This window comes from Rhizobium indicum, assembly GCF_005862305.2.
GTDB lineage: Bacteria > Pseudomonadota > Alphaproteobacteria > Rhizobiales > Rhizobiaceae > Rhizobium > Rhizobium indicum.
Window position 1 is genome coordinate 57,672 of sequence record NZ_CP054022.1, and the last position, 56,834, is coordinate 114,505.

At 60.3% G+C, this 56,834-nt stretch carries 53 protein-coding genes and 1 pseudogene (2 of these 54 cut by a window edge); 15 read left to right on the forward strand and 39 right to left on the reverse strand.

What is annotated here, in order from left to right; genetic code table 11:
- Positions 1-16 carry the end of a cystathionine gamma-synthase family protein gene (locus FFM53_RS24715; protein WP_138330792.1) on the forward strand. It extends 1,268 nt beyond the left edge of the window, so 16 of the gene's 1,284 nt are visible here — the last part of the coding sequence; its start codon lies beyond the left edge, outside the window; it ends in the stop codon at positions 14-16.
- Between the two features lie 44 nt (positions 17-60).
- Here the strand turns inward: FFM53_RS24715 and FFM53_RS24720 are convergent, their stop codons facing one another.
- Together FFM53_RS24720 and FFM53_RS24725 are read right to left on the reverse strand one after the other, a co-directional pair.
- Entirely contained in the window at positions 61-474 is a 414-nt protein-coding gene (locus FFM53_RS24720) for a cupin domain-containing protein (protein ID WP_138330791.1), read from the reverse strand.
- Between the two features lie 49 nt (positions 475-523).
- Positions 524-1,288, reverse strand: a complete 765-nt coding sequence (locus FFM53_RS24725) for an SDR family oxidoreductase (RefSeq protein ID WP_138330790.1) — start codon at positions 1,286-1,288, stop codon at positions 524-526.
- 384 nt (positions 1,289-1,672) lie between these two features.
- Between FFM53_RS24725 and FFM53_RS24730 the strand changes: the two genes are divergently transcribed.
- Positions 1,673-2,131, forward strand: coding sequence for a carboxymuconolactone decarboxylase family protein (locus tag FFM53_RS24730; protein ID WP_138330789.1), 459 nt, complete (start codon positions 1,673-1,675; stop codon positions 2,129-2,131).
- Between the two features lie 15 nt (positions 2,132-2,146).
- Here FFM53_RS24730 and FFM53_RS24735 read toward each other — a convergent pair whose 3' ends face one another.
- The 3 genes from FFM53_RS24735 to FFM53_RS24745 are packed head-to-tail and all read right to left on the reverse strand — an operon-like array spanning position 2,147 to position 5,305.
- Positions 2,147-3,352 (reverse strand): thiolase family protein, encoded by a 1,206-nt coding sequence (locus FFM53_RS24735; RefSeq protein WP_138390424.1) that lies wholly within the window; start codon positions 3,350-3,352, stop codon positions 2,147-2,149.
- On the reverse strand, positions 3,330-4,859 hold the full coding sequence (locus tag FFM53_RS24740) for a class I adenylate-forming enzyme family protein (RefSeq protein ID WP_138330787.1): 1,530 nt from the start codon (positions 4,857-4,859) through the stop codon (positions 3,330-3,332). The genes FFM53_RS24735 and FFM53_RS24740 overlap by 23 nt, the downstream gene beginning before the upstream one ends.
- Positions 4,860-4,888: 29 nt before the next feature.
- On the reverse strand, positions 4,889-5,305 hold the full coding sequence (locus FFM53_RS24745; protein ID WP_138330786.1) for an acyl-CoA thioesterase: 417 nt from the start codon (positions 5,303-5,305) through the stop codon (positions 4,889-4,891).
- 50 nt (positions 5,306-5,355) lie between these two features.
- Between FFM53_RS24745 and FFM53_RS24750 the strand changes: the two genes are divergently transcribed.
- Entirely contained in the window at positions 5,356-6,330 is a 975-nt protein-coding gene (locus FFM53_RS24750; protein ID WP_138330785.1) for a zinc-dependent alcohol dehydrogenase family protein, read from the forward strand.
- Between the two features lie 12 nt (positions 6,331-6,342).
- Here the strand turns inward: FFM53_RS24750 and FFM53_RS24755 are convergent, their stop codons facing one another.
- A complete protein-coding gene (locus tag FFM53_RS24755) occupies positions 6,343-6,714 on the reverse strand; it encodes a winged helix-turn-helix transcriptional regulator (protein WP_138390423.1) in 372 nt (123 codons plus the stop codon).
- Positions 6,715-6,851: 137 nt separating this feature from the next.
- Here FFM53_RS24755 and FFM53_RS24760 point away from each other — a divergent pair, with 137 nt between their 5' ends.
- Positions 6,852-7,319 (forward strand): nuclear transport factor 2 family protein, encoded by a 468-nt coding sequence (locus tag FFM53_RS24760; protein ID WP_138390422.1) that lies wholly within the window; start codon positions 6,852-6,854, stop codon positions 7,317-7,319.
- Between the two features lie 162 nt (positions 7,320-7,481).
- On the opposite strand, the gene FFM53_RS24765 is transcribed toward FFM53_RS24760, so the two are convergent.
- The 4 genes from FFM53_RS24765 to FFM53_RS24780 all read right to left on the reverse strand — a co-directional run bounded on the left by FFM53_RS24765 (position 7,482) and on the right by FFM53_RS24780 (position 11,724).
- A complete protein-coding gene (locus FFM53_RS24765) occupies positions 7,482-7,949 on the reverse strand; it encodes a response regulator (protein ID WP_138330783.1) in 468 nt (155 codons plus the stop codon).
- A 69-nt stretch (positions 7,950-8,018) separates the two neighbouring features.
- Positions 8,019-9,941, reverse strand: a complete 1,923-nt coding sequence (locus FFM53_RS24770; RefSeq protein WP_138330782.1) for a sensor histidine kinase — start codon at positions 9,939-9,941, stop codon at positions 8,019-8,021.
- Positions 9,938-10,600: a response regulator gene (locus FFM53_RS24775; RefSeq protein ID WP_138390421.1), complete on the reverse strand. Its 663-nt coding sequence runs from the start codon at positions 10,598-10,600 to the stop codon at positions 9,938-9,940. The genes FFM53_RS24770 and FFM53_RS24775 overlap by 4 nt, the downstream gene beginning before the upstream one ends.
- On the reverse strand, positions 10,597-11,724 hold the full coding sequence (locus tag FFM53_RS24780; protein ID WP_138390420.1) for a sensor histidine kinase: 1,128 nt from the start codon (positions 11,722-11,724) through the stop codon (positions 10,597-10,599). The genes FFM53_RS24775 and FFM53_RS24780 overlap by 4 nt, the downstream gene beginning before the upstream one ends.
- 191 nt (positions 11,725-11,915) lie before the next feature.
- Here FFM53_RS24780 and FFM53_RS24785 point away from each other — a divergent pair, with 191 nt between their 5' ends.
- Positions 11,916-12,374, forward strand: coding sequence for an SgcJ/EcaC family oxidoreductase (locus tag FFM53_RS24785; protein ID WP_138390419.1), 459 nt, complete (start codon positions 11,916-11,918; stop codon positions 12,372-12,374).
- Positions 12,375-12,663: 289 nt separating this feature from the next.
- Positions 12,664-13,224: a DUF3299 domain-containing protein gene (locus FFM53_RS24790; RefSeq protein WP_138390418.1), complete on the forward strand. Its 561-nt coding sequence runs from the start codon at positions 12,664-12,666 to the stop codon at positions 13,222-13,224.
- A gap of 155 nt (positions 13,225-13,379) precedes the next feature.
- Here FFM53_RS24790 and katG read toward each other — a convergent pair whose 3' ends face one another.
- Positions 13,380-15,569, reverse strand: a complete 2,190-nt coding sequence (katG, locus tag FFM53_RS24795) for a catalase/peroxidase HPI (RefSeq protein WP_138390417.1) — start codon at positions 15,567-15,569, stop codon at positions 13,380-13,382.
- 143 nt (positions 15,570-15,712) lie between these two features.
- On the opposite strand from katG, the gene FFM53_RS24800 reads away from it, so the two are divergent.
- Positions 15,713-16,627, forward strand: a complete 915-nt coding sequence (locus FFM53_RS24800; RefSeq protein ID WP_062940996.1) for a hydrogen peroxide-inducible genes activator — start codon at positions 15,713-15,715, stop codon at positions 16,625-16,627.
- Between the two features lie 21 nt (positions 16,628-16,648).
- Here the strand turns inward: FFM53_RS24800 and panB are convergent, their stop codons facing one another.
- A complete protein-coding gene (gene panB, locus FFM53_RS24805) occupies positions 16,649-17,470 on the reverse strand; it encodes a 3-methyl-2-oxobutanoate hydroxymethyltransferase (protein ID WP_138390416.1) in 822 nt (273 codons plus the stop codon).
- The gene (gene panC, locus FFM53_RS24810) at positions 17,467-18,378 is read right to left on the reverse strand and encodes a pantoate--beta-alanine ligase (protein WP_138330776.1); all 912 of its coding nucleotides are present in this window, start codon (positions 18,376-18,378) and stop codon (positions 17,467-17,469) included. The genes panB and panC overlap by 4 nt, the downstream gene beginning before the upstream one ends.
- A 277-nt stretch (positions 18,379-18,655) precedes the next feature.
- Between panC and FFM53_RS24815 the strand changes: the two genes are divergently transcribed.
- Positions 18,656-19,141, forward strand: a complete 486-nt coding sequence (locus FFM53_RS24815) for a ProQ/FINO family protein (protein WP_138390415.1) — start codon at positions 18,656-18,658, stop codon at positions 19,139-19,141.
- A 154-nt stretch (positions 19,142-19,295) separates the two neighbouring features.
- Here the strand turns inward: FFM53_RS24815 and FFM53_RS24820 are convergent, their stop codons facing one another.
- The 6 genes from FFM53_RS24820 to FFM53_RS24845 all read right to left on the reverse strand — a co-directional run bounded on the left by FFM53_RS24820 (position 19,296) and on the right by FFM53_RS24845 (position 25,695).
- Entirely contained in the window at positions 19,296-20,357 is a 1,062-nt protein-coding gene (locus FFM53_RS24820) for an ABC transporter ATP-binding protein (RefSeq protein WP_138390414.1), read from the reverse strand.
- A gap of 22 nt (positions 20,358-20,379) precedes the next feature.
- Positions 20,380-21,234, reverse strand: coding sequence for a sugar phosphate isomerase/epimerase family protein (locus FFM53_RS24825; RefSeq protein WP_138390413.1), 855 nt, complete (start codon positions 21,232-21,234; stop codon positions 20,380-20,382).
- A gap of 46 nt (positions 21,235-21,280) precedes the next feature.
- Entirely contained in the window at positions 21,281-22,519 is a 1,239-nt protein-coding gene (locus FFM53_RS24830; protein WP_138390412.1) for an ROK family transcriptional regulator, read from the reverse strand.
- Between the two features lie 38 nt (positions 22,520-22,557).
- Positions 22,558-23,400, reverse strand: a complete 843-nt coding sequence (locus FFM53_RS24835; protein WP_011649125.1) for a carbohydrate ABC transporter permease — start codon at positions 23,398-23,400, stop codon at positions 22,558-22,560.
- On the reverse strand, positions 23,397-24,326 hold the full coding sequence (locus tag FFM53_RS24840) for a carbohydrate ABC transporter permease (RefSeq protein WP_003550501.1): 930 nt from the start codon (positions 24,324-24,326) through the stop codon (positions 23,397-23,399). The genes FFM53_RS24835 and FFM53_RS24840 overlap by 4 nt, the downstream gene beginning before the upstream one ends.
- A 70-nt stretch (positions 24,327-24,396) precedes the next feature.
- A complete protein-coding gene (locus FFM53_RS24845; protein ID WP_003550504.1) occupies positions 24,397-25,695 on the reverse strand; it encodes a type 2 periplasmic-binding domain-containing protein in 1,299 nt (432 codons plus the stop codon).
- 370 nt (positions 25,696-26,065) lie between these two features.
- On the opposite strand from FFM53_RS24845, the gene FFM53_RS24850 reads away from it, so the two are divergent.
- Positions 26,066-27,112, forward strand: coding sequence for a Gfo/Idh/MocA family protein (locus tag FFM53_RS24850; protein ID WP_138390411.1), 1,047 nt, complete (start codon positions 26,066-26,068; stop codon positions 27,110-27,112).
- Positions 27,113-27,139: 27 nt separating this feature from the next.
- Here FFM53_RS24850 and FFM53_RS24855 read toward each other — a convergent pair whose 3' ends face one another.
- The 8 genes from FFM53_RS24855 to FFM53_RS24885 all read right to left on the reverse strand — a co-directional run bounded on the left by FFM53_RS24855 (position 27,140) and on the right by FFM53_RS24885 (position 36,298).
- On the reverse strand, positions 27,140-28,279 hold the full coding sequence (locus tag FFM53_RS24855) for an ROK family transcriptional regulator (RefSeq protein WP_138390410.1): 1,140 nt from the start codon (positions 28,277-28,279) through the stop codon (positions 27,140-27,142).
- 211 nt (positions 28,280-28,490) lie between these two features.
- The gene (locus tag FFM53_RS36495; RefSeq protein WP_246413298.1) at positions 28,491-28,706 is read right to left on the reverse strand and encodes a hypothetical protein; all 216 of its coding nucleotides are present in this window, start codon (positions 28,704-28,706) and stop codon (positions 28,491-28,493) included.
- A gap of 106 nt (positions 28,707-28,812) precedes the next feature.
- Entirely contained in the window at positions 28,813-30,501 is a 1,689-nt protein-coding gene (locus FFM53_RS24860; protein ID WP_138390517.1) for a glycoside hydrolase family protein, read from the reverse strand.
- A gap of 92 nt (positions 30,502-30,593) precedes the next feature.
- Positions 30,594-31,967, reverse strand: coding sequence for a NosD domain-containing protein (locus FFM53_RS24865; protein WP_138390516.1), 1,374 nt, complete (start codon positions 31,965-31,967; stop codon positions 30,594-30,596).
- Positions 31,968-32,108: 141 nt separating this feature from the next.
- Positions 32,109-33,251 carry an ABC transporter ATP-binding protein gene (locus tag FFM53_RS24870; RefSeq protein ID WP_138390408.1) on the reverse strand — a complete coding sequence of 381 codons (1,143 nt, stop codon included), beginning with the start codon at positions 33,249-33,251 and terminating at the stop codon, positions 32,109-32,111.
- A 13-nt stretch (positions 33,252-33,264) separates the two neighbouring features.
- The gene (locus tag FFM53_RS24875; RefSeq protein ID WP_062941009.1) at positions 33,265-34,101 is read right to left on the reverse strand and encodes a carbohydrate ABC transporter permease; all 837 of its coding nucleotides are present in this window, start codon (positions 34,099-34,101) and stop codon (positions 33,265-33,267) included.
- Positions 34,094-34,975, reverse strand: coding sequence for a carbohydrate ABC transporter permease (locus FFM53_RS24880; protein WP_020047465.1), 882 nt, complete (start codon positions 34,973-34,975; stop codon positions 34,094-34,096). Before FFM53_RS24880 ends, FFM53_RS24875 begins: the two co-directional genes overlap by 8 nt.
- A 63-nt stretch (positions 34,976-35,038) precedes the next feature.
- A complete protein-coding gene (locus FFM53_RS24885) occupies positions 35,039-36,298 on the reverse strand; it encodes an ABC transporter substrate-binding protein (protein ID WP_138390407.1) in 1,260 nt (419 codons plus the stop codon).
- A gap of 170 nt (positions 36,299-36,468) precedes the next feature.
- Between FFM53_RS24885 and FFM53_RS24890 the strand changes: the two genes are divergently transcribed.
- On the forward strand, positions 36,469-37,488 hold the full coding sequence (locus FFM53_RS24890) for a LacI family DNA-binding transcriptional regulator (protein ID WP_138390406.1): 1,020 nt from the start codon (positions 36,469-36,471) through the stop codon (positions 37,486-37,488).
- Between the two features lie 280 nt (positions 37,489-37,768).
- A complete protein-coding gene (locus FFM53_RS24895; protein ID WP_138390405.1) occupies positions 37,769-40,795 on the forward strand; it encodes an alpha-mannosidase in 3,027 nt (1,008 codons plus the stop codon).
- 69 nt (positions 40,796-40,864) lie between these two features.
- Here the strand turns inward: FFM53_RS24895 and FFM53_RS24900 are convergent, their stop codons facing one another.
- Positions 40,865-41,503, reverse strand: coding sequence for a TetR/AcrR family transcriptional regulator (locus FFM53_RS24900; protein WP_138390404.1), 639 nt, complete (start codon positions 41,501-41,503; stop codon positions 40,865-40,867).
- Positions 41,504-41,704: 201 nt separating this feature from the next.
- Between FFM53_RS24900 and FFM53_RS24905 the strand changes: the two genes are divergently transcribed.
- Positions 41,705-44,167 (forward strand): glycoside hydrolase family 3 C-terminal domain-containing protein, encoded by a 2,463-nt coding sequence (locus FFM53_RS24905; RefSeq protein WP_138390403.1) that lies wholly within the window; start codon positions 41,705-41,707, stop codon positions 44,165-44,167.
- A gap of 92 nt (positions 44,168-44,259) precedes the next feature.
- Here FFM53_RS24905 and FFM53_RS24910 read toward each other — a convergent pair whose 3' ends face one another.
- From FFM53_RS24910 to FFM53_RS24920, 3 genes are all read right to left on the reverse strand, one after another.
- A complete protein-coding gene (locus FFM53_RS24910) occupies positions 44,260-44,796 on the reverse strand; it encodes an OmpA family protein (RefSeq protein WP_138390402.1) in 537 nt (178 codons plus the stop codon).
- A 14-nt stretch (positions 44,797-44,810) separates the two neighbouring features.
- Positions 44,811-45,485 carry a L,D-transpeptidase gene (locus FFM53_RS24915; protein ID WP_138390401.1) on the reverse strand — a complete coding sequence of 225 codons (675 nt, stop codon included), beginning with the start codon at positions 45,483-45,485 and terminating at the stop codon, positions 44,811-44,813.
- A gap of 164 nt (positions 45,486-45,649) precedes the next feature.
- The gene (locus FFM53_RS24920; protein WP_138390400.1) at positions 45,650-46,585 is read right to left on the reverse strand and encodes an alpha/beta fold hydrolase; all 936 of its coding nucleotides are present in this window, start codon (positions 46,583-46,585) and stop codon (positions 45,650-45,652) included.
- On the opposite strand from FFM53_RS24920, the pseudogene FFM53_RS24925 reads away from it, so the two are divergent.
- Together FFM53_RS24925 and FFM53_RS24930 are read left to right on the forward strand one after the other, a co-directional pair.
- Positions 46,565-46,720, forward strand: a pseudogene (locus tag FFM53_RS24925) (AI-2E family transporter); the annotation flags it as partial. The gene FFM53_RS24920 and the pseudogene FFM53_RS24925 sit on opposite strands and share 21 nt — an antisense overlap.
- Before the next feature lie 335 nt (positions 46,721-47,055).
- Entirely contained in the window at positions 47,056-47,481 is a 426-nt protein-coding gene (locus FFM53_RS24930) for a CBS domain-containing protein (RefSeq protein ID WP_017957358.1), read from the forward strand.
- Positions 47,482-47,531: 50 nt separating this feature from the next.
- On the opposite strand, the gene FFM53_RS24935 is transcribed toward FFM53_RS24930, so the two are convergent.
- The 7 genes from FFM53_RS24935 to FFM53_RS24965 form a co-directional block, all read right to left on the reverse strand.
- Complete coding sequence (locus tag FFM53_RS24935; protein ID WP_138390515.1) at positions 47,532-48,536, reverse strand: ABC transporter ATP-binding protein; 1,005 nt, start codon at positions 48,534-48,536, stop codon at positions 47,532-47,534.
- Positions 48,536-49,513: an ABC transporter ATP-binding protein gene (locus FFM53_RS24940; RefSeq protein ID WP_138390399.1), complete on the reverse strand. Its 978-nt coding sequence runs from the start codon at positions 49,511-49,513 to the stop codon at positions 48,536-48,538. Before FFM53_RS24940 ends, FFM53_RS24935 begins: the two co-directional genes overlap by 1 nt.
- Positions 49,510-50,424, reverse strand: coding sequence for an ABC transporter permease (locus FFM53_RS24945; protein WP_138390398.1), 915 nt, complete (start codon positions 50,422-50,424; stop codon positions 49,510-49,512). The genes FFM53_RS24940 and FFM53_RS24945 overlap by 4 nt, the downstream gene beginning before the upstream one ends.
- Before the next feature lie 5 nt (positions 50,425-50,429).
- The gene (locus tag FFM53_RS24950; protein WP_072641174.1) at positions 50,430-51,404 is read right to left on the reverse strand and encodes an ABC transporter permease; all 975 of its coding nucleotides are present in this window, start codon (positions 51,402-51,404) and stop codon (positions 50,430-50,432) included.
- A 129-nt stretch (positions 51,405-51,533) separates the two neighbouring features.
- Positions 51,534-53,144: a gamma-glutamyltransferase gene (gene ggt / locus FFM53_RS24955; protein ID WP_138390396.1), complete on the reverse strand. Its 1,611-nt coding sequence runs from the start codon at positions 53,142-53,144 to the stop codon at positions 51,534-51,536.
- Positions 53,141-53,995: an alpha/beta hydrolase gene (locus FFM53_RS24960; protein WP_138390394.1), complete on the reverse strand. Its 855-nt coding sequence runs from the start codon at positions 53,993-53,995 to the stop codon at positions 53,141-53,143. The genes ggt and FFM53_RS24960 overlap by 4 nt, the downstream gene beginning before the upstream one ends.
- 147 nt (positions 53,996-54,142) lie before the next feature.
- Entirely contained in the window at positions 54,143-55,717 is a 1,575-nt protein-coding gene (locus tag FFM53_RS24965; protein WP_138390392.1) for an ABC transporter substrate-binding protein, read from the reverse strand.
- A gap of 193 nt (positions 55,718-55,910) precedes the next feature.
- Between FFM53_RS24965 and FFM53_RS24970 the strand changes: the two genes are divergently transcribed.
- Positions 55,911-56,675: an IclR family transcriptional regulator gene (locus FFM53_RS24970; protein WP_138390390.1), complete on the forward strand. Its 765-nt coding sequence runs from the start codon at positions 55,911-55,913 to the stop codon at positions 56,673-56,675.
- A gap of 102 nt (positions 56,676-56,777) precedes the next feature.
- Here FFM53_RS24970 and FFM53_RS24975 read toward each other — a convergent pair whose 3' ends face one another.
- Positions 56,778-56,834: the end of a dihydrodipicolinate synthase family protein gene (locus tag FFM53_RS24975; RefSeq protein WP_138390388.1), read on the reverse strand. 879 nt of this gene lie beyond the right edge of the window; 57 of the gene's 936 nt are visible here — the last part of the coding sequence; its start codon lies beyond the right edge, outside the window — the gene reads right to left on this strand; the stop codon is at positions 56,778-56,780.

Genomic DNA, 56,834 nt, shown 5'->3' on the forward strand with positions numbered 1-56,834 from the left:
GCTGCAGGCTGCGTGATTGGGGGAACCGATGCCCGGCGGCGCCGGGCATCGTTTACCATTTTATTTGTCGTCGATCGTCAGTTCCGTCTCGTCGGTGTCCAGCACGAAGACCGCAAGCAGGCGCGCCGGCTTGGTATCACTGGCGTTTGCGCTGACGCTGTGGTGATCGCCTGGAAATTCGGCGAAGCTTTCTCCAGCCTTATACGTTTTCACCGGGCCGTCGTTCACCGCGCTGCGGATCGCCCCTTCGAGAACGGTGGCGTAGATGAAGGCCGAATCCGGATGGGTATGGCCGGGCGACAGGCCGCCGGGCTCATATTCCACCATCACAGCCTTCATGCTCTTGCCGGGAACATTGGGAAGCTTCTGGTCGAAAACGACGCTCACCTTCGCTTTCCCACCTCCGGCGTGAGCCTGAGTACCGGCGGCAAGTACAAGGGCGAACGCCGCTGCCGAGATCATTTTCCTGAGCATGTCTGGTCTCCTCAATTGATAGAATGGGTCGACAGGCGCAGCCTCGCTGTCAGGCGCTCTTTTTCTGCGGTGGCTGACGGCTGAGCCAATCGTCGAAACGGATCCGGCCGAGCCGAGCCTTGGGGCCGGTCACGAGCGAATTGTCCTCGAGTTCGACCCCGAAATAGCGGGCATGCGGATCGGTGACCACCTGGCGCGGATCGCTCGTGGCCTTGAAGAGACGCGTCACGATCTCGGTGAGGCGGACTTTCTCCGGCCCGCCGATCTCGATCGTGCCATTCACAGGCGTGCCGAGCGCCACCTCGGCCATGACGTCGGCAACGTCGTCCGAGGCGATCGGCTGCACGTAGGCGGGCGACAGATGCACCGTCTGGCCGACGGTACCCGACTGGGCGATGCCAGCCATGAATTCGTGGAACTGCGTCGAGTGCACGATGGTGTAGGGTATGCCGGACGTCTTGATCAGCTCTTCCTGGGCCATCTTGGCGCGCATGTAGCCGCTGCCCTGCAGCCGCTCCATGCCGACGATCGACAGCGCGATATGATGCTTGACGCCGGCGGCAGCCCCTGCCTTGAGCAGATTGCGGCCCGACGTCTGGAAGAATTCCAGGACGGCCTTGTCCTCGAATGAGGGCGAGTTTGCGAGATCGAGCACGACCTGCGCGCCAGCGAGCGCTTCGGCCACGCCCTTGCCGGTGATCGTGTCGACGCCCGAATTCGGCGAAGCCGCCAACACCTCATGCCCCTTGCTGCGCAATCTTTCCACGGTCTTCGAGCCGATGAGGCCGGTACCGCCGATAACGACGATTTTCATGGGTAGTCTCCTTGTCCTTTACGAGGAGTTTCCTCTGTTGACCTGAAAGCGAGCAGGCAACTGCTCGGCATGCCCCCGCGCCCTCGATGAGCGAAGCGACTTCATCGGGACCGTCGCCGGTGCGGCCGGTTGAAACCGATGAGCAGGAGAATGCGCCGGATCGCGGTGCCAAACTATTCTCCCTCGGTCGCTGTCACCCTATGCGAACGCAGTAGGAAAGCTGGCTCTGCGGTCGAGGAATCCGGCCAAAATGGAGGAACATGACGTCGACAGGCATCGGCCTGATCTACCGTTGGGGCAGATAGTCGACCTGGAAGGCAAGGCGTATTAACTGGCCTGCAAGCCGAGGCTTGCGTCATCAATCCTCTCACGGTGGAGATAAGAATGATCAAGCGTCTGAACTTCATGGCCCATAAGAACAGCGGCATCGACGGCCTCTTTTCCGTTGAAGGCTGGATTGCCAAAAGCTTCGATCCGAAGTTGCTCGAACTTGTCAAAGTGCGCGTTTCCCAGATGAACGGATGCGCTCACTGCCTGCACATGCACCGCCAGGACGCGCTGAAGCTCGGCGAAACGGATGACCGGCTGCTGCTTCTGAACGCGTGGCGGGAGTCACAGCTCTTCACCACTCGGGAGCGGGCCGCACTCGCCTGGGCCGAGGCTCTCACTCAGATCGCGAAAAGCCATGCGCCGGATGATGTTTATGAAGAGGCGCACGCCAACTTCTCGGATGACGAGCTCGTGGCCCTTTCAATCGGTGTTGCGATGATCAACGCCTGGAACAGGCTGGCGATCGGCTTCCGGCTTCAGCATCCGGCCGATCACAAACGCGCCGCCGCCTGACGGGCTGCACCTTGGTCAGGAAAGCTTGGCAGCCTCGAACATGGCGCTCAGCCCGATGCCTCCGCCGATGCCGATCATCGCCAAGGCAGTCGCACCCGGCGCCCAGCCTTCCCCGGTGTCGCGGATCAGTTGGCTGTACAGCCGGGTCACGAGGATTGCGCCGGAGGCTCCGAATGGATGGCCGAGCGCAATGGCTCCGCCGTCCTTGTTGATCGCGTCGGCAGGGATAGCGAGCTGGTCCAGCGATGCCAGAACCTGGGCCGCGAAAGCCTCGTTGAATTCGATGGCATCGATGCCCAAGAGCGAAAGCCCGGGCTGACGCTGCAGCAGCTTTCTGGTCGAGGCGACCGGGCCGATGCCGAGCAGGTTGGGATCCACACCGGCAGCGGCGCTGTCGATGAAGGCTAGTCCCTTTTCGATGCCCATGCTTCTCGACATTGCGCGACTCATGACCAGCACCAGGCAGGCGCCGTCGTTCAGCGGGCAGGCATTGCCGGCTGTCACCGAACCATCGGCCAGGAAGACCGGCCGGAGGTTTGCGAGCGCCTCAAGAGATGTGGACGCGCGTGGACATTCGTCCCGTTCGATCTGACCGTAGCTGGTGGGAATTTCAACGATCTCAGGCCGAAAGATGCCTGCCTCGGCCGCTTGCACGGCGAGCCTATGGCTGCGCAGGGCGAATTCATCCTGTCTCTGGCGCGATATGCCGAACTGCCGCGCGACGTTTTCGGCGGCAATTCCCATTTCCGGATCGCCGATCGTTTCAGGCGAAAACCGGGCGCGCCCGTAAAATCGCGGCGGCATCCCATTCGTCTTTGGTCTTTCGACGCGCCATGGCGCGGTGCTGACACTCTCCACGCCGCCGGCCAGAAAGCACGAACCGGCTTTCGCTTGGATCAGCCGGGCTGCCATGATGATCGCTTCCAGGCCCGAGCCGCATTGCCGATCGATCGCAACACCCGGAACTGACATGGGCAGACCTGCTGTGAGCGCTGCCAGCCGCGCGATGTTTCCACCGCCACCGGCGGCATTACCCACCAGCACATCATCGATGTTTTCCGGCGCAATTCCCGCTTCGGAAACAATGCGACGGATGATCGGCGCAAGCAGATCTTCCGCCGCGACAGTAGCAAGCGATCCGAACGCCCGGCCGATCGGCGACCGGTAGGCGGCAACCACGACCGGCTGCCAATCCTCCTCAGGCTGATAGGCGTAGGACAAGATCGTCTCCTGAGATCACCGATGTCTCCACTTGCCCCCTCGAGATCTTGCCGCTGCTCGTCATCGGCCAGAACTCGATATGGTAGAATTGCTTAGGGATCTTGTACCTAGAGAGCATCCGCGCGCAATGATCGGCCAGGATTTTCGGGTCTCTCGTCTCTCCCGAGACGACGGCAACGATCCGTTGGCCCAAATAGGCGTCCGGCAGCCCGAAGACAACGGCATCTTCTACCCCGGGGCAGACTTTGAGCGCGCTCTCGACTTCTGCGGGATAAACGTTGTTGCCGCCTGATATCATCATGCCGCCGGCCCTGCCGATCACCCGCAGCATGCCATCGGCATCGAGTTCACCGAGATCTCCGACCGTCGCCCCGGCTTTTGTGACCCGGAAGGCCTGACCATCGTCGCCCCAAAGATATCCATCAGCGATCAGGTCGCTGTCGACGAATATAGTTCCCGCCACATCGGTCCCGACGTCGTTTTCATCGGGATCGCGAATGGAAATTCCCACGCCGGGATAGGCTTGTCCTACCCGGTCGATCGGAAAATCGATCTCGCTCCCGACAAGGGTCGAGACGGTCATGAATCCAATCTCGGATGCGCCGTAATATTCCCGGATGCGCGCCTTCGGAAAAAGGCGACGCATGGACTCGACCCCGTTCCTGTCAAGCTTTGCGCCGGCGCTGAGGACGTCGCGCAGGGAGGTCAGAGCGGGTTCACCCGCCCACGCTCTTGCAATGCCGGCTATATGCGTGGGTACGGCAACCAGCCGTTCGACTTGCCGGGAGGAGAGCGTGCGTGCCACCACGCCAGGATCCCATTTCCTGATCGAATGAAAGGTTGCCCCGGCATCGAAAGCTTCGACCAATGCATAAAGCGCCAGGCCATGCGCGAGCGCTCCCGGGCACATTGTCGACGGCGCGTCTTCGAGTTCGAAAACAACGCGTCCGCGATCGAGGCTCCGGCGCCATTGTTCGCGCGAGCGATAATAGGCTTTCGGTTCGGCGGTGGTCCCCGAGGTGAAACCGATCAGAAAGATCTTGTCGGTATCGGCCGGCAGCTCGGCTTCACCTTCCGCCGCGGCAAGGTCGAAAGCCTCGGCTCCGGCAGCGACAACGGGAATGCCGAGTCTTCGGGCAATTTCAGCACTCGGCCCGGCATCGTCGTCGACAATCAGAACGTCAGGCGCCAGGCGCTCGATTATGCGTTCGATCCTTTCCGCCGGCATCATCGGGTCGATGACCGCGCAGGCATTCGGGAAAGCGGTGGCCGCCGCAAAATACTCGGCAAAGCCGATATGGTTGCCAAGGCTGAGAGCGGCAAGCTTCTCCACACCGGGCAGATCGAGCGAGCGGCGATTCGAGCGAGGGAGATCTTGGAGAAACCGATAAATTGCCTTGGCGCGCACATAGAGCTCGCCATAGCTGAGCGAGTGCCCGTCGATCACCAGCGCCGGCTTGTCCGGTGTTTCCGTTGCATGTCGAAGAAGCTGCGCATGGATCGGCATGGACACCCGCTGGTTTGAACGATCGGCAATCAGCCTGGAGACAGAGCGGCTCTGGTCGCTTCGGGAATCGGCGTCGGGCGGCTGTCGGAGAGGCCGACGCAGACCCAGACGAAATGCGCCGATGCGCAATGGGCGCCATCGCGCTGGCGAAAGAGTTCTATGGCAAAGGACAGACTCGTGCGCCCGATTTTCTCTATGTTCACCTTCACTTCCACGACATCGTCAAGGTCGATTGGGCTGTGAAAGGTGATCTCCGCCTTCTTCACGTGATAGGCAACGCCGGAGGAAGTGTGACGGAAATGGCTGAGAATTTGCCGTTGCCGCAGGAACTCGATGACCGCATCCTCGCAATAATCGAGATAACGGGAATTGTGGACATGACCATAGATGTCGATGTCTCGCATCGAGACCCGGAACGATGCTAAAGGCCTGTCGTCAACGCTCATTCGATCACCAATTCGACGGGGTGATCTAACCGCAGTGTGTGGGGGATGCAATGCAATATCAGGCGGTCGTGCGAAAATTCGGCCCGGCTCAGGATGTCGTTGAGCTCGAGCAGGCTGCGCTGCCGCCGCTGGCGCGCGACGAGGTGAGGGTACGTCTGCTGGCGCGGGCGATCAATCCGTCCGATATCATCACCATATCAGGAGCCTATAGCGGACGCACGACATTACCTTTCATTCCCGGCTTCGAAGCATTCGGCGTGGTCGAACAGTGCGGTGAGGAGGTTCATGGGCTTTCCCCCGGGACACGCGTGCTGCCGGTGCGCAGCGCCGGCGGGTGGCAGGAATTCAAGGATACCGATCCCGGCTGGTGCCTTCGTGTTCCAGACGAGCTTACCGACTTCGAAGCTGCAACGAGCTACGTCAATCCGATGACGGCCTGGTTGATGCTGCGTGCCAAGATCGGGCTGAGGCCAGGCATGCGCATCGCCATCAATGCCGCCGCCTCTTCGATCGGAGCGATATTGATCGGTCTCGCCAATGCCGCCGGCGTGGAGCCGGTCGCCATCGTCCGCAGCGAAGGATCACTTGAGCGCCTGCGCGGCCGGGTCGAGGCTATCATCATCGATAGAGAGGAAAGCGAAAGCGATCTGGTCGCCGGGCTCACCGGCCGGCATGGGCTCGACGCTGTGCTTGACTGCGTCGGAGGAGCGCGCGCATCCGTCCTCGCCGATGCGCTCAAGCCCGGCGGGCATTTCGTGCATTACGGCCTGCTTTCGGGCCAAAGCATTCCGGCTTCCTTCTGGGCCTCCCATCCCGATATCGCCTTTTCCTATTGTCACCTCCGTGAATGGGTTCATTCGCAAGCGATGGGCGACGTCCAGCGGGCCTATTCCGAGATCGCGGCGCATATCGTTTCGAAGGTCATAGCGACCGAGGTGCGGGAGGTATTCCCCTTGGAAAATGTCCGGCAAGCCCTGCACTCCGCTCTTCCCTTTCGAACGGGCGGCAAGGTGCTCTTGGCCTGACGGACGCTGTCCCTAGGAGTCTTCGTGCCGTTGCCGCGCGATGGTGATTGCCGCATGGTTCTGCTCGGCCCACCCGATCAGGGTTTTCATGGGGATGAGGAAGGATCGCCCCTGCTCCGTCAGTTCGTATTCCACGCGAGGCGGGACCTCCGGATAGACGGTGCGCCGCACGAAGCCGTCCTGCTCCAGATGCTTCAATGTCTTGGACAGCATCTGCTTCGAGATGTCACCGATCTCGCGCATCAGCTCGTTGAAGCGCTTCTTTCCGTCTTCCAGTGCCTCGAGGGTGAGCAGGCTCCATTGATCGCCGATACGATCGAGCACGCCTCTGATCGAGCATCCCGCCCCAGGCTGTTGTTTCGGATCGTCCGTTTCCTTGGGCATGCTCCGTCCTCGGTCATCGTCGGCTGACCTTGCCACTAAAACCTGCCTTCTTGCTCGGCATGCCGCGGTTTCATAGACCAGCTCTCATAGTCTGTTTTCTAGACTAGATCGCGAATCCGTACCAAGGAGCTTGATGCATGACATTCGGGAAATCGCTTTTCGCACTCGTCATTTTGGCAGGTGTCGCCGCGCCGGCCGGCGCTTTTGCTGAATCGGCCTCGCGGGATTTGAAGATCGAGGAAGCCAACCGGAAGCTGGTGGTGGAATTCTACGACGGGTTCTTCAACAAGCACGATATCGAGGCCGCCTCGGTCGTCGCTGACGATTACCGGCAGCACAATCCCCAAGTTCCCGACGGGAAGAAGCCTTTGATTTCCTTCTTCATCGGCTTCTTCAAGGACAATGCCCAATCGAAGGCCGAGATCGTCGGCAGCGCCGCCGATGGCGATCTCGTCTGGCTGCACGTGCACGCGACGAACGGCGCCGATGACCGCGGCCAGGCGATCGTCGATATTTTCCGCGTCAAGGACGGCAAGATCGTCGAGCACTGGGACGTGATCCAGGCCGTTCCGAAAGAGGCGGTAAACAAGAACACCATGTTCTGAGTTGAGTGGGGCCGGCTTCCCAGCTGGCCCCACTATCGGCACTACGCGCTTGGTTCAGCCGTCTCTCTCGTTGCTGCCGATTTCCGCCGCACTGCTCGGTCGACATTTGCCGGTGGCCTAATGCCCATACGCCAAAATGGCTGGTGCCCTAGTCGATCCGCATCAATCGATCCGGGGACGCTTCGATTTCGGCGTTGCCAGCCCGTGTTTGGCAAGCTCCAGGGTCAGGATGCGGGTTTCGAGAAGATTGAAGATGCGCAGGATGGCCTCGATCGCATCGAATGGCTTCGTCAGAAAATCCTTCGCGCCGAGCGAAAGTGCGCGCCTGCGCGTCGGCAAGGTCGCATCGGCAGTGAGCACCAGGATCGGCAGATAGCTGTTTTCGGGAATGAGCCTCGCAAAGGTCTCGAGCAGGGCGAAACCGTCCAGATCGGGCATCATCAGATCGAGAAGAACGAGATCGACAGGATGTTCGCGGAAGAGCCGCAAGGCCTCGCGCGGTTCGGTGGTGCTGATCAGCGCCGTAAAGCCTTCGCGCTTGAGGATACGCTCCAGCAGTGAGACATTGGCGGGCTCGTCGTCGACGATCAGGATCGTCGATCGGCGCACGATATCTGTGGAATCTGTCATGGACCCAATATTTGGTTGAAGCGATGCCGAACTGATATCAAGCGGCGCGGCCAAATCAAAGGCGATGTCTTATGGCGGGCTTCCCATCGCAACCGGTCTTGCCTCTACCACTGCAGGCGCGCGCGGCAGATCGACGTGGAAAGTGGCGCCGCCTTCCTGGTTGCTGAAGCCGAGCGTTCCGCCCATGGCGTCTGTCAGATGTTTCGACAGCGCGAGCCCGAGACCGGTTCCATCCTGGCTGATCCGTTCCGCTCCCAGCCGATCGAACGGGGTGAAAAGCCGGGCGACGCGTTCGGCCGGAATGCCGGGACCGGTATCGCTGACCTCGATGCGGATACGGCCGCCATCCATCGCGCGGTGGCTGACGGTTACGCTTCCCTGGGGGCGATTGTATTTCACCGCATTGGAGAGGAGGTTGAGGAACACCTGCAGCAGACGCCGTCGGTCGGCGAGCACCGAAAGATCCGGCTCGGCCGGCTCGACGACCTCGATCCTGATCTGCTGCTGGCCGCAGAGCGGTCTTGCAAGCGACACGGCTTCATCGATCACCTCGGCGACGGGCTGTGCTTCGACAGCGAGATCCATGCGCCCGGCCTCGATCCTCGCCATGTCGAGAACCTCGTCGATGAGGCTGAGCAAATGCCGGCCGGCCCTCAAGATCTGCGCGACGCTCTCTCTGGACTCAGTATCGGTGACGTCCATTTCCAGAAGCTGCGCGAAACCGAGCACGGAATTCAGCGGCGTGCGCAGCTCGTGGCTCATGCGCGACAGAAATTCGCTCTTGGCGTTGCTCGCGCGGATCGCATCCTCACGGGCGCCAAGCAGGGCCTCTTCGATTTGCTTGCGCTCGGTAATATCTCGCGTGATCTTGGAAAAGCCGCGCAACCGGCCCGTCTCGTCATGGAGTGCGGTCACGACGACGTGCGACCAGAATTGCGACCCGTCCTTGCGAAGGCGCCAGCCTTCCGCTTCGGTGCGTCCGTGAAGGGCGGCTTTGGCAAGCTCTTCTGCCGGAAATGTGTCCCTGGTTTCCGTGGGATAGAAGCGGGAAAAATGCTGCCCGACGATCTCCTCGGCGCCATAACCGGTGATCCGCTCGGCGCCTGCATTCCAGCTTATCACCCGTCCTGAAGTATCGAGCCCGAAGATGCCGTAGTCGCTGACGCCTTCGACCAATTGCCGAAAGCGCTCCTCGCTCTCGGTCAGATCAGCCTCGCGCTTTTTCAGAAGCACGCTCGCATCCTCGAGCGCCTGTCCGAGGCTCCCGAGTTCATCGCGGAAGGGATCCGCCACCGTCACGACCTCGCCTTGCGCCAGCCGATGCGCCTCGGCTTTCAGCGCATGCACGCGACGCACGATGCTCGCCGAAAACAGGAAGACGGCGACGAGCGCGCCGGCAAACCCAAGGAAGCCGGCGGCGATCATCAGGCTTCGCGACAGCGTGCGAACCCGGTCGGCAGCCTCCGTCCTCGCGTGAAGCAGATCGGCCTCCCGCCGGCTCATCGCGTCGATTTCCTGTCTCAGCACATCGAGGACCTGCTTGCCCTCGATGAGCTTGGCCGCAAGATCCTCGCGTCCGCCGGCGCGCAGGATGTCGGCCTGTTTCAGGAGCTGGAGACGGTCGACTTTCGCGACGACGAGGGTGCGGATGCGTTCGAGGCGGCTCTTTTGCTCGTCATCCCGCAATCGGCGACCGACCTCGTCGAGCACGACGGGCAGCCTGTTTTCGGCCCGGTTGAAGGGATCGAGAAAATCGGTTCTGCCGGTCAGCAGATAACCGCGCATCGCGGTGGCTGCTTCGGCGATCGAGGCATGGATCTCCTGAATGCCCGACTGGATCTCGAGCGTGACCCGCACCTGATCCTCGGCAATCCGGCTTTGCCGGTCGGCCACGAAGACGGAGGCGAGAGCCGCAAGCAGCAGCGCCAGCGGTACGGTGATGATGACAATGCCCTTCGCCCTCAGCGGCAGATCGGCGAAACGCAGGGTCATTGCTGTTCTTCGCTGGATGTTGCGACCAGCCCGCCGCGCACGGCCATGACCGCGGCCTGCGTCCGGTCGCCGGCGCTGAGCTTGCCGATGATGCGCTCGACATGGATCTTCACGGTACCGGGCGAGATCTTCAAGGCTCGGCCAATCTCCTTGTTCGTCAGGCCCTCGGCCACTTTCGACAAGACTTCGCGCTCCCGGATCGTCAGCGTCTCCAGGGCGCTGCTGTTGGTCTGCGGCTTGGTGGCGGCGCGGCGCAACAGCTTGGCGACGAGTGGACCGTCGAAGAAGGCGTCGCCCTGAAGGACGCGCCGGATCGTGCGGAGAATGTCTTCCCGGCTGGCGTCCTTCAGCAGATAGCCCGTGGCGCCAGCTTCGATCGCCGCTTCCAGATAATCGAGGCTGTCATGCATCGTGATGATCATGACGCGTGTGCCGGGCGACACGCGCCGGATCTCCCTCGTCGCGGCGAGGCCGTCCATGCGCGGCATGCGGATATCGAGCAGTGCCAGATCCGGCTTGTGGTGAGCTGAGGCATCCACCGCTTCGACGCCGTCGCGCACGTCCCAGCCGACATGGAAATCTTCCTGACCGCCGATCATGGCGATAAGACCGGCACGGGCGATGTCGTGATCGTCGGCGACAAGGATCGATGCCGTCATTCTGATGTCGTCTCCTGCGCAAGAGGGGCGGCGGCGCGGACATGCGTGCCGCCCGAAGACCCGGCCTCGATCTCGATCCGGCCGCCGAGCAGCGCCAGCCGTTCCCGCATGCCGACGATGCCGAGTTGCCCGCCCCGCATCTGAGGATGGCGCAACTCGCCGATGCCTTTGCCATCATCGATCACTTCGAGATGCGCTTCGCCCGCGTCATCCTCGAAGAGCCGCACGACCAGCCGGCTCGCCTCGGCGTGCTTGATCACATTGGTGATCGCTTCCTGCGCGACTCGATAGAAGATGATCCCGGTCGATGTCGGCCAGCGGTCGGAGGCGGCATCGAGGTCGGCGATCACTTCGAGACCGTCGATCGCATCGAGACGCGTGCGCAGGGCCGCGGCGACACCGAGATCATCGAGTTCGGGCGGGCGAAGATCGGCGATGGCCGCCCTGAGATCCGCAACGGAATGGCGCGCCAGTGCAGCGAGTTGGTCGATCTCGGGCTTCAGGACATGCGCCTCGCCGATACGGGCCGCGAGGTCCTGCAGGCGATAGCTAAGGCCTGCAGCCAGCTGCGCCGAGCCGTCGTGAAGATCAAGCGCCACCCGCTGCCGCTCCTGTTCCTGCGCCTGGATCAATTGCGCGACAAGGGCCGCGAGTTCACTTCGCTGCCGCTGGAGATCGCCGAGAAGCGCCTGGTTTTCCGCTGCCTGCCGATTGAGATTGTAGGCGTCGGCGAGCTGTCCCGCCACCACCTCCAATGTCTGCCGGTCGTCGGCATCGACGCCGCGCCCCCTCAGCGGACCGATCAGCGTCAGGCAGAGACCGGAGCCGTCTTGCGAGGTAAACAAGATGCTGTCGCTTCCGGGGCTCGTCGACTTGCCGACCGTCATCTGCACAGGCAGCTCTTCTTGCGAGGACGGGAAAACGAGCTCGGCAAAGGATGCTCCCGAGAAGTCGGCGAGACGGGACAGAACCTCCTGAGCAGCCGCTTCGAAAGTTTGTGCGTCAAGCAGGTTTCGCGCCTCGATGATGAAGCGCAGACGAGCCGCGCGCGCTTCCGCTGCCCGGTAAAGGGCCTTCAATTCCGTTACGTTAGGCGAATGCGTCGCGCCTGTATCGTGGTTCATGCCTGACGGGACTGCTCCGATATGAATGACGCCGGCACGATAGTCATTCCGGCGGGAATGTCATCTATGCCGTTCGGCAGACCCGATCGGAGCCACACGGCAGATGGGGCGGCGGCACTAGGCACCTTAGATGTCGATCATGCGGTCGACCGATGCGATGTCCGCCGGAACCGCCACATAGGAAGTCAAACATGCATACCATCATTGCCGCCGCCCTCGTTCTCGGTTTCGTTCAGGTCCAGTCGGCCGCGGCGGCTACCGAAACCGCAACCTGTGCGCCGACAAGCGAGGCGGAAATCGCCAAGCTCTTCGACCGCTGGAATACCTCACTCGCGACCCTGAGCCCCCAGGAAGTCGCCAAGAATTACAGTGAAGACTCCGTGCTGCTCGCGACCTTGTCGGACAAGCCTCGTCTGACCCAGGCGGAACGGATCGATTATTTCAAGCACTTCCTGGTGAATGAGCCCAAGGGCCATATCGATAGCCGCGACGTCAAGATCGGCTGCAACTGGGCCGTCGACACCGGCACCTACACCTTCACCTTGAAGGACGGTTCGAAAGTGCCGGCCCGTTATACCTACACCTACGAGTTCAAGGATAGCGCCTGGCTTATCACCTCGCACCACTCTTCGATGATGCCGGAGAAGTAAGGCTTCACCAGCCCGCCGGTCCGGCAAGGAGATCCCGTGCTTACCCCACACGGGGTCTCCTGATTTGCCGATAGCGGCAGGACGGACTCGAATATGAGAGGGCATACCGTGTGAGCCTCCTCTGGCCTGCCAGGCCCAGGAGGGGGGTGGCCAATGGCATACGATCTCCCTGTTCCCTACAAAGCCCTGAGTAGTCCGTGCGCGAAGTTTTGACGGCCAAGCGGGATCGGGAGTAGCATCCATGCGGCAGCGGCAAGGTGGTCAAAGCGGCCGGCCCGATGGAGATGCAATGATGAAACACAAACCTTTCCTCCTGACGTTTGCGGCACTGGCATTTGGTTCCGCATGGCCAATTTCTGACAGCTTCGCTGCAGCTCAGCCTATCTTCTGGAGCGCTTTACGGCCGGCGGATCAGGCCAAAGCGACAGTGCCGCTGTCGGGCAAGACGGTCAGCGGCCCACAGGGCGAAACACTCGCCTGGCATGGCGAGGAACATCCGATCGAAATGACGGGCTTCGTTCTGCCAATCGATCAGGAAGGCGATCTCGTCTACGAATTCATGCTGGTGCCTTGGGCCGGAGCCTGCAGCCACATGCCTTCCCCTCCGCCCAACCAACTGGTTCGTGTCGTTCCGGAAAAGCCTTTGCACCTGGCAAGAATGTACGAGACCGTCACCGTGACGGGTACCCTGCGGCCCGGCCTGGATCAGGCGCAATTCTTCATGATCGATGGTGACCGCGTCCTCACCTACGGCTACAGCATAAGCCATGCCCAGGTAGCGACAGTAACGGCGACGACCGATCCCGATCTGCTGTCACTTTCGCCTTTCGGCATTCTGCCTCGCCAGTAGAAGGCGCGGGATCTGGTTCTCATTATGAACAATGTCGGGGAATTCCGCCGCGTCGACGATCTGCGTGTCGAGGACTGGTCGGGGCGGTAGGTCCGGTCTCAGATGAAAAAATGCCCGGGCGCAGCCGAAACTGCGCCCAGGCAAAATGCTGCCGATCAGACGAGGTCGAAGCGGTCGGCGTTCATGACCTTGGTCCAGGCGGCGACGAAGTCCCTCACAAACTTCTCCTTGGTATCGGCCTGGCCGTAGACTTCGGCGAAGGCGCGAAGCTGCGAGTGCGAGCCGAAGATCAGGTCGACGCGGGTGCCGGTCCACTTGGCGGCGCCGGTCTTGCGGTCGCGGCCTTCATAGACGCCTTCCTTGCCGGCGAGGGGAACCCACTGCGTGCCCATGTCGAGCAGGTTGACGAAGAAGTCGTTCGTCAACGTCTCGGGACGCGAAGTGAAGACGCCGTGCTCGGGGTCGCCTGCCTTCAGCACGCGAAGGCCGCCGACGAGGACGGTCAGCTCGGGCCCGGTCAGCGTCAAGAGTTGGGCGCGGTCGACGAGTGCTTCTTCCGGTTTCATGAACTGATGGCGCTTGCCATTCACATAGTTGCGGAAGCCGTCGATACGCGGCTCGAGCGCTGCGAAGGAATGCGCGTCGGTCTGGGCTTCGGAAGCATCCATGCGGCCCGGCGTAAACGGCACGCTGACGGCGTTGCCGCCGGCCGCTGCCGCCTTCTCGACGCCGGCAGCACCGGCGAGAACGATCAGGTCGGCCAACGAGATCTTCTTAGCCCCGGTCTGGGCGGCGTTGAAGTCCTCCTGGATGCCTTCGAGAACGCCGAGGACCTTGGCGAGCTGCGCCGGCTGGTTGGCGTCCCAGTCCTTCTGCGGGGCAAGGCGGATGCGCGCGCCGTTGGCGCCGCCCCGCTTGTCGGAGCCGCGGAAGGTCGAGGCCGACGCCCAGGCGGTCGAGACCAGTTCCTGCACGGTGAGGCCAGTGGAGAGAACCTTTTCCTTCAGTTCGGCAATGTCCTTGTCGTCGACGAGCGGGTGGTCGACGGCCGGGATCACATCCTGCCAGATCAGGTCTTCGGCCGGAACTTCCGGGCCGAGGTAGCGCACCTTCGGTCCCATGTCGCGGTGGGTCAGCTTGAACCAGGCGCGGGCGAAAGCGTCGGCGAACTGGTCGGGATTTTCGAGGAAGCGGCGCGAGATCTTCTCGTAGACCGGATCGAAACGCAGCGCGAGATCGCTGGTCAGCATGGTCGGCAGGTGCCTCTTCGAGGCGTCGTAGGCATCCGGAATGGAGGCTTCGGCGTTCTTGGCCTGCCACTGATGAGCGCCGCCCGGGCTCTTCGTCAGCTCCCATTCGAAAGCGAACAGGTTTTCGAAGAAGTAGTTGCTCCACTGGGTCGGCGTCTGGGTCCAGGTCACTTCGAGGCCGCTGCCGATGGCATCGCGACCGACGCCGGTGTTGAACTTGCTGGTCCAGCCCAGGCCCTGAGCCTCAAGCTCGCCGCCTTCGGGGTCGACACCGACAAACGACGGATCGCCAGCGCCATGGGTCTTGCCGAAGGTATGACCGCCGGCGATCAGCGCCACGGTTTCTTCGTCGTTCATCGCCATACGGGCGAATGTTTCACGGATGTCGCGGGCGGATGCCAGCGGATCCGGAGTGCCGTTCGGGCCTTCCGGGTTGACATAGATAAGGCCCATCTGCACGGCGCCAAGCGGCTCTGCCAGTTCGCGTTCGCCACTGTAGCGTTCGTCACCCAGCCAGGTTCCCTCAGGACCCCAGTAGAGTTCTTCCGGCTCCCAGACGTCAGCGCGGCCGCCGGCGAAACCGAAGGTCTTGAAACCCATGGATTCGAGCGCGACGTTGCCGGTGAGGATCAACAGGTCAGCCCAGGAGATCCTGTTGCCGTATTTCTGCTTGATCGGCCACAGCAGGCGGCGGGCCTTGTCGAGGTTCACGTTGTCAGGCCAGCTGTTGAGCGGTGCAAAACGCTGCTGACCGGCCCCGGCGCCGCCGCGGCCATCGGTGATGCGGTATGTGCCGGCGCTGTGCCAGGCCATGCGAATGAACAGGCCGCCATAATGACCGAAATCGGCCGGCCACCAATCCTGCGAATCCGTCATCAACGCGTGAAGATCCTTCTTCAGGCCGTCGAGATCAAGCTTCTTGAATTCCTCAGCATAGTCGAAGGCTTGGCCGAGGGGGTCGGCGCGGCCGGAATTGTGGTGAAGAATCTGCACGTTCAACTGGTCCGGCCACCAGTCGCGGTTGGATCGACTGCTGCGAGGCGTATTGCCGTGTGGCACAGGACATTTGCCTGCGCTGTCAGTGGGGTTGTCCATGATCGTCTCCTTCATTGCTTGATCTGTCTGCGCGTAAAAAAGATGAGCCGAGCTGGCGCCCTACTCTCCCCTTGCAGTCTTCATATCGGAAGCATGTAATAAATTTAAGTTGGATTTACTGATCGGTGCGATAAGCTGAACTTATGAAGAACCTTACCCTGAAACAGCTACGTTATTTTGAAGCACTGGCTAGAGATGGCCGCTTCCGACGTGCCGCCGACGCCTGCGCGATCTCCCAGCCGGCATTGTCAATGCAGATCAAAGAACTTGAGCAAGAGTTGGGCGGTGAGCTTTTTGAGCGCAACGCGCGTGAGGTGAAGCTGACCGCCTTCGGCCAAAGCGTCGCACTCAGGATCCGCGATATCCTGCGTGGCGTGGACGAACTGGCGGATCTGGCGCGTGCCGCGCGCGATCCTTTCCTGACGCGGCTGCGCATCGGCATCATCCCGACGATTGCGCCCTATCTGTTGCCGGCGATCATCAACGATCTGAACAGGAGCTTTGCCGGCATCCAGATCGAGGTGCGCGAGACGCAGACGTCAAAGCTGGTTCAGGAGTTGGCGCAAGGTCAGCTGGACACGGCAATCGTTGCCTTGCCCGTGTCCGAACCCTCCCTGGCAGAACTCGAGCTCTTCAAGGAAGAGTTCGTGCTGGTTCGGCGGCCCGAAGACGAGGGCAAGCCGGTGCCCGAACGCGAGGCGCTGCGCGAAATGCGGTTGTTGCTGCTCGAGGAAGGTCACTGCTTTCGCGATCAGGCCTTGTCGTTCTGCAAGATCGGGCAGGCCCGTCCCCGGGAAGTCATGGAAGGCAGCTCTCTCTCCACCCTAGTCCAGATGGTCAGCGCCGGTATCGGCATCACCTTGATTCCCGAGATGGCCGTTCCCCTCGAAACGCGCTCGGCGCACGTCTCGATCTCCCGTTTTCAGTCTCCGCAGCCGTCGCGAACGATCGGCATGATCTGGCGCAATTCGACGCCGATGGCCAAACAGCTCCAGCAGGTTTCCGAGGCGGTTCGCCGGTCGGCCGACAGCATGCGCGAACAGTATGCCGCCCGGTGATGGACCTGACATCGCCTTGCCTCAGGATCGCCGTTTGAACGTATGCTCCGCTGCCGGAAACTGTCGCGATCGGACCTCGTCGGCATAAGCGCCAGCGGCGGCCGAAATCCTTTTGCCGAGTTCGTCGTAGCGCTTGACGAAGCGCGGGGTGAAATCGTTGAAGAGCCCCAGAATGTCGTCGGAAACCAGAACCTGACCGTCGCAGGCGGAAGAAGCGCCGATACCGATGGTCGGGACGTGCATGGCGGACGTCACCTCCCGGGCGAGCGGCTCTACCGTGCCCTCGATGACGACGGCAAAGGCGCCTGAGCCGCCAACGGCGTGGGCATCGCGTCGGATCTTCGACGTCTCGTGTTCGGAATGGCCGACAGATCGATAACCGCCTGCGGTTTGGACCTGCTGCGGCATCAGGCCGATATGGCCCATAACCGGGACCCCCCGCTTCGTCAGAAAGGCGATGGTCTCGGCCATCTCCTCGCCGCCCTCCAGCTTGACGGCATCACAGCCGGTTTCCTGCAGGATGCGCACAGCGTTGCGGAAGGCGATCTCCTTGGATTCCTGATAGCTGCCGAAGGGCATGTCGACGACGACGCAGGCCTTGCCGACGCCGCGCATCACCGCCTTGCCGTGCGCGATCATCATGTCGAGCGTCACGCCGATGGTGGACTCCATGCCGTAGAGCACCATGCCGAGCGAATCCCCGACCAGCAGGAGGTCGCAATGCTCATCGAGTAGCCGCGCCATGGGCGTCGTATAGGCGGTCAGGCAGACGATCGGCTTGCCGCCCTTCATGGCTGAGATGCGCGGTGGCGTAATGCGCTTCTGAATTCCGGCCGCGCTCATCTGGTCACTCCCTTTCCCGGCAAGCTCTGCCCGCCGATCACCCTTTTGTTCCCGACAACTCGATTGTTACTGACGACCCTGTTGTCGAGCAGCCGTGTCGAGCCGACCCGAACGAAGAGCGCCACGACGACAGGCTCTGCGATCGATGTGACCGGCTGCAGCGTTGCGGCATCCCTGACGGCGACGACCTCGGGCTTTGCCAGAGGCTCGCGATTGAGAAATGCCGTGAGCTTTGCCTCGAGTTCCACCGGATCGGTCAGGCCGCCGGCGACCAGCCGCTCTGCCTCGTCAAGGGTCTGAGGGACGATCACCGCGGCATGCCGCTCCGCCTCGCTGAGATAGACGTTGCGCGACGACAATGCGAGGCCGTCGCTGTCCCTGACCGTCGGCACCGATATCACGCGCACCGGCACGGCCAGATCGTCCACCATGCGCTTGATGATGACGACCTGCTGGTAATCCTTCTCTCCGAAATAGGCGGTTTGCGGCTGCACGATGTTGAAAAGCTTGCAGACGACAGTGGCGACGCCGGCAAAATGCCCGGGCCGTACCGCCCCTTCGAGTTCGCGCCCGAGATCGGGAACGTCGACGACAGCAAGCATCGGGCGGGGATACATGTCCTCGACGCCAGGCGAAAAAAGGAAATTGACGCCGGCTTGCCTCAGCATGGCGGCGTCGCGTTCCAGATCGCGCGGATATTTGCTGAGATCTTCCGCCGGGCCGAATTGCAGCGGATTGACGAAAATCGAGACGACGACGATGTCGTTCTCGGCGCGGGCGCGCGCGACCAGTTCCATATGACCGGCATGGAGATAGCCCATCGTCGGAACAAGGCCGACCGTCCGCCCCTGCCGCCTCAGCGCGTCGAGCGTGTGGCGCAGCTCGTCAATGCTCGAGAAAACCCGCATATATCCTCCCCTGCCGGTCACTCCATCTTGGGCGCGGATAAGAAGTGTAATCGATGCGGCAGGTCAATGCATATTCCTCGATAAAAACGATTAGATGAAAAGCCAGCCGACGACACCGGACCATATCAGCCCCCGGGGAACGGCTTTTCGCCACTTGGCCGCTGTTTGCGCGTTTCACCTGCTTGCAGTGGAACCGACGATATGCGACTTCCGTTACTCGCCCTGTCCGTCAAGATACCATCACAGTCGATCGCTATGGACGTTACATGGAGGACGCATGGACAAGCCCTGGAAGATCAGCCGCGGACCGATTGCTGCAACCGAGCTCGACGTGGAGAAGGCAAACGCGATCAATGTGCTGTTGATCCGGCCGGTCGGCGTCCTTCCAGCCAAGGCGGGAGATCCTGTCCTTCCTTTTGCCGTCGGCCTTTTCAATGAACTCCGTCCGCTCCTGAAGCCCGATGCCGGCGTCACCGCGCTCAGGCGAGCGACCGCGGCCTATGTCCACTGCCGGCGCTACTATTTCGCCAGCGCCCAACCCGATTCTATGCGCCATAGTCTTGACGGTGAACCTGTCGAACCACTGTCGTCCGAAGACCGGCTGGTCGCGCAAAAACGCTTTCTGAGCCTCAAGCAGACCACCGGCAAGACAGACGCGCCCGAGCAGATAGCGCCGGTCCCCGCTCCCCTGTTGAGCAAAAGCGAACAGATCCGCGCAGCCCTCCTCGGCAAAAAAGGAACGCCGCCAGCTAGAGCGGGATGACATCAGCGTCTCGCTTGCAGTCATTGCGTGGTCTTGGTCGTGCGACCGTCATTCACAAGGGCGACGTAGTCGCTCTCTGAGCTTGGCCGCATCGGGGGCGCGGAAAACGCGCCCCCGGCCGGCGCCGGCCGAAGGGGAGGGGCAATCGGCCGGGTCAGTTCAATGGGGCTTCGCCTGAGGTGATCCGCTGCTCGTCTCCGGCAAACAGATGAACCGCATCGTGGATTGGCGCGATCCTCAGCACCTCGCCGGGGGTTGCCCTGATCCGTTCCCTGAAGACGCAAGTCAAGGTCTGCGTTCCCAGCCGGACGATGACCAGCGTTTCCGAACCCGTCGGCTCGACGACCACCGTCGTCACCTCGATGCCGCCCGGGTCCAACCGGATATGTTCGGGACGAATGCCGTAGATCACGGCTTCAGGCGGACGGCGCTCGCTCGGCAGGAGCAGGCCGTCGGCGGTTCGAAACCCGTCTTCCGTCATGTTGCCGCTGATGAAATTCATCGCCGGGGAGCCGATGAAGCCGGCGACGAAGAGGTTGTTCGGACGATCGTACAATTCCAGCGGCGAACCCGACTGCTCGATCAGTCCGTCCTTCATGACGACAATCTTGTCGGCCATGGTCATGGCTTCGATCTGGTCATGGGTGACATAGATGGTCGTCGTCTGCAGCCGTTGATGCAGTTCCTTGATCTCCGAGCGCATCTGCACCCTGAGCTTGGCGTCGAGGTTCGACAGGGGCTCGTCGAAGAGGAAGACGGCCGGGTCGCGCACGATTGCCCGCCCCATCGCCACACGCTGTCTCTGGCCGCCCGACAGTTGCTTGGGATATCTCTCCAGGAGACTTTCGAGACCGAGGATCTTCGCGGCGTTGCCGACCCGCTGATCGATCTCCGTCCTCGGCATCCGTTTCAGCCGCAGCGAAAAGCCCATGTTCTTGGCAACGGTCATATGCGGGTAGAGCGCATAATTCTGGAACACCATGGCGATGTCCCGGTCCTTGGGGGCAAGCTCGTTGACGATATGCTTGCCGATCTGGATCTGCCCCGAAGTGATGCCCTCAAGGCCCGCAATCATCCTCAAGAGCGTGGATTTGCCGCAGCCCGAAGGGCCGACCAGAACGACGAACTCGCCGTCGCCGATATCGACCGAGACGCCTTTGATGGCTTTGAACGCGCCGTAATCCTTGCGCGCATTGTTGACCGAAACATGGGCCATTACCGTCCTCCCGAAATCGCTGTCAAAGTCCGCTCAGGACATTTCTCAAATAATCGAGGCCGAGGCGCTCGCCGTCTTTGCGCGCGGCCAAGTCCTTGCCCGGCCAGCCATAGGCGGCATCCTCGTGTTCGATCGACAGCGTGCCGTCGAAGCCAGCCCCGCGGGCCTGGCGCAGAAACCTCGGCCAATCGATGAGGCCGAGCCCCGGCAGCTTGTATTGCCACCAGCCCTTGCCGTGATAGCCGACAGCCTGCAGGTTCTCCGGATCGATTGCCGTGTCCTTGGCATGAAGGATGGCGATGCGATCCTTCACCGCCTCCATCGCCTGATAGGGATCGACGCCGATGCGAACGAGGTGCGAGGGATCAAATTCCAGCCCGAAACGAGGATCCCTGATCCGCTGAAAAAGCTCCTGCCACCCTCTTGGTGTCGTTCCGATGAAATTGTCCTTCGGACCCGGCCAGTTCTCGATTGCAAACGTCAGGCCGTAGGGCTGCGTCTCAGCGATCAGGCCGTTGGCGAAATCGGCGAAGTCATCATAATTGGCTTCGTCGCTTGCGGTGTCGTCCCGGCCCGGGAAGATCACGAAGATCGGGACGCCCGCTTGCCCGATCGCGCCGGCGAATTCGGCGGTCGTTTCGCGAAGTGCCGTTCGTTTTGCCCGGTCGGCATCGAGCTGATTGCCGAAATAGGTGATCGACGACACGAAGAGGTCGCGGCTACGCGCGAGCGCGACGGCGGCCTCCACCCGATCCGGCGTCTTGATATGACCGCCGACATCGATCTCGATGGCGTCGAACCCGGCCGACGCGGCGAAATCAACCACTTCCTCCAGGGGGCGATCGTTGAATGTCGAAGTGTAAAAGCCGATCTTCATCAAAATCCTCCGATCTTCACCAAATCCCTGGGGCCATGCGGCCGTTTCAACTGTTCAGGCGATCCATGTTCTTGAGTGGCGAACGTGTGCGTTGAGCAGCGTCCGCCGATGCGAGCATGAGGGCTGCTGCCATCGGCATGGCCGCTGCTCCCATGGCAGAGGCATCCTCTCCGAGCGAGGCGCGATGAAGCGAAGGAAGGTTGGTGTCCTCGGCATCGAGATGCTCATGCACGTAGCGCAGCAATTCGTCGACGATGCGGATCGGCAATCTGCCGCCGACAAGGACGGCGTCTGGGTCGACGACCATGCCGATATGCTTGACGGCGACAGCCAGATGCGCGCTCATTTCCTTCAGCCATTGCGACACGAGGCGCCTGCCATGCGCATCCAGCGTCAGGAGATCGTGGGGAACACTCACCTCGACGCCGTGTTGCGCAAGGAAATCATAGAGGAAGAACAGCGAGAATATCTCGCCGAGAAGCTGGACCTTATGGGCCTTCCCATCCCGGCCGTCGGCGATCGGCAGCCAGCCGATTTCGCCGCTGAGGCCCATGGCGCCACGATGACCGTTGCCGTCGAGCACGAGGCCGCCGCCCGGGCATGGATTGATGGCGATGTAGAAGAAGCTGCTGCTTTCAGCACCCAGTCCATAATCGAGTTCGGCAAGGGCTGCGGCATTGGCTTCGTTTTCGATGAAGACGGGATGCTGCGTGAGATTCTCCAGTGCGGCGCGCACATCGAATGCCGTCCATTCCTGATAGGCCTTGGGCTTGCCGAGGAGCGAAATCTCGCCAAGCCAATCCGGCATCGCCAGACCGATGCCGGCGAGACGCGCGTCGTCGATGAGCCGGCTGCGCTGGAAATGCGAAATCGCATCGGCCGTGAGCTGCAGGAACTCCGCCGGCAGAATGAAGCGTTTCTCGTGGTGTACGCGGGCGCGGACATTGCCGACCGCATCGACGGCCAGGATCGTCAGATGGTCGCGATCAATGTTGATGCCGATGGCAAAACAGGCATCCGGATTGATTTCGAGTTCGATCGCCGGCTGGCCTCTCAGCCCATGCCGCCGGCGGGCTTCCATGATCAGGCCCTCGTCCAGCAGGCGATCGACGATCCGGGCGATCGCCGGTTTGGTAAAACCCGTCCGCCTAGCGATTTCAGCCCGCGAAATCGGCGCCTGACGGTGAATGCAGCGCAGGACGACGGCCCTGTTGTGCTCACCTGCATCTTCGACATTGGCGCCCGTCAGATCCGGGGACAGCCTGGCGCCGAGTGTCTGGTTCATGCTCGAAATCCTTCCTTGCGCATCGCCTGAACCGCTCGTCATCCCTTGACGGCGCCGCTGGTCATCGCACCGAGGATCAGCCGCTGGAGCGACAGAAAGGCGACGATCGCCGGAACGACCGCAATCAGGCAGGCGGCGGCAAGCAGCTGGATGGACGAGTCGGTCTGCATGCCGCGGAAGTTAAAGATCCCGACGCCGATCGGCATCAGATCATTTTTCGTGAGCAACAGAAAAGGCACCAGAAATTGCGACCAGCCGGCAATCACCGTGATGATGAAGACGGAGGCGATGCCCGGCGCCGATAATGGCAGAATGATGCGCCAGAAGACCGAAAATCGATTGCAGCCATCGATCATCGCCGCTTCGTCGAGGCTGCGCGGGATGCCGTCGACCGAACTCTTCAGAAGCCAGGTCGCCAGCGGAACACCAAGCGCGATATAGACCATGACGACGGCAAAATGCGTATCCAGCAGGCCGAGGCGGTTCATGTAGCGGTAGAGCGGCACCATGATGACAAGCGGCGAGATCATCTGGAAAAGCAGCAGCCCCATCATCGACAGGCCCTTGCCCCGGAACTGAAAGCGGGAAAAAGCGTATGCCGCGGGCAGTGCGACGATCAGGACGCCCAGTCCGCTAAGGGCGGCAAGCTTGAGGCCGTTCCAGAGATAGATCGGAAAATAGCTGTTGTTCAAAACGGTGATGAAATTGTCGATGGTGGGATTGTTTGGAATATATCTCGCCGCGCCGCGATAGATCTCGCGCTTGTCACGCATCGCCATCGACAGGAGATAGGTGAGGGGGCCGGCGAAGAATACGAACATTACCAGCATGAACAGATAGCTCATGGCATCGCCGAGCCGCGTTCCGGTCCGTCCGCTCATTGCTCTTCCTCCTTCGGCAGGAACGACGCATAGATAAAGGCGAGCCCGAGGCTGATGATCAGCATGAGCACGGAGAGCACGCTGCCGCCGGACAGGTCGTAGTTTCTAAAGACGATATTGAAGACGTAGAGCGAGATGACCTCGGTCGCACGCCCCGGACCACCGCCCGTCAGCGTGATGATCGCATCGAAAGTATTCACCGTCTGGATCGTAATGAGGATCATGTTGACGAGGATTGCCGCGCGCAGTTGCGGAAGCGTGACGAAGAAAAACTGCTGCGATGCCGTCGCACCGTCGACCTCCGCCGCTTCATAGAGCGAGGGATCGATCGACTTCAGCGCCGCATACATGACGACCATCGAAAATGCCGTGCCGCGCCATATGTTGGAGATAAGGGTAGACCACGGTGCGATTGCGGGGTCCGAGAGCCAGGCGACAACAGGCATGTGCATCAACCGCAGAATGCTGTTCAACGCACCATAAGGCGCTTCGGAAAAGAGCATCTGCCAGATGATGCCGCCGGCAATTCCGGGGACGACCCAGGCAACCAGCGCCGTCGTCCTCAAAATGGTGGTGCCGAACAGGCCGCGCTTTTCGCCGCGGATAACCACGACGGCGACCGCAAGGCCTAAAATCTGCTGACCGATAACGCTGCCGCCGACAAAGATCAGGGTCGCCCATAAAATGTCGGGTAGCTGCGGCGAGCTCAACGCATTGGTGATCGACCCCAGCGTATAATCCTGATTGTCGCCGATCAGCGTGGCATTGGTGAATGAAAGCCTGAAAACGTCGATGACGGGGTAAAGGTAGAAGATGCCGATGACGACGATCACGGGCATGATCCAGGGCAGGGGCGCACCGGCGAAACGGCGCATGAACGTTCTGCTTTGAGGCGGGCTGTCAGCCTCGATGGCAATGGGGCTCATTGGCTTCTCTGTGCGGGGTTTCGCAATGTCGACGACGCCTGGCGGGCAGGCGCCGTCACGGTCGGAAGCACTAGAGACGCTTGTAGGCCTCCAGCGCCGCATTGAAGGCGGCATTCAAGGCGTCTTCCGGCTTTTTGGTCCCCGAGAGCACGTCGCCCATCATGATCTGGATCTGGTTGGAGATTTCAGGATAGATCGGCACACCCGGGCGTGCCTGTCCATCGACCAGAGCCGCGGCGAAGGTCTTGTTGGCTTCGGTGGAGAAGACCTCATATTTGTCGAACAGCGACTTCCTGGTCGGCAACTGCTGCTGCAGCGCGTTTGCCGGCCCCATATAGACCTCGCGTGCGAGGTTGGCGCACATCTCGATCTTGTCCTTGTCCTTGCTGAAGGATGCGATCGTCCAGCCGCCGGTTCCGGTCGAACGCTCATCGGCGCTGGGGCCGGGGATCGGCGAGAAGGTCCAGTTGTTGAACTCGTCCTCGTCGAGCGTGGCCTTCAGCTGCGCATATTGCCAGTTGCCGCCGATGAAGAGCGCCGTCGTCGCCGCTGCCGCCGCGGCATTCATATCGTCGTAATTCGCGATCGTGCTGACGCGCTTGGGCGCGGCACCCGAATCGACGAGATCCTTGAAATAATTCAGCGCCTTTAGGAACTTCTCCTTGTTCTCGCCTTCGCCGAATACCGGCTTGCCTGAGTCGTCGACGAGCTTGCCGCCCAGCGCCCAATAATTCGCGAGCCAGTCGAACGTCGTCCCTTCCCAGCGCCCGCCGTTGAAGAGAACGCCTTCCATGCCTTCCTTGGTGGAGGCGAGCGCGGCCGTTTTCAGGTCGTCCCATGTCTGGGGCGCATCCGCAACGATCGACTTGTTGCGGTAGAGCACACGAAGGTCGGTATCCCACCACCAGGCGCGGACCGTCTGATCCTTATCCGTGATGCCGCTGCGGATGAAGGGGAACAGGTCATCCACTTCCTCCTTCGAAAAATACGGCGTGAAGTCCGCAAGAACTTTATTGACCATGAACTGCGAAAGCACGAAGGAGTCGACGGCAGCGCAGTCAGGCGCGTTGCCGGCCTTGGCCTGCTCCAGCATCTTGGCCTGTTCGGTGCCGATGTCCGAGGACATGAATTGCATCTGCAATTTCCAGTCCGGATGCTTCTTGATGAAATCGACGAACAGCTTCTGATAGCCCTCGGCGATCGCCGGATCGGAATTGTTGGGACTATCGTTCGTCAGACGGACGACGAGGGATTTCGGCGCATCGGCAAGGCCGATCCTGTCCTTCGTGGCAAGTTCCTGGGCAAATGAAACGGATGCTGAAAATAACATGGTGCTCAGCGCAAATGCGCTGACGGTGGCGCTCTTCATGATGGGTCTCCTCCCCATTTTGAACGGATACAGCCTGGCGGTCAGTTGACCTCTCCTCATTTCCGTGCTGCATTAATTAGATTAAGTTACTTTGATTTGATGTCAAGCCACAGCTTGGAAGGCCAGACCCGGGAGGTTGAGATGCTGGCGACAATCAACAGCAGCTAGCGCACAGTTCCGGAAAATCGAGATCGATTTCCGGAAAAGAACATGCGCCGTGAAAGTGATGGAGCGTCCCGCGGCACGCGCGGCGCATCCACCGCAATTTTCCTGAAGAAGAGCACGAGGCAATCGCGGATGGCTGCGATGGCGCGAGTGTGGTTTTGCCCGGCTGAACTGCGGCGGGGAAGTTAATTCCATGGAGGATAAGATGCGTCTACTCATTCTCGGTACCGGCGGAATGGCCAACCAGCATGCCGCCAACTTCAAGGCGATCGAAGGCGTCAGCGTGGTGGGCGGCGTCGATGTCGTCCCGGAAAGGCTCGCGGCCTTTTGCACCGAACATGGCATCGCCAATCATTTCACGACCCTCGAGGATGCTCTCGCCTGGGGCGAGTTCGACGCAGTGGCAAACGTCACGCCGGACCGCATTCACCACCCGACGACGCTTCAGGCCATTGCCGCCGGCAAGCACGTCTTCTGCGAAAAGCCGCTCGCCACCGATGCGGTCAAGGCCATGGAGATGACCGAGGCCATCGAGCGATCGGGCAAGGTCGGCATGGTCAATTTCACCTATCGCAATTCGCCTGCTCTTCAGAAAGGCCGGCAGATGGTGCTCGCCGGCGAAATCGGGGAGATCAGGCACGTCGAGGCTTCCCACCTGCAAAGCTGGCTGGTCGGCCGCCACTGGGGCGACTGGAAGAGCGAAAGCAAATGGCTGTGGCGGCTGAGCAAGAAACACGGATCCAACGGCGCGCTCGGCGATATCGGAATTCACATCGTCGATTTCGCATCATACGGTTCCGGGCTCGACGTTGCTCATGTCTTCGCCCGGCTGAAGACCTTCGACAAGGCGCCGGGACACAAGATCGGCGAGTATGATCTCGATGCGAATGACAGTTTTACGATGAATGTCGATTTCTTCGGCGGGGCGATCGGGACGATCCAGGCGACGCGCACGGCGGCCGGACAGATGGATCAGCTGCGCCTCAGGGTCTATGGCGAAACCGGCTCGATCGAGATGATCTACGACACCGGAAAATCGACGCTACGCGCCTGTCTTGGAGAAGACGTGCACACGGCGACCTGGCGTGACGTCCCCTTCGATCCGGTCGAGACGAACTACCAGCGTTTCGTCCAGGCCGTGCGGGCGGGCAGGACCCAGGAACCCTCGTTCCGGCGGGCGGCCAATATCCAGAAAGTCCTGGACAAGGCGCTGGCCTCCGATCTCAGCCACGCCGATGAAGCGCTCGGCTGAGTCGCGCCAAAGCGGCTGGTTGGGCCATCAGGCCGAAGCCGGCGGCAGCAGCAAAGTGTTGAGGAAGGGCAGGAGGGCTGCACCGAGCGCAACGCCGCCGCCGCTGAAACTCGCGGGTTTCATCGGCGAAATCCAGGGCGTCAGCAACGGTCTCGTCGAGGTGTCGCGCCGCTCGATGGAAAGCTGATGGATCAGCGCTTCGATCACGGACTGCGGCAGGTCGCTGCCGATCATGACGACGCTCGGCGCGAGGAAACCGGCCATGGCGATGATCGGGTCGAGCAGATGGCCTGCGGCTTCCCGTATCCATTGCGACAGTAACGGCGAGGAGATTTCCTCCCCTTGCAGCAGACGGGTGAAGTCCCGGTCGCCGATCCGTGATCGCAAGGACTCGAAACCGACGACGGTATTGAGCTGGACATTGTCGGGACCGGTCAGCATTTCGCCGATGCTGCCTGCCCGGCCATGCACGCCGGAATAGGGAATACCGCGAATGAGAAAGCCGGCCTGAACGTCGTCGTCGATGATGATCATCGCAAGTCCGCCTTCCCTGCCGGAGCTGCCGATCGTGCGCTCGGCGAGAAGGCTCGCCGTGCACTCGTTCTCGACATAGGGACGCGCGATCGTCGACATCGCGGCGATCTGATCGCTTTGATCGTCCGTCCAGTCGTTGGCGGCGATGCCGAGCCCGATGATCGGCAATGTCGCGTGGCGATCGACCATATCCCTGACGGCCGCATGCACCAGGCCGACTTTGTCAGCGGGGTCCAGCTCGATATAGACCCGGTCATGGACCTGGCCACTCAGATCGATGAGCACGGCCTCGCCACGCCTTTGGCGAAGCTTGACGCCGATCGAGAAAGCACCTTCCGGGCGCAAGGCAAACTCGGTAGCGGTGGCCCCTCCGCCAACGCCATTGCGGCGGTTGGAGGTGACAAGCTTTTCGTCAGCCAGTCGGCGGAGAATATTGGTAATGCCCGGACCGGTCAGGCCGCAATGCCGGCCGAGTTCCATCCGCGTCAGCGGGCCATGGCGGCGGATGGCTTCCAGAATGACGCGAATGTTTCGATCGGCGATTTCGCCGGACCGCAGACCGACCGTTTTGGCGCGCTGGGCGCCCATCTCCTGAGTGTGAAGCCGACGCGGCCCTGACCGAAGATACCGCATGACTGTCTTTCCTAGAGCACCATCTCGGTTGTGTACTTCATCCACGGGCTATGGGAAAGCCGGGCTTAGCGGCCGCTTTTTGGGCTGAACGTCCTATCAACCGGGATCAGCGCCATCAAGGCGCTGACGACGCGCGGCGGGGCGAATGCCGCGCAATGCGTCAACAGATCGTCGAAACGACATGGCAATGGAAGCTTCACTCTATTGGTCACTAATAGCTGCAAGGATGATCGTTGCCGAATCCATCGCGGCAGGCAGGTCTGAGCGAATAGTCGGTGCCGGTATATCCAACCGAGCCGGTTTGCATCGAGTCATTCGAGGTCGTCGTGCAGGATGACGACGATACGGCAATCACGATGACGGCTATCGTGGCTGTCAATACGGACTTGAAGCATCCGACCCTCCCCAGCTGCCTGAAATCTGCCATATCAGTGCAATTCTCGGTCAAATAGGGCCGACAGGGGTTTCGATAACCATTGTCGTCGATCAAGATCTCGTTATTCCGTGAAGGCCCAGGCGTTTCATTCAATAGCTCATCTCGCGGCAGCACAGCAGCGTTTCGCATCCCTCTCCAGCACCCGCGTTGAAGCGGACGATGAGATTTCCAGGTAATCGGGGTTGATATTCGCGTAGCCGCGACGGGTTCCACAAACAGTTCCGCCATCGGCGAAAATCTCGATGATTCCGCAATCATGAAACAGACGAAGGTCCTTTCCGTCGGCAAGCTCCGCCACGTAATGGATCGAGCCGTCGTCCTGGGCGAGCCGGATCGAGAGAATACCGCCAGCGACGCCCACCTCGAAGGCAAGTTCGCCGCCCTGCGTCGCAACGGCCTTGCTGCCTTCCAGGGCTCCGGAAAGGCGGATTTCAATGGGAGCCATTGGTAGCGAGAATTTGCCGCTTTGTTCCTCGACGATAGGGGCAGCGGCAAAGTGATCGTCGACTTCGATCGTCGGCAGCATGCGCAGCCTCTTCCTGTCTTCACTCAAACTTAGAACACGCGGTAGGGACATCTCCCCGGAATAGGCAGAGCCCTCAGGCTTGCGATATTCCCAATTGAAGAGCCAGGCAAAGGCGATCTGGCGCCCTCCCGCTTCGAAACTCTGCATCGCGTAATAATCGGTGCCGAAATCCAGCAATTGCAGTTCCGGCACGTCGGGTACGAAGCAGTCGTCGATAAACTCGCCGATCATGGCATAAAGGAGATTGTGGCGCCGTGTTCGTGGCTCGACATGGCCAACAAAACCCATCACCAGAACCCACTTTTCCTCCAGCCGAAAGAAATCCGGGCATTCCACCGCACGCGCGCCTTCTTGGCGGAAATTAACCGGCGCACGGTAGAGCGGCCTGAGATATTGCCAATCGAGGCCATCGCCGGAGCCGAACAACAACACCGCGGGATCACCTTCGATCGATGCGCCGAGTATCATGCGATAGGCGTTGGCTGTGTCATCCCACCAAACTTTTGGATCGCGGAAGTCGTGCTCGACACCGTCGGGACGCTCTTCCAACACCGTCACAATGCCTTCCGCCTTGATCATCAGCCGATCTGGCCGCGCTATTTTCTGAATTTCCCGATAGCCCTTGAAAAGGTCATAGGCAGGCAGGCGCTCGGTGTAAAAGAACATCAAACTTCCATCTCGATCCCGAAAGGCATTGCCGGAGAATGCGCCTCCTGTAGCGCCGAGACGCCACAGGTTCTGTTCTGGATGCAGAAATACCGGCATGTGACGCCAATTGACCAGATCGCGGCTGGTCGCATGTCCCCAGTGCATCGGTCCCCAATCACTGCCGCTCGGATGGAATTGATAGAAAAGGTGCCATAACTCGTCGATCTTGCAGAGACCTACGGGGTCGTTCATCCAATGCCGGATTGGCGAGAAATGAAGCGCAGGACGATCCGGATCGGACCGAAGCCAATCTTCAATTTCCGCGCCGGTGCGTTGAAGGATCCCTTTTTGCGAGAATTCAAACACTGTTATACCGGTCTCGTTCACGGTTTGAGGCTGATATCCATAGGCCCACAGAACAGCGTCCGGCGCATTGGTGACAATGGTGACCTCGCACGCTTCCCTGTGGTGATATTTGAAAAACTCCGGATGGATGGCAAATGACCGAACCTGCCAAACCGTTTTCCCGTCAATGTCGATACGAAAAAAGCCGTCGCCCGCGGCCCAAAATTCCAAGTGATACCCCGAGGGTAGGAACAGGTTTTGCTGCATCAACGGGTCATCTTCCCGATCCATTTGGTTCGCCATGAACACAACTCCGAATAGTCACTGGATTTTCGGCCGACGGCCTAGCTATGCTCGGCCTAGTGAAACTCTGCCGACGATTGCCCAAGAACTGGAGTGCCCCTGAAAGCATTCACTGTTCTGTCCATCTCGACCTGATCGACACTGCCTGAATCCAGAACTGTATTCCGCAGCGAACCCCTTTGCACCAATACTGCCGTTACCTCGAGCGCCTTCAAATTGTCCGTTGAAAGCAATGCGCCCACTTGCGTTGAAAAACAGGCGCTGTTTGGTGCGTCGTTGATCTGCGAAATTTCGGTTGTGGCCACGATGTGATTATTGGCGATGTAGTTGCCGCTGCCGGAAACGACATTGATGATCACCGGCTTTGCGGCGAGAGGCTTGATATATTGAATATCGATCGTTTCTGAAATGTGGTTGGCGATTACCGAATTGTTGCTGCCATCAATGTGCAAAAGTCCGAACAGGTCATCCAGGCCGTTATCGTACCTCTGCATGGGCGCCCACGGCTCGCGATCTCGCAGGAAGTGATTTGAGGAGACCAGGTTTTCGCAGCAATTCGCAGCAAAAACCAGCATTCCGGGATAGAAGGAATGGAATCTGTTTCCTGTGATCGAGGAACGCACCACGCCGGAAAAATAGACGCTGCTGGCGCCTCGGGGGAAGACGTTGTTTGAAGAGACCAGGATGCCGCCGTAATTTTCAGCGTAGACGGAATGTCCCCTATATCCGGCTCCGACAAAATTATTCGCTATCCTCGAGGCCTGCCCCATACCTTTCAATTCGATACAGTTGCCGCACTCTGCAATGAAATTGTTGTCTATTGCCAGCGCATCCGCGTCATGAACAGTCACGCCATGTTCCAGATAGATAAGGCCCATCCCCGTTATTCGGAATGAGTCATTGGCGCTGCCCACATAGATTCCCGTTTTGCCATTCCTGTAGGTATTTTCCGCATCATTCTGCCCCGAACCGTCGTCCATGAAGTGCAGGCCATCGATGCAAAAATCGGCAAACTCCACAGAGCTTATGCGAGGATCGCCGGTGCGCTTGACGTAGAACGCGGCTCCGGCAGCCTCACCGTCGGCGGCGTCCGGAGACATGTCCACACATATGCGACTTCCGCCCGGCCACACTTCACGCCACTGTGCCAGTTCGTTTGCGGGTGTGTTGAAACGGATGCTCGAAGACGTAAAACCATGTCCCGAGCCGACAATCTTCAGATAGCTCAGGTCTATAACGACTTGGGTGGCAAGACGATAATCGCCTGGCGGAATATAGATCACCGCTCCAGGCTTCCCGCCGTCATTCTGGTCGCGAACCGCTTGCCTGCTCTTAATATCCGCAATGATGCTATTGATGACCGATCCAATGTCCTCTTGGGGGTTGCCTAAGGGATATTGTGTTACGTCGTAAAAGTTTTCACTTACCATTGCTAACGTCTCCTCGGCCATTTCCTACTCCACAGCGAGAGTAGACCGATGTTCTTGATTGGCTTGTCGTGCGAAAGCCGCCTGGGGTTATGCGTTCAACCGGCTTTCTTGTTCGAGTTTGGAGCAAAATCCTGCGCACCATCACCAGATGCTGGTGCGGATGTCCGGTTCAAAGAAATGGAGTTCGTCGGCATCGACAGCGATGCGCGCGATGTCACCTGCTCGGACTGTGCTCTTCGGAGAAAAGCGGGCTACAGCAGCCTTTTCGTTGCCGATGTCGGCGACGGCGTCCGGGTCGCCGGCATCCACACGGGTGGCGTCGATATTCAGATGCACCATGGATTCAGAACCTAGCGCCTCGACAAGAGCGACCGGGGCCGAGATCTCGGCCGAAGAGGGCCGGATTGCGGCATCGTTCATATGCTCGGGCCGGATACCAACAATGACCTGACGGTTGGACGCGCCGTTGAGCGAGGGGCGGCCTTCAAAAACCTGGTCGGAGATTTCCAAGCTGTTGCTGCCCAGGGTCAGCGTCCTTCCATTCAGAACGGCCTCGTACAAATTCATCGAAGGCGATCCGATAAAGGCGGCGACGAAGACATTGTCAGGACGATTGTACAGGTTTTGCGGTGTGTCGACTTGCTGCAGCACACCGCCTTTCATGACAGCGACGCGGTCACCCATCGTCATCGCCTCGACTTGGTCGTGGGTCACGTAAATCGTCGTGACATTCAGTTTTCTCTGGAGGCTGGCGATCTCGGCGCGCATCTGCACGCGCAGCTTGGCATCGAGGTTCGACAACGGTTCATCCATCAGGAAGGCCGCTGGTTTGCGGACGATCGCCCGTCCCATGGCGACACGCTGACGCTGGCCTCCTGAAAGGAGTGCCGGCCTGCGGTCGAGCAAAGTCGTCAGTTCGAGGATGCGGGCTGCTTCGTCTACGCGGCTGGCAATCTCGGTCTTCGGCAGGCCTGCCATCAGCAATGGGAAGGCAATGTTCTCCCGCACGGTCTTGTGCGGGTAGAGCGCATAGGACTGAAAGACCATGGCGATGTCGCGATCCTTGGGATCGACATCGTTGACTAACCTGTCACCGATTTTGAGTTCACCGCTCGTAATGCTCTCCAGGCCGGCAATCATCCTGAGCGCCGTCGATTTCCCACATCCGGACGGGCCGACGAACACCATGAACTCGCCATCCCTGATGTCGAAGCTCAGATCGTGCAGAGCGTGAAAGCTGTTTCCGTAGACCTTGTTGATATTGCGCAGTTCTATGCCGGCCATGCCTTTGCCTCCCTCATCCCTTTACAGCGCCGAAAGTCAGGCCGCCGACGATCTGTTTTTGCAGTGCGAGCGTTACGATGATGACCGGCAGCGAGTAGAGGACGGCTGCCGCGGTCATCGCCCCCCAGGCAAGCCCATAGACCGAATTGTATTCAGCGATGACGATCGGCGCCGTTTTGGTCGCCTCGGACGTCAGCAGCAGCGCGTAAAGAAACTCGTTCCAGCTTGTGATGAAGGTAAAGAGCGCGGTGACCGCTATTCCCCCTGTCATGACCGGAAGCACGATCTTTCGAAACGCCTGGAATCGTGTGCAGCCATCCATGCGCGCCGCTTCTTCGAGCTCCTTCGGTATGCCCTCGAAGAACGCGGACATGAGCAGCAGTGCCAGTGGTACCGCAGCCGACGTGTGAGCGAGCACCAGGCCTGGAATGGTATCGAGCAGACCCACAGACTTCAAAAGCTGGAACAGCGGCACTCCGAGCGCCACCGACGGCACCATGCGCGTCACCAGGGCGAAGAGCAGGAAAATGGTGGTGATCCGGCGCCGGTACTGCGTGGCGACGTAAGCGGCAGGCACTGCCACCGAAAGCGAGAGAGCCGTCGTCAGTACCGCGACGGTCAGGGAATTGACGAAGGCTCTCGGCAAAGTGGAGGATCGCAGCACTTCGCGGAAATTCTCGAACGAGACAACGGCGGGAAAGAAGCTTGGCGGGATCTGCTGCACATCAGCCGCCGGCTTGATGGAGGTCATGAGGAGATAGATGTAAGGCAGCGCGTAGGATAGCACCAACACGAGGGCTGCCGCGTTGATCAGGATTCCGCTGAGATTGAGGCGGGGAGCTCTACGCATGGACCGGCCTCCATATCTTCCAATAGGCGACTGCCGCCAAAAGCATCATGACGATGAGGAACAATGTTCCTGACGCGGAAGCCTCGCCGAGATCGCCGAACCGAACCATGCGCTGGTAGATGTTCATCGAGAACACTTCGGAAGCATGACTGGGACCACCCTGCGTCTGTATCCAGATCAGGTCGAATGTCTTTGCAGCATCCACGCCTCGCACGATCACCACGACGGCGATCACCGGCCGCATGAGGGGAAGGGTGACATGCCAGAAGCGCTTGAGGGCATTCGCCCCGTCGATCCGCGCTGCCTCCAGCAGGTCTTTCGGGATGTTCGTCAGCCCGGCATAGGACACAAGGGCGACAAAGGAAGTCGTCAGCCAGATGTCGGCAAAGGAAACAGAATAGATGACGATATCTTCGCTGGACAACCATGCGATTGCCTCTGGATCGCTAATCAGACCCAAACGGACGAGCCCGTAGTTCAGGATGCCGATATTGCCGACGAGCAGAAATCGCCAAAGTAGACCCGCGACGATGGGCGGAACCATCAGCGGCAGAGCGAAGATCGTGCGATGCCACCGCGATTGACCGGCAAGCGCCGAAAAAAGCAGCGCCGCACAGAAACCGAACGTGAACTCGAAAAACAGCGCGAAGAGCGAATACTGAACGGTCCGCAGAGCGCTTTCCATGACACGTTTCGACGTCAAGGCATCGACATAGTTCTGCAGGCCGACCCATTCGCGAATATGGGGCGTGATCGTATCGACCTTGAAAAAGGAATCGAATACCAGGAGCCCCACCGGGTAAGCGACCAGCACGCCGAGGATGGCGACAGCAGGCGCGAGCATGCAAAGTACAAATCGGTCTTCACCCGACATGTCCGTCTCCGAAAGCTAAGAGTGGGGCATATTTTGCCCCACGATGTGGAGGAATGTACGAGGCTAGTTGAGAATGTCCTCGATCGTTTCCTTGGCTTCCGTCAGGACCTCCCCGATATCTGCCTTGCAGGTGAGTGCCTGCTGGATAGCGGGCAGCACAGCTTCATCGACTATTTCCTGATATTTTTCATTGATCGGCCGGCCCTGGGTGGCGGGCGCGCTCAGCGTCTCAAGAAGTGGGGGGAAGTGCTCATAGCCGGCCTTGGCTGAATAGCTCCGATAGGCGGAATTCGTCGCGGCAAGGCCGAGGGGAGCTTCGATACCCAGGGTATTATTGGCGATAGCAAACGATATGAATTTTTTCGCTGCATCCTTGTGCTCGGATGTCGAGGGAACGACGTTGTACCAAGGGCCGGGAACAGCTGCGATCCCGGCATCGCCGGCCAGCATCGGCACCACGCCGACCTTGCCGCTGACCTTTGAATCCGGAGGCGTCATCTTGTAGGCGTGCGCCCAGAACTTCATCATGGCTGTTTTGCCCTGGTAGAACAGGTTCTGCGCCTCGCCCCAGCCGATTTCGTTCACATTTTCAGGAACGGAATGATCAACACAGTGTGGCGCGATGTAGAATTCAAGTGCCTTTTTGTGCGCCTCATTGTCGATAATGACCTGCCCGTCCTTATCGAGGATCACCCCTGGCGAACCCGCCTGCAGCACATGCGCCATCCATTCCTCTGAAAACGTGCCGATGGTGTCAGTGCCCCAGAAGTCGGTCTTTCCATCGCCGTCAGTGTCACGCGTGAAGAATTTGGCGATGTCACGCCACTGCTGCCAGGTTTTGGGCGGCGCGAGAGGATAGCCATACTTGGCCTGAAAAGCCTCTTTTTCCTCAGCCTTATCAAACAGATCCTTGCGATAGAACACGATCTCGGCATTGGCCCAGGCAGGCATGCCGATCAGTTTGTCACCGACCTTCGCATCGGCAAGCAAGACAGGCGGCAGATCCGCGCGAACCGCATCGGTGAAAAGAGCCGAGAGATCCTCGACGTGGCTCGCGAATTTCGCATTCCACACGACGTCGATCGTCACGACATCGAACGCAGAAGAGCCTGAGGCGATTTCGGCCGAGAACTTGTCAAAGACACCCTGATAGGGAACGGTCGTGAAGTTCACCTCGATGCCTGTTTCGGCAGTAAACTTCTCGGCGACCGCCTTCTGCAACATTTCGCCGCCGCCTTCCACCAGAATGTTGATGGCTTCGGCATTGGCAGTGGCGGCTATGAAAACAAGCGCAAGTGCGCTGGCACCAAGCAATTTCTTCATTGATTCCTCCCATTTGGCTCGCTGCACTTGCACTGAGCCCTCCTTCTTGCTGCGAAGGTAGTCCTCGTATGACGACGTTGTCAATATGGAATGACGACGTTGTCAGAAAAATATGTCGACGTTGTCATGCGTCTGGTTTAAAACGAATCCGGGCAAGGAGATTGGCGTAGATGGTGAGCATAGTCAGCGTCGCGAAAGTGGCGGGAGTTTCCAACAAAACTGTGTCTCGCGTCATTAACGGCGAACCATATGTGACCGAGGAAACGAGAGAGAGGGTCGAAAGGGCAATCCGGGACCTCGGATATGTGCCCAATATGGCCGCGCGCCAAATACGCTCAAGTCGCTCCAACACATTTGGCATCATCGCTGACTACGTGTCGACGACGCCTTATTCAGTGGATATCGTTCGCGGGATCCAGGATTGGGCCAACGCCAACGGCAAGACCATTCTGATGGCAAACACCGGCGGCGCATCCGAGCAGGAAATTAAAATTTGGAAAATGTTCCAATCGCACCGCATTGACGGTGTTCTCTACGTAACGATGTACCATCGCATCGTTGACCCCGAAATCGGCGACGTCGGCATCCCCACAGTCATGATCAACTGCCGACCAAAAACGAGCGAATTGTTGCCGTCGATCGAACCCGATGACTACCAGGGCGCTCAGGATCTCACACGCTATCTGCTTGAGCGGGGGCATCGAAAGATCGGCTATATCCGGCTCAATCCCATTTTGCTTGGTGCGGAACTGCGCCTCGATGCTTTCCGCAAAACCACCGGAGACTTTGGCCTTGCGGAGAACGACCTCACTATCCGCCTTGGCATGGAAGGACCGGTAGGAGCAGAGAAGAACTACGTTTTTGCTTCCGCCACCGAGATGCTTCAACAAAAGGATCGACCGACCGCAATCATGAGCGGCAACGACGAAATGGCGATCCAAATCTACATCGCGGCCATGGCATTGGGTCTTCGGATTCCCGAGGATGTCAGTATTGTCGGCTTTGACGATTTCCGGACGGTTTCCCTGGCGCTGAGGCCGGAGCTGACCACTGCCGCTTTGCCATATTACGATCTCGGTCTGCAAGGGGCGGAATTGTTGAATAGCGTGGTGGCGGGAAGCGAAGTTTGCCCGACCAGTCGAGTTATGTCCTGCAATTTGGTGGAGCGACTTTCGGTGCGCTCCCTGTAATCTGACCTCATGCATGAGAGCGTCTGATCGAGCAAGCAAGCTTTCGCAAGAACATGGCGTGACAGTGGCATCCGGTAAAGCCGGAGCGGTTCGCTTCTTCCGGGCTTGACGCCAAATCAAAGTTACTTAATCTAAGACTCTGCAAGCCTGCTTGGAGGAGGGGCCGGGCAATCGCGATGTCGGTCGCGCCATCTTCATCTCCCCCAAACCATGACCATGACCATGACCCCAAAAGCATGACGACAAGATTGTCAGCCGTCGATTTTCAACAGGATAAGCCATGCCTCTGACCATTGCCCAGCGCCTCGATCGTCTCAAAGTTCGCATTGCCGAGTTGGCGCATTGGCGAGATCGACAAAGTGTTGCGATCGACGGCTGGACGTTCGAGGGCGAGCCGATTGGCCATCACCAGGGTTGGCCGCACCGCCAGGGGGTGGTGCATTTTGCCGCGACCGCTGAAGCGCCGGAGGCGTGGCCTCTCGGCGATATTCGCCTGCAGCTCGACCTCGGCGGCGAGAGCCTGATTACGCTCAGCTACCCCGACGGCGAGACGGAAACATTCGGTCTCGATCCCTACCATCAGGAATTCCCGCTGAAGGGCCGCCGCTTTTCGATCGCAACGGAAACCGTCGCCCGGTTTCCATTCGGCGAGCCCAATCGCGCTCCACGGCTCAACAAGGCCCGATTTATCTGGCTCGATGGTCCAGCTCACCGCCTGCATCTTCTGTTAAAGCAGGTTGCCGAGGCAATCGATGTGCTGGGCGAGCATGAAGTCGTGCCGCACCTGATGGATGCCGCCGAGCACTCGTTGCGCAGTCTCGACTGGCCGTCGGATACGGCGGCCTATGTCTCCCGCACATCAAGCGCTGTCATGCAGCAGAAAATCTGGGAACTGCCGGAGCTCGAGGCTAATCCGGCAGGCCTTACGGAGGAGCAGAGCGCTTCGGCAGCCACAGCCTTCGAGGCTCTGACGGCGAAGTTGAAGGAGCTGCAGAAGCGCTTCCCGCCGAATGGAGAATTGCTGCTGACGGGCCATGCGCATATCGATCTCGCCTGGCTTTGGCCCTATCGCGAGACGCGGCGGAAAATGCGGCGCACCTTCAATACGGCGCTGTCATTGATGGAGCGCTCCGACGATTTCCGCTTCAATCAATCGACCGCCCATTATTACGCGCAGATGGAAGAGGAAGACCCGGAGCTTCTCGATCGCATCAAGCAGAAGGTCGCGGAAGGAAAGTGGGAAACCGTCGGCGGCATGTGGGTGGAGCCCGACACGAACATGCCGACCGGCGAAAGTCTCGCCCGTCAGGTTCTCTATGGCCAGCGTTATTTCGAAAAGACCTTCGGCACGCGCCATACGGTCTGCTGGCTGCCCGATTGCTTTGGCTTTTCAGGCGCGCTGCCGCAAATCTTGAGGCAGGGCGGCATCGACAGCTTCTTCACGATCAAGGTCAATTGGAGCGAGACCAACCATATTCCATCCGATCTCTTCTGGTGGAAGGGTCTCGACGGCAGCCGGGTGCTGACCCACACGTTCGACAATCCGATGCAGGGTTATAACGGCTTCGTGCAAGCCGATTGCTACGTGCCGACATGGAAGAATTTCCGCGGCAAGACACAGCACGATACCTCGCTGCTGGCCGTCGGATATGGCGACGGCGGCGGCGGCGTCACGCCCGAGATGGTCGAGCGCGAGGTGCAGCTGCGCGATTTCCCGGCGATCCCGCAGGCACGCTGGGGCACCGTCAAAAGCTATTACGAACAGGCGCACCGCACCGCAGGCGAAAAGAACCTTCCGGTATGGGATGGCGAAATCTATCTCGAACTGCACCGCGCCACGCTGACGTCGCAAAGCGGCGTCAAGCGCAAGCATCGCCAGGCCGAACGCGCGCTGATCACCGCCGAAACCATCGCTTCGCTGGCGCATATGCTCGGAGCAGACAGGCCCCGAAGCCTCGAAGCGGATTGGCGCGTGGTGCTGAAGAACGAATTTCACGACATTCTGCCGGGCTCGAGCATCCGTGAAGTTTATCAGGATGCCGAGCAGGAACTGGGCGGCGTCATCGAACGTGCTGGAACCGAACAGGCAAATGCCTTGCAAGCGCTGTCGGCCAAGCTGCCGAAAGGCGGGGTTGGCGATGCCCTCGTCGTCGTCAATCCGTCTCTTGCGGCCAGACAGCTCAGCGCAACGCTCTCCGACGGCACGGTCGTCGCGGCCGCCGATCTCGTCGCCCCCTTGTCCGTCACGGTCTTCGACAAGGGCTCGCTCAAGCCGGCGGGCGGGCTGAAGGCAGGCCCCGAGCGTCTCGAAAACGAGCACCTCTCGGTCTCCATCGGCAGGGACGGGGCGGTTTCGAGCCTCCTTCACAAGGCAACGGGCCGGGAAGCGGTCGACGGCTCGGCAAATCAGCTCTGGGTCTATCCGGCCGACAAGCCGCGCAACTGGGACGCCTGGGACATCGATGCGGATTATGCCGAAAAGGCCGTCCGCCTCGATACGCCTGATAGTATCACCCTCGTTGAAGACGGCCCGCACCGCGCGGCGATCCGCGTCGTTTACCGCTACCGGAATTCGAGCGTCACGCAGACCTATGTGCTGACGGCCAACGCCAGGCGGCTCGACATCGAAACGACGATCGACTGGCATGATCGCCGCACGCTGCTGCGAACCCTGAACCCGGTCGCCGCGCAGGCCCGCAAGGCGACCTTCGAATGCGCCTTCGGCATCGTCGAACGGGCAACGCACACGAATACGTCCTGGGAGCAGGCGATGTTCGAGGCCGTCGCGCACCGCTTCGTCGATATCAGCGAGCCGGATTTCGGGGTCGCGCTGCTCAACAATGCCAAATACGGCCATAGCGCCCGCGGCAATGTGATCGGCATGAGCCTCGTACGCGGGCCGATCTATCCGGATCCGTTGGCCGACGAAGGGGAGCAGAGCTTCACCTATGCACTGATGCCGCATGAAGGCGCCTGGCATGAAGGCGGCGTTCTCGACGAGGCGATCGATCTCAATCAGCCGCTCGTCTCGGCTCAATTCAGCGGCCTCTCCGCCGGCATTTTTGCGCCGCTTGCGGTCACCGGCATCCCTGTCGCGTTCTCAGGCCTGAAGCCGGCGGAAGAGGGCGACGGCCTCATCCTGCGCCTTTACGAACCGGCCGGCCGGCGCGGCAGGCTCGCCCTCAACTTGCCTTCCGGATGGGCAGCATCGCAGCCGCTGAACATTCTCGAAGAGCCGATGGAGCGGAAGGGACCTGCCGACATCATGCCGTTCGAAGTCAGGACCTGGAAGCTGCAGAATGGCTGACGCTATGTCTTGGCCGACGGCTCTCTCTCACTTCGGTGCCGCGGAATGATCCGCGGCGCTCAACCAAGCTCAGCCCTCTAAACCAAGGCTAGCCAGCAGGCGGCTGACATAGGCTTCCAACCCGCCGACCATATCGAAGCGGGTGGGATTGCGCAGCCAGAGCATCTGAAGGCCGTCCATCACCGCGATCAGCTCGGCTGCCATCGCCCGGCCATCGATCTTGCCGTCTATCGAGCCATCGGTGACGGCTTGCTCGAAGGCGGCGGCGATGTCGTTCTGCAGCTGGGTGGCGCGATCGAGAAACCATGCCTTGGCCGGGTGATCCTTCATGAGGCTCTCGGCATTCAGGATGGCGAAGGCCCTGATGACCTCGATCATTTCGGCGTTGCGGCGGAAGACCCCGACCATGCCCTTGAGCAGGCCGCGGAGGTCGGAACGGTAGGGCCCGACGAAGCTTTCGCTTTCGAGATCGCGCTTGTCCAGGATGGCAAGCAGGAGATCGACCTTGGTCGGAAAATGGTGCAGCAGGCCGGGCAGCGACAGGCCGACGTCGCGGGCCACATCGCCGATGGCGGCATTCTGGTAGCCATCTTCGGCAAAGCGCCGCATCGCAGCCGCCAGGATCTCCGCGCGGCGCGCTTCGCCCTTGCGAGATCTGCGTCGTCGCTTTTCGTCCTGTCCGGTCTTCGATTCGAATAAGTCTGCCATCGTCTCTTCCGCCTGCCTCTTTCTCCCGCCCTCCATCCATACATCACGGCTCGGCAGTTGACATCTTAAAAATACCGAGTAATCGGTAGGTTTAAGAACTGTCTGGCGCGTGGAGAAGTTGATGCCGCCGCCGGATGAATTGCCCGGGCATGCTCGGCCAGCACTTCGCAATGCCCGAATTCCATTGAAGGGGAGGTTTGCATGATCGATTCCATTCTCGACAAGATGACGCTCGAGGAGCAGGTCTCCCTGCTATCAGGCGCCGATTTCTGGACGACGGTTCCCGTCGAGCGTCTTGATGTGCCGAAGATCAAGGTGACGGACGGACCGAATGGCGCCCGCGGCGCGGGTTCGCTGGTCGGCGGCGTCAAGGCGACCTGCTTTCCTGTCGCCATCGCGCTCGGCGCCACCTGGAATCCCGATCTCGTCGAGCGCATGGGTGTGGCGCTTGCCTGCCAGGCGAAGAGCAAGGGGGCCGCGGTGCTGCTCGCGCCCACGGTGAATATTCATCGTTCCGGGCTCAACGGGCGAAATTTCGAATGTTATTCCGAGGATCCGATGCTGACCGCGGAACTGGCCGTCGCCTATATCAAGGGCGTGCAGAGCCAGGGGATCGCCGCGACGATCAAGCACTTCGCCGGCAACGAATCCGAGATCGAGCGGCAGACCATGTCTTCCGATATCGACGAGCGGACGCTGCGCGAAATCTACCTTCCCCCCTTCGAACAGGCTGTCAGGCGCGCCGGCGTGATGGCCGTCATGTCCTCCTATAACCGCCTCAACGGCACCTATACGAGCGAGCATGAGTGGCTGCTGACCAAGGTGCTGCGCGAGGAATGGGGATTCGACGGGATCGTCATGTCCGACTGGTTTGGTTCGCATTCGACGGCCGAGACGATCAATGCCGGTCTTGATCTCGAAATGCCCGGCCCGGCGCGCGATCGCGGCGAGAAGCTGGTTGCGGCCGTGCGCGAGGGCAGGGTCGAAGCGGCAACGGTGCGGGCGGCGGCGCGGCGGATCCTGCTGCTGCTCGAGCGGGTCGGTGCCTTCGAGAAGAGGCCCGACCTCACCGAGCGGGCAGTCGACCTGCCGGAAGACCGGGCGCTGATCCGGCGTCTCGGCTCAGAGGGAGCAGTCCTTTTGAAGAACGACGGCATCCTGCCGCTTGCCAAGACGTCGCTCGACCGGATCGCCGTCATCGGACCCAACGCCGCGAGCGCGCGTGTGATGGGCGGCGGCAGCGCGCAGATCGCGGCGCATTACACGGTCAGCCCGCTCGAAGGGATTCGAGCCGCCCTTTCCAATGCCAACAGCGTCAGCCACGCCGTCGGCTGCCGCCACAACCGTCTGATCGAGGTGGCCAAGGGAAAGATCACCGTCGAATATTTCAAGGGGCGTGGTTGCCAGGGCACTCCGCTTCATGTCGAAACCGTCGACAAGGGTGAGTTCTTCTGGTTCGAGCTGCCGTCGGCCGAGCTCGACCCAACCGATTTCTCGGCACGGATGACGATGCAATTCGTGCCGGAGGAGAGCGGCGATCATGTCTTCGGCATGACCAATGCTGGACTGGCGCGGCTCTTCGTCGACGGCAGGCTCACGGTCGACGGCCATGATGGCTGGACACGCGGCGAGAATTATTTCGGCACCGCCAATGACGAACAGCGCGGCACGGTGGCACTCGATGCGGGCAAGGCCCATGCCGTCACCGTCGAGTATGATCCGCCGGCGGCATCAGGGGAGGGGATCAACCTCACGGCCATTCGGTTCGGCGTCGAAAAGCCCTTGGGCGAGGCCGATATGCAGGACGCCGTCGAGACGGCGCTGAATGCCGATGTGGCGATTCTCTTCGTCGGCCGCGACGGCGAATGGGATACCGAAGGCTTGGACCTGCCCGACATGCGGCTTCCGGGTCGGCAGGAGGAACTGATCGAGCGGGTCGCGGCGGTCAACACCAACACCGTCGTCGTGCTGCAGACCGGCGGCCCGGTGGAAATGCCCTGGCTCGGCAAGGTTCGCGCCGTGCTGCAGATCTGGTATCCCGGGCAGGCGCTGGGCAATGCCGTCGCCGATGTCCTGTTCGGCGATGTCGAGCCCGGTGGGCGCCTGCCGCAGACATTTCCGAAGGCGCTTGCCGACAACTCCGCGATAACAGGTGATCCAGCCGTCTATCCGGGTAAGGATGGGCATGTGCGCTATGCCGAAGGCGTGTTCGTCGGCTATCGTCATCACGATACGCGCGCTGTCGAACCGCTCTTCCCCTTCGGTTTCGGCCTTGGCTATACACGCTTCAGCTGGGGCGAGGCGCGGCTCTCAGCAAGCGAAATGGGTGCCGAAGGCGTGACGATCAGCGTCGATCTGACCAATATCGGCGACCGGGCCGGATCGGAACTGGTCCAGCTCTATGTGCGCTCGCCAAAGTCCAAGGTGGAGCGGCCGGACAAGGAACTGCGGGCCTTCGCAAAGCTTTCGCTGCGATCCGGTGAGACGGGCACAGCCGAGCTGAAGATCCTGCCCCGCGATCTCGCTTATTTCGACGTCGAGTCCGGTGCCTTCCGCGCCGAACCGGGCGATTACCAGCTGATCGTGGCCGCCAATGCCGCGGATATCAGGTTCATCATCGAACTGCCGTCACCATTCGACTACGTGCTGCCACCTTCGTATTAAACGCAGGCTGGCGAGATCCATGTCGTATTCGAGTGAGCCCGGCCGATAGCGCTTGGCGCGTCTGCGCCAAGCGCTGAGTGGTTCGAGCTGGATCAAACCGCGTCGGGCTGAGTGCGCAGATTGGTGACGACGCGCCGGTTCTGCACCTTGCAGGAGCGCTCCGTGCAGTCGCGGACCTCGCGGTCGTTGCCGTAGCCCTTGGCCCACATGCGCCTGGCGTCCACGCCCTTCGAGGCGAGATAAGCCATCGCCGCATCGGCGCGCTTCTGCGACAGCGTCTCCATACTGGATGCGGAGCCGGAATCGTCGGCAAATCCCTGCAGCTTGAGCAGCCAGGATGGGTTCCTGTTGAGCCAGGCGGCTTGGTTATCCAGGGTTGCCATGGCGACGGAATCGAGTGTTGCGGAGTCCTGCTTGAAGTAGATCCGCCGGCCGACATTGAGGATGAAATCCTCTTCGCTGCCCATCGCGACGTTTTCGAAACCGGGCGCGGGATCGTTGGTCTGGCCGGTCATCGGCGCCGCAGCAGGTTCTTCCACGGAGGCGATATCGGTGGTGCTGCAGGCGGCGAGCGCCAAGAGCATGGCTGCGGCGGCAAGGCGCCTCATGTATCCGGTCGGAGCAGACATCAAGTTGATATTCCTTATTCGACCGGGGTTGCTTGGCTGACCTGCGCCGCACTTTCAGCCTGGTCGGCAATATGCGGCAGAACCTGCACCGCGGTGCCGATCGGGCAACGCTGGTAAAGATCGATGGCGTCTTCATTGAACATGCGGATACAGCCGCTGGAGGCATCCTTGCCGATGCTCCACGGCTCCAGCGTGCCGTGGAAGCGATAGCCGGTGTCGACGCCGTCGCGATGCAGGTACATGGCGCGGGGACCGAGCGGATTTTTCGGTGAGCCTCCCGCCACGAATTCGGGCAGTTCGGGATGGCGCTTGCGCATCTCCGGCGGCGGCGTCCAGCGCGGCCACAGCGATTTGCTGTCAATCGTGGCGCGGCCAAACCATTTGAAGCCCTCGCGGCCGACGCCGACGCCGTAGCGGATGGCCGTCTTGTTCTCCATGATCACGTAGAGGAAATGGTGCCTCGTATCGACGACAACGGTGCCGATCGGCTCGCTGCTGAAATATTTGACGACCTGGCGGTGCCACTTCTTGTCGATCTTGGCGAAGTTGGTTCTTCGGAACGTCACGCCATTGTCGACGATGGTGCCGTCGAAAAAGGAAGACGCCGCGGCAAATACCGGTTTCTGCACTGCACCGGCGCCAAGTAACGCCAATCCACCAAGCACAATATTTCTGCGTGTCCACGGCATCGGCAATATCCCCCTTAAAGCCAAGCAGCGAAACGTCAGTAAATCAGATTTTTCATTTGCGACAACAGAAAAATCATCTCCTCCCTCAAGGCGGAGATCGGGTCACGGGCCTCCTGTGTCTGGTATTGCCCCATCGCTACTCTGGAATGCCTCGGCGCTTCGAATTAGAGGGCCGGGGATTCATCTCCTCTGAAGACCTGCATGTACTCTTTGCGAGATGGCGCTTCCACAACCGCCTGCGAGCCGATGCTCCTCACACGCGGGAGTTCCGTTTCTTGTGCGCATGCCTCCACAAGATCACCAAGCATCCGTCGCGCCACGCCAGGGACCACATGATGGGGCAAATGCCCGACACCTTCCAGCAATCTGACGATCGGCCCCGGATGCTTCCTGCAAAGCCAATCGATATGCCAGTTCGGTGAAATCACGCGGTCCGCCAGCCCGAAGAGAACGTGCAGGGGAAGATCGCCAGGCAGATCTGGAAGGTGCTCCATGTCTCGGTTGAAGGCGCGCAACTCGTCGGCCATCGTGCGGATGGTAATGGGATTGACCACGTGAGAGGCCGGCAGGTCCGAGAGATGAGAAGGTAGGGGATTGGGAAAAGAGGACGACCTCAGACCTCGATCGAGAAAGAATGCGGGCCACCGGCCGATGACGTGCTGGCGGATCAACGACCCGACCACCGGAGCGACCGCTGACCTAAGCACAATCAACGGTTTCGGCGGCACCGGCCCGCAACATGGAGAGATGAGAAAAAGTCCCCTGACGAGGTCCGGTCTTCTTGCCGCAAGGTGTAGCGCGGCTGCGCTGCCGATCGAGTGCGCGACGATCGTCACCTCCGGCAGGTCAAGAGAGGCGAGAAGGCGTTCAAGCCAGAAGGACTGTCCCTCAGGTCCACGCTCAGCCGGTGCAAGCGGCGTGCTCAGTCCATAGCCGGGGCGGTCGGGTGCAATGATCCGGAAGTCGCTGTTGTCGAAGGGAAACGAAATTTCCTGCGCAAGACTGCCGCAGCCATGCAGGAGGAGGACTGGAATGCCATGTGGGTTGCCACCGTCAAGGATGTGAACATCCTGATCTTGGAGACCAAGCTTCCCGACTATGTTGTCCTCATTTCCACCATTGGCGGCATTTCTCTCCTAGGCATCAATGGTTTCGTGATCGGGCCGCTGATAGCCGCTCTCTTCATCGCCGCTTGGGGGATATTCGTGGAGGAGGAGGGCACGTCGGATTCCTGACGAAGCGGCCGGTGCATTTAACGGTGGCTTCCGGAACTTTCGTCTCCCTGACTGGTTTGATAGATTCGAGCCATCATCATGTTCAATCGACGCCAACCGTAAGGTCGGATTTCGGGGCCTATGTTACTATAGTGATCCGAGCAAGCAAGGTGCGGAAAGTGCGCCACGGACTGCCGGCAGAAGTCCAGGCCCCCTGGTCGGATCCTGATAAGCCCCGTTGAAGATGGGTCGAGGAGTGACCAGGAGGAGCGGGCATAAACGGAGCCGCCTCCTTTCGGAACGACTCTCACCGCAACGTTTGACGTTCCGCTAACCGCACAACAGGAGGAAAGACCATGAAAGTGTCAGAGATCATGTCGCGCGATGTAGAAATCGCCAACCCTAATCAGACGATAGCCGAAATCGCGAGATGCATGGCCGACAGGCAGATCGGCTTCCTGCCGGTCGGCGACAACGACCGGCTCGTCGGAACGATCACCGACCGCGATCTCGTCGTGCGCGGGCTTGCCGACGGACTCGGGGGCGATGCAAAGGTGCGCGAAGTCATGTCGCGCGATGTCAAATATTGTTTCGAAGACGAAGATGTCGACGACGTGACCCGCAATATGGGGCAGGTCCAGGTCCGCCGCCTTCCCGTCGTCAATCGTGACAAACGCCTAACCGGCGTCATCTCGCTCGGCGATGCGTCCCTGGCGGACACCGCTGCAGCGGGAGCCGGGTTGAAAAAAGTGTCCCGTCCGGGCGGCGCTCATGCACATTAGAACAGGGATGATGTTAGGCCTGAAGCAATCAGCGATCCTATCGCTTGAGATCATTCATCGTTGAGGTGGCAAGCCGACAAGTGCCCCGGTGCAATTTCCTTTTTCACCGGCACTTCCACACGACAGCGGTCCATCGCAAACGGGCATCTCGGATGAAAGTGGCAGCCTTTCGGCGGGTTTATCGGGCTGGGCAGTTCGCCGGCGACGGGCTTGAACTGCCGCTTGCCGGGTTCGATGCGCGGCACTTCGGCCAAGAGCGCTTTCGTGTAAGGATGATTGGGCCGTCTGAAAACCTCCTCGACGGGCGCCTCTTCGACGATGCGGCCGAGATACATGATCGCAACACGGTCGGAAATATGTTCCACGACGCCGAGATCATGGCTGACGAGCAAATAGGTCAGGTCGAGCTTGTCACGAAGTTCCATGAACAGGTTGATGACCTGTGCCTGGATGGAAACGTCGAGCGCCGCGACGCTTTCGTCACAGACGAGGAATTTCGGCTGCACGGCGAGCGCGCGCGCAATATTGACGCGTTGCCGCTGGCCACCGGAAAACTGGTGCGGGTATCGCTTTTTCATGGCCGGGTCGAAACCGGCCAGCATCAAATATCTGTCGACATAGGCGTCGCGTTCCGTCGAGCGGGCAAGCCCATGCGTTCGAGGCGCCTCCCAGATAAGCTGCTCGACGGTCATGCGCGGATTGAGAGCCGCCATCGGGTTCTGGAAAATCATCTGGCTGGCGAGACCAAACTGATGCTGCTCGCCTTTCGACATGGCGCTTCGATCCATCCCCTTCCAGAGAATGCGGCCCTGGCTTGGTGAGGTGATCCCTGCAATGGCGCGGCCGAGCGTCGACTTCCCGCAGCCGCTTTCACCGACAAGGCCGACAACCTCTCCGGGCCGAATGCTGAGGCTGACATTATCAAGCGCGTGAACGACAGGCGCCGGTTTGGCCAGTTTGAGCTTGAGCGCGATCTTGGCGGCGAGATCGGGTTTGGCTCCGAAGCGCTGCGACACGTTCCTCGCTTCGATTAGGGGCGCGGCGGTCGCCGTCATCATGCTACCTCTTTCGTTACGGGATGAATGCAACGGAAGGAGCGATCGCCTTCCGGCATGAGCGCCGGCATGACCAGACAGCCGTCGGTTGCCCGATCGCAGCGCGTACGAAAACTGCATCCCTGTGGGAGCCGGTTAATCGCCGGCGTCATGCCGCGGATCTGGTGAAGGGGCTCTCCGCGTCTGTTTTGCGAAGGAACGGACGCGATCAGACCGGCGGTGTAGGGATGGTGAGGATCGGTCAGAACCTTGCCCACCGGTCCGGTCTCGACGAGGCGGCCGGCATACATGACGGCGATCTCGTCGGCCAATCTTGAAACGATAGCCAGATCGTGGGTGATCCAGATCACCGCCGTATTTCCCTCTTCCGTGAGTTTCTGGAATTCGGAAATGATCTGGCTCTGGATCGTCACATCAAGCGCCGTTGTCGGTTCATCGGCGATGATGAGGTCCGGCTTGTGAAGAAGCGCGATGGCAATTGCCACGCGCTGGCGCATTCCGCCGGAAAACTGATGCGGATAGGCGGCAAGCCTTTCTTCAGGGCTTGGTATGCCGACCAGCGCCAAAGCATCCCGCGCCCGCTGCCGGGCGGCATCCTTCGAGACTCGCTCGTGTGCCTGGACGGCTTCCACCATCTGCGTTCCGACCGTCAGGACCGGATTGAGCGTCATCATCGGATCCTGGAATACCATGGCGATCCGCTTGCCGCGCAGCTGCCGCATCTCTTCGTCCGAATATTTCGCGATGTCGGCGCCGTCGAAGATGACCCTGCCGCCGACAACCCGGCCGGGTTTATCAAGGAGCCGCATGATCGAAAAGCCGGTCACCGACTTTCCGGATCCGGATTCTCCCACAAGACCAAGGACCTTGCCGCGCTCCACAGTGAACGACACATCATTGACGGCGCAAAGGCTGGGGCGTCCCCTGCCGCCGCCGAATTCGGTGACAAGATTGCTCACTTGCAGCAATGGGGTCATGACATGTTCCTCGGGTTGAGGACATCGCGCAGCCGGTCGCCGACGAGATTGATCGCCGCGATCGTGACCAGAAGCGCAATGCCGGGAAAGAAGCTGATCCAGTAAAGGCCTGTCAGAAGATACTGGTAGCCCGTCGAGATCAGCATGCCGAGCGAGGGTTCGGTCACGGATGCACCGAGACCGAGGAAGGACAAGGTTGCTTCGAGGCCGATTGCCCGGGCGATCTGCATGGTGGCGATGACGATGACCGGCGCAAGACAGTTCGGCAGCAGGTGCCTGAAGAGGATGCGCCATCCGGGCAGGCGCAGCATCCGGGCCGCCTCGATATATTCCTTCTCGCGCTCGACCAGAGCGGTGCCGCGGACCGTGCGGGCATAGGTCGCCCACTCGGCGATGATCAGTGCGATCACCACGTTGGGCACGCCCTTGCCAAGCACGGCAAGCATCATGAGCGCCATCAAGATGGTGGGAAACGACAGCTGCAGGTCGACGAGCCGCATCATCGCGGTTTCTGTGCGCCCTCCCATGTAAGCGGCGAACAGTCCGGCTGAGGTTCCGATGATGGCAGCGGCGAAAGCCGACAGAACGCCCACCAATAACGACGTGCGCAGCCCATAGAGGATGCCGGACAGGATATCGCGGCCCTGGCTGTCGGTACCGAGGTGATAGACAAGCCCGGTCATGGATTCGGACCCCGGCGGCAGTCGTCCATCCATGATGTCGAGCTGCATCAAATCATAGGGATTTTGCGGAGAGATCCATGGCGCGAACAGCGCCAGGCAACAGATGATCACCAGCGTGAGGAAGGCGATCGCCGCTGCCGGAGAGCTGAAGAAATCCGCGATCCCTTTCGAGAGACGACTGGGTTCGGGCGTTGGAGCGCTGGTGTCTTGCGTTTGTGGTTCGGCCATGAGGGTCAAGCCTTTCCTTCCAGCCGGACCCGCGGATCCAGAAGGGTATAACAGATATCGATGATGAAATTGAGGACGACGAAGAGCAGCACCATCATCATCAGGTAGGCGACGATGACCGGGCGATCGAGAAGGTTGATCGAGTCGATGATGAGCTTGCCCATGCCGGGCCAGGCAAAGATGCTTTCGGTGACGACCGAAAAGGCGATCAGTGAGCCGAACTCGAGACCGATGATGGTCACCACCGGGATCATCAGGTTCTTGAGAACGTGCACGGAAATGATCCGCCGCTCTCGCAATCCCTTGGCGCGGGCAAACTTCACATAGTCCTGGGGAAGGACCTCCTGCACGCCGGCGCGGGTCAGCCGAAGAATGAGCGACGTCTTGAACAGAGCCAGGTTGAAGGCCGGCAATAGAAGATGCCTGATGCCGTCCCCGGTCAGAAACGACCATTGTGCGCCAAGCAGCTCCTGCGTTGGGCCGCGGCCATTTGTCGGCAACCAGCCGAGCTCGACGGAAAACACCATGATCAGCATGAGACCGACCCAGAAGGTCGGAAGCGAGAACCCCAGAATTGAGCCGCTCATGATCAGCTTGGAGGAGATCCGATTGGGGTAGAGCCCTGCATACAGCCCAAGCGGCAGGCCGAACAGCAGCGCGATGCCGAGAGCCGTGATCGCCAGTTCGAGCGTCGCCGGGAGACGTTCGAGGATCAGACCCAGCGCCGGTCGCCCATAAACGAAGCTGTTGCCGAAGTCCCCGTGCAGAAGTCCCTGGAGAAACAGCAGATACTGTTTCCACAGCGGCTGATCCAGACCGTAATGCGCGATAACGAGCGCCCGCTCCGCCTGATTGGCGTCCGGGTTGATGAGGATGTCGACCGGGTTGCCGATCACATTGACGCCGATGAAGACAATGATCGTCATCGCGACAACGACGAACAGCGCCTGTATCAACCGCCTGATAATGGATGTGACCATTCAACCTCTCCCTACAGCGCCGCACGTCTTTTCGAGAGCCGCAGAGGACGCTGTAACACTTTGAATCGACGTCTTTGTTTTACGCATGTCGTTATCGCAAAACCGCTGCGCACTTTTGCGCGACATGCTTTAGGTGACGGAGATCGCCATCCCGTCGCGTTGCGGATCGGCCGCGCCTTTCGAGATGCCGCCGTCAATCTTAATCGCGTGGACTGCGGCGAACGCATATGTCTGCGGCGACCGCGCCACCTGGTAGCCCTGCGCCCGCAACTCGTCTTCGACAGAGTGTCGAATGCGATTGCAGATGTCGATCGTGTTTGACACCCCTACGATCCTCGGCGCCGAGACGGCTTCGAGCACGGACATGTCGAAATCGATCATGTTCATCAGGCATTGCGCAACGGCGGGCGCGATATAGCTGCCGCCAGGCGCTCCGATGACGATGCTGGGCTCATCGCCCCTGAAGACGATCGTCGGTGCCGCCGAGCTGGGACGCCGCTTGCCGGGCGCGATGGAGCCGGGCTTGCCCGGAAGCGGATTAAAGCGGCTCATCGTGCCATTATACATGAAGCCGAGGCCGTCGGTGATCGCACCCGAGGGACTGCCGAGAGTGTGGGTCATCGCGACGGCATTACCGTCCTTGTCGATCACCGAGATGTGGGTGGTGTCGCGCTGCGAGGTATCAAGACGCGAAACACTTGCGATCTCGCCCGCCTTGATCGCGCCAGCATGCGCCTTTGCATGCTCTTTCGACAGCAGCTTTTCATAGGGCACGTCGACATAGGCGGGATCGCCCATATGCGCGTCCTTATCGATCGTCATCCGCTTCATGGCTTCGAACAGGATGCGGACATGATCGGCACTGCCATGCTGCAGCGAGCCGACGTCGAACTGCTCCATGATATGCAGAAGTTCCAGCATCGGGAAGCCCGAGCCTGGCGGAGGCGAGGTGGCGATGCGGTTGTCGCGGTAGTCGCCCCAAACCGGCTCTACCTTCGACAATTCGTAACGCGCCAGATCCTTCCGATCGATCAGGCCGCCATTTGCCCTGAAATCGCTAGCGATCTGCTCGGCCAGTTCGCCGTGATAGAAGATGTCCGAGCCGCCGCTTCGCGCGATACGTTCGAGGGTCTCTGCCATGTCCTTGTTGACGAGCAGGTCGCCGACATTCTTGATCGTGCCGTCATCGTGGAAATAGGTTCTCCGGCCCGTTTCAGAAAAGCGCAGCTTGTCGAGCGTGTTGGCAAAACCGTCGTTCGACTGGTCCTTGGCCCAATACCAGTGCATATGGTTTCGGATAATGAAACCGTTACGGGCAAGGCGGATAGCCGGCTTGATGAGATCGGCCCAATCGAAGGTGCCGTAGTCGCGCAGCGCGGTCTCATAGCCCTTGAGCGAGCCGGGGGTGCAGACGGCAAGGTAGCCGATATCGGAAATATTGCCTTCAAGCACATAGCCGAAGCCGTCGCGGCTTTGGTGCTTGATCTTGTCGAGCCACATGTCCGGCGCAGCCTTCAACGGCGCGCGCGCATAAAATTCGAGGATCTCGTGCACGCCCTTTTTCGGCATGTAGACATGCATGGAGCCGAAGCCGCCGATGCCGGCCATCTGCGGGTCGACCACGCCCTGGACGAAAGCACAGGCGAGTGCTGCGTCGATGGCATTGCCGCCGCGTTCGAGAACTTCCGCGCCGGCTTCGACTGCCTCCGGCTGAGGCGCCACGATCGTTGCATTTCTCATTTCGCGCGACGCTCCTCCAGCACCTTTGACAGGAAGGCCTTGACGTGGCCCAGAACTTTCATCCGGTCGTGAGAGACGCCTGGAACACGATCGAACGTCACATCGACACCCACTTTGCGGAATGAGCTCGCCAGGGCGGCGAGGCGCTCCGGTCGCGTTTTGCCGGCGTCGTTTGCGCCGTCCATATAATATTTGCCGCCCGGTTTATGGGTGATTTCCCAGGTCTCCAGATCGGCATCGCCGACGATCATGTGCACCGGCACCTTGGCGAGATCTTCGGGCCGGAAGGCCTTGCCGAAGCGCGCTTCCAGATCCCGAATGCCGACCCACCAGTCACGCGTCGGATCCAGAAGGGTGACGGAACCAGGTGCGCCGATCGATGCCGCCCAGAGCTTTTCCGGATGCAGGATGGTGAAACGATGCACGAAATGCCCGCCGCCGGAGAAGCCGAACATGGCGAATTTGGACCAGTCCTGGAGGTATTTGTCGGCCATCTCCGCGACCATGGCGAGGACGACACGATCGTAGCGGATGTCGCCTTCCTCTAGAAACTTGTAGCCGGAACGCGCACCATCGCCGAGAACGCCAACCGGGAAGATCGGGCAAAGGATGGCGCAATCGTTGTAGAGCCCGAATTCGGCAAAACCGTCGCGGAAGTCGATGGCCGACGTGCGCCCGGTGCCGTGGACCGCGACCAGGAGGTCGAGCTTGCGGCCGTCTGCCGCCGTCGGCGGCACATAAAGCACCATATGGAGGCGGGGATCGGCCTGAGAGGCGAAGATGGCCGTCTGGCCATAGTCATAGATGGCCTTCGCCCGGGCGACGGCTTCGCCCGTTCCAAGTTCCTGCATGAATGTCTCCTGGGAGATGACGAAAGGGACGGCCCTGGTGCGGCCCCATGCTGCTGTTTTAAACCGCGCCACATCGAATGGATCGATGCGACGCACTTCAAGTCTTTATGTGTCCCAAAACCGCTGCACGCTTTTGGACGACATGCATTAGTCCGCCGGCTTCACGTCGTAAGCGAGCGTATATTTGTCGCCGCGCGGGGTGTAGGACACGGTCTTCTTTGCGCCCAGCACGACGTTTTCGTAATGCATCGGCAGGAGCCAGAGGTTGTTGAAGGTCTCGGTCGACAGTTCCTCGAGAAGGGGCGCGCGTTCGGCTTGATCGAGCGTCGAACTGGCCTTGGCCAGCACCTCGTCGATCTTCGGATCGGACACGCCGCCGCCGTTATATCTGCCGGTCCCCTTTTTCTCGTCGCGCGTGGCGACGAGCGCAACAGTCGGATTGGTGGTTTCGCCCGTGTTCACACCCCAGGAGCCGAAATAGGTGCTGTAGGTGCCTTTTGAGTAGGCTTCCGAATACATCGACCAGGGCAGGACCTCGACTTTCGATTTGATGCCGATGCGCGTGAACATCTGGCCGACCGCCTGCAGAACTTCGGCATCCTTGACGTAACGGCCAGAGGGGCCATGCAGGGTCAGGCTGAAGCCATCGGGATAACCGGCCTCAGCCAGAAGCGCCTTGGCGGCGGCGGGATCATAACCCACCTTCTCGACTTTTTCGGAATAGCCCGCATAGCCTTGGGTGACGAACTGGTCGGCCACCGTGCCGTTCTTCTGCATGACGCGGTCGACGATTGCCGGCCGGTTGATCGACATCAGCATTGCACGACGCACCCGTTCATCCTTGAGCGGGTTCTTGTCGAGATCGGAGCCATCCGCAGCCTTCACGAAAGGTGAAACATCGCGGCTGACATCGAGGCCAAGATAAACGAAGCGGGAAGACAGGCCGTTGATGACTTGCAGATTATCGCTCGCTTCCACGCGTGCCATTCCATCGGCAGGAAGGGTTTCGACAATGTCGATCTCGTTGGAGAGAAGCGATGCCAGGCGGGCGCCGTCATCGGGCAGGAAGCGGAGCGTGACGTTCGACCAGTGCGAGGGGCCAGCGAAATAGCTGTCATTGCGCTTCAAGGTCAGGTTGCTGCCTGGCGAATAGGAGACGAAGGAATAGGCCCCGGTTCCGATTGCACACTTGCCGTTGTCGAAATCCTGGACCGGCGCCTCCTTGCAATCGGCGCTGATAATGCGAATTCGGCTGACGGAATTCAGCAGGATCGGATCCGGAACCTTGGTCTCGACGACGATGGTATAGGGATCCGTGGCCGTGACATTGACAATATTGCGGGTGTAGGAAGCAAAGCTCTGGCTGGGCTTGTCGCGGGCACGCAGAAGCGAAGCGATGACGTCATCGGCGTTGAACTCGCTGCCGTCATGGAATTTCACGCCCTTCCGCAGCTTGAATTCCCAGTGGGTCGGGTCGACGACCTTCCATTCGGTGGCGAGTTCCGGGGCATTTGCCGACGTTCCCGTGAGGTTTACGAGGCTGTCCCAGATATGGCGCGAGGTCGCATTGTTTGGCGCGGAACTGTCTTCATGGGGATCCAGCGTCGTCGGCGTCGTCGACATCCCGATCGTCAGCGGGGTTTCCTGTGCGGCGACCATTGCAGGAATAGCGATCGTTCCGAGCAGCCCGATCGCTGCCCGCGTCAATATTTTTGCGGCCATTTCTTCCATCCCGGTTTAGCGTTTTTGGGCCGACCTTGCTTGGTCGGTACGAGCGGGTTCCCGTCCACTCTTGACACAAATTGGTAAGGGGGCCTCAAGGGGGCTGTCAAACGGAAAACAAGCGCGTTACGATAGACGTAACTTGAAACTATGCCAATCCTTCAGCCTTGACCGCGGAGAAACTTCTAGTCCCATGGACAAAAGACAATCATCAAAAAGCGATATCGTGCAATCTGTTGATGTCTGCATCGACGTATTGCTGAATGTCGCCAAAAACCCGGATATCAGACTGACCGAGGTGGCGCAGAACCTTGAGGAAACCAAGCCGAGAATTTTGCGCATGTTACGCACACTGGAACGGCGCGGCCTGGTGCGCAAGAGCGATACGGGCACTTATCGGCTGGGGACGACTGCGATCATTCTCGGGACTGCTGCCTCGACACAGGTTGATCTGGTGCGAATAGCCAATCCTATCCTTGAAGAAGTCGGCCAGAAGGCGAACGAAACCACCCAGCTCAGGATCATCGACAATGGGGAATCCCTGTGCATTGCAAAGTTCGAACCGATGCGCGACTTGCGGGTGCAGGCGATGATCGGTCGAAGGCGGCCGCTCACGGCCGGCTCGTACAAGGTGCTTCTCGCCTATCTCCATCCCCAGGTGCAGTTGCAAATGATCCCCGAGACTTTACCGCGGCTGACCAAGCGCACGATCACGGATCGTGGCAAGCTGGTTGCTGAATTGGATAAAATCCGTCGCCAGGGATTTTGTGTGAGCTATGGTGAAGTCAGCGAGCAACTCGTCTCCGTCTCGGTGCCGGTTCTGGCATTCGACGGATCCGTGATCGCCGCGGTGAATGTCGGCGCCCCGGCATTTCGCACGCAAAAAAGCGATGTCGACCGCTTCATCGTTCTGCTGAAGGAAGCCTCCAGCAAGATATCGGCTCGGCTGGGATGGTAGAGCTTTTCGTTCTGCGCCATCGGGCCTTGTCTCTTCGGTTCGACACCCATCAAGGCGAGCCAACGCAGCTTGTTTCGTGCCAGGCCCGTCCTTTGAGCAAACTCAGGGAAAAAGATCGGGGAGTTCGGAGCGTGCGATGCGTCGCAACCTGACCGCTTC

Coding starts and splice junctions, on each gene's coding strand:
- FFM53_RS24720 (WP_138330791.1), bottom strand. CDS start 474: ATGCTCAGGAAAATGATCTCGGCAGCGGCGTTCGCCCTTGTACTTGCC.
- FFM53_RS24725 (WP_138330790.1), bottom strand. CDS start 1,288: ATGAAAATCGTCGTTATCGGCGGTACCGGCCTCATCGGCTCGAAGACC.
- FFM53_RS24730 (WP_138330789.1), top strand. CDS start 1,673: ATGATCAAGCGTCTGAACTTCATGGCCCATAAGAACAGCGGCATCGAC.
- FFM53_RS24740 (WP_138330787.1), bottom strand. CDS start 4,859: ATGCCGATCCATGCGCAGCTTCTTCGACATGCAACGGAAACACCGGAC.
- FFM53_RS24745 (WP_138330786.1), bottom strand. CDS start 5,305: ATGAGCGTTGACGACAGGCCTTTAGCATCGTTCCGGGTCTCGATGCGA.
- FFM53_RS24750 (WP_138330785.1), top strand. CDS start 5,356: ATGCAATATCAGGCGGTCGTGCGAAAATTCGGCCCGGCTCAGGATGTC.
- FFM53_RS24755 (WP_138390423.1), bottom strand. CDS start 6,714: ATGCCCAAGGAAACGGACGATCCGAAACAACAGCCTGGGGCGGGATGC.
- FFM53_RS24760 (WP_138390422.1), top strand. CDS start 6,852: ATGACATTCGGGAAATCGCTTTTCGCACTCGTCATTTTGGCAGGTGTC.
- FFM53_RS24765 (WP_138330783.1), bottom strand. CDS start 7,949: ATGACAGATTCCACAGATATCGTGCGCCGATCGACGATCCTGATCGTC.
- FFM53_RS24770 (WP_138330782.1), bottom strand. CDS start 9,941: ATGACCCTGCGTTTCGCCGATCTGCCGCTGAGGGCGAAGGGCATTGTC.
- FFM53_RS24775 (WP_138390421.1), bottom strand. CDS start 10,600: ATGACGGCATCGATCCTTGTCGCCGACGATCACGACATCGCCCGTGCC.
- FFM53_RS24780 (WP_138390420.1), bottom strand. CDS start 11,724: ATGAACCACGATACAGGCGCGACGCATTCGCCTAACGTAACGGAATTG.
- FFM53_RS24785 (WP_138390419.1), top strand. CDS start 11,916: ATGCATACCATCATTGCCGCCGCCCTCGTTCTCGGTTTCGTTCAGGTC.
- FFM53_RS24790 (WP_138390418.1), top strand. CDS start 12,664: ATGATGAAACACAAACCTTTCCTCCTGACGTTTGCGGCACTGGCATTT.
- katG (WP_138390417.1), bottom strand. CDS start 15,569: ATGGACAACCCCACTGACAGCGCAGGCAAATGTCCTGTGCCACACGGC.
- FFM53_RS24800 (WP_062940996.1), top strand. CDS start 15,713: ATGAAGAACCTTACCCTGAAACAGCTACGTTATTTTGAAGCACTGGCT.
- panB (WP_138390416.1), bottom strand. CDS start 17,470: ATGAGCGCGGCCGGAATTCAGAAGCGCATTACGCCACCGCGCATCTCA.
- panC (WP_138330776.1), bottom strand. CDS start 18,378: ATGCGGGTTTTCTCGAGCATTGACGAGCTGCGCCACACGCTCGACGCG.
- FFM53_RS24815 (WP_138390415.1), top strand. CDS start 18,656: ATGGACAAGCCCTGGAAGATCAGCCGCGGACCGATTGCTGCAACCGAG.
- FFM53_RS24820 (WP_138390414.1), bottom strand. CDS start 20,357: ATGGCCCATGTTTCGGTCAACAATGCGCGCAAGGATTACGGCGCGTTC.
- FFM53_RS24825 (WP_138390413.1), bottom strand. CDS start 21,234: ATGAAGATCGGCTTTTACACTTCGACATTCAACGATCGCCCCCTGGAG.
- FFM53_RS24830 (WP_138390412.1), bottom strand. CDS start 22,519: ATGAACCAGACACTCGGCGCCAGGCTGTCCCCGGATCTGACGGGCGCC.
- FFM53_RS24835 (WP_011649125.1), bottom strand. CDS start 23,400: ATGAGCGGACGGACCGGAACGCGGCTCGGCGATGCCATGAGCTATCTG.
- FFM53_RS24840 (WP_003550501.1), bottom strand. CDS start 24,326: ATGAGCCCCATTGCCATCGAGGCTGACAGCCCGCCTCAAAGCAGAACG.
- FFM53_RS24845 (WP_003550504.1), bottom strand. CDS start 25,695: ATGAAGAGCGCCACCGTCAGCGCATTTGCGCTGAGCACCATGTTATTT.
- FFM53_RS24850 (WP_138390411.1), top strand. CDS start 26,066: ATGCGTCTACTCATTCTCGGTACCGGCGGAATGGCCAACCAGCATGCC.
- FFM53_RS24855 (WP_138390410.1), bottom strand. CDS start 28,279: ATGCGGTATCTTCGGTCAGGGCCGCGTCGGCTTCACACTCAGGAGATG.
- FFM53_RS36495 (WP_246413298.1), bottom strand. CDS start 28,706: ATGGCAGATTTCAGGCAGCTGGGGAGGGTCGGATGCTTCAAGTCCGTA.
- FFM53_RS24860 (WP_138390517.1), bottom strand. CDS start 30,501: ATGCAGCAAAACCTGTTCCTACCCTCGGGGTATCACTTGGAATTTTGG.
- FFM53_RS24865 (WP_138390516.1), bottom strand. CDS start 31,967: ATGGTAAGTGAAAACTTTTACGACGTAACACAATATCCCTTAGGCAAC.
- FFM53_RS24870 (WP_138390408.1), bottom strand. CDS start 33,251: ATGGCCGGCATAGAACTGCGCAATATCAACAAGGTCTACGGAAACAGC.
- FFM53_RS24875 (WP_062941009.1), bottom strand. CDS start 34,101: ATGCGTAGAGCTCCCCGCCTCAATCTCAGCGGAATCCTGATCAACGCG.
- FFM53_RS24880 (WP_020047465.1), bottom strand. CDS start 34,975: ATGTCGGGTGAAGACCGATTTGTACTTTGCATGCTCGCGCCTGCTGTC.
- FFM53_RS24885 (WP_138390407.1), bottom strand. CDS start 36,298: ATGAAGAAATTGCTTGGTGCCAGCGCACTTGCGCTTGTTTTCATAGCC.
- FFM53_RS24890 (WP_138390406.1), top strand. CDS start 36,469: ATGGTGAGCATAGTCAGCGTCGCGAAAGTGGCGGGAGTTTCCAACAAA.
- FFM53_RS24895 (WP_138390405.1), top strand. CDS start 37,769: ATGCCTCTGACCATTGCCCAGCGCCTCGATCGTCTCAAAGTTCGCATT.
- FFM53_RS24900 (WP_138390404.1), bottom strand. CDS start 41,503: ATGGCAGACTTATTCGAATCGAAGACCGGACAGGACGAAAAGCGACGA.
- FFM53_RS24905 (WP_138390403.1), top strand. CDS start 41,705: ATGATCGATTCCATTCTCGACAAGATGACGCTCGAGGAGCAGGTCTCC.
- FFM53_RS24910 (WP_138390402.1), bottom strand. CDS start 44,796: ATGTCTGCTCCGACCGGATACATGAGGCGCCTTGCCGCCGCAGCCATG.
- FFM53_RS24915 (WP_138390401.1), bottom strand. CDS start 45,485: ATGCCGTGGACACGCAGAAATATTGTGCTTGGTGGATTGGCGTTACTT.
- FFM53_RS24930 (WP_017957358.1), top strand. CDS start 47,056: ATGAAAGTGTCAGAGATCATGTCGCGCGATGTAGAAATCGCCAACCCT.
- FFM53_RS24935 (WP_138390515.1), bottom strand. CDS start 48,536: ATGACGGCGACCGCCGCGCCCCTAATCGAAGCGAGGAACGTGTCGCAG.
- FFM53_RS24940 (WP_138390399.1), bottom strand. CDS start 49,513: ATGACCCCATTGCTGCAAGTGAGCAATCTTGTCACCGAATTCGGCGGC.
- FFM53_RS24945 (WP_138390398.1), bottom strand. CDS start 50,424: ATGGCCGAACCACAAACGCAAGACACCAGCGCTCCAACGCCCGAACCC.
- FFM53_RS24950 (WP_072641174.1), bottom strand. CDS start 51,404: ATGGTCACATCCATTATCAGGCGGTTGATACAGGCGCTGTTCGTCGTT.
- ggt (WP_138390396.1), bottom strand. CDS start 53,144: ATGAGAAATGCAACGATCGTGGCGCCTCAGCCGGAGGCAGTCGAAGCC.
- FFM53_RS24960 (WP_138390394.1), bottom strand. CDS start 53,995: ATGCAGGAACTTGGAACGGGCGAAGCCGTCGCCCGGGCGAAGGCCATC.
- FFM53_RS24965 (WP_138390392.1), bottom strand. CDS start 55,717: ATGGCCGCAAAAATATTGACGCGGGCAGCGATCGGGCTGCTCGGAACG.
- FFM53_RS24970 (WP_138390390.1), top strand. CDS start 55,911: ATGGACAAAAGACAATCATCAAAAAGCGATATCGTGCAATCTGTTGAT.